Genomic DNA, 57241 nt, shown 5'->3' with positions numbered 1-57241 from the left:
CGCCGCGAACCCTTGACTTCGGGCCCAGCTATTGCCGAAGCGTCGCGAAATTGCCTGCCACTTGATATGACCCGAGACGTCTTAAAAAACTGGAACCGAGAAGGGTTTCGTTAAGAGTTCCAGCCTTCGCCACCAGGCCCTCGACATCATTCATGACGAGCGGCCCGATGCGGACGGATTTGAGACGCACCGGCGCCAGATAGCTCGTGCCGTTGGCGGTCCTGAGCGGGGTATCGTAGGCGAGGGTGCCGATATCGATGCCGGCCTTTTCGGCATCCGATTGCTTGAGGATGACGGTCGCCGCGCCGGTATCGATGCGTGCCGTCAGCGCCGCGCCGTTGATCTCCGAATTGGCCAGAAAGCCGCCGTCGTCTGCACGACGAAGCAGGACGGACGCCGAAGCATCCCGCGGCGTCGGTAACGCGCTGTCGTTTGCGTGTCGCGCAAAGGTCATGACATCGGCAAGCGAGAACGCCACGTCCTTGTTGAAAGCACCCATGACGAGCACCCCACCCGCGATGCAAGCCGCCAGCGTCGGCCAGACGGCGAGCCGCCGTTCGCCGCGATGGCTCAGAAGCGTGGCGATGTAGAGCGCCAGCAGAATGCCGATGACGGACGCTGCAACTGGGAGGTTCGGAATCGCATCGAAATTGAAGCCGCCAAGCATCGACGCGCCCAGCACTCCGGCGAGCCCGACGACCACGACGAAAAGCAGAAAGATCAGCATGCCCCGGCCTTGTTGAGTGAGAAGATGGTGATTAGCGCGCCTCTCCGGCCACCCGCATCGGTGCATCGGAACCGAACGATGAAGACGATGGACGCATCCGCGGTTGCCGCGGCTGCCGCGGCGCGCCGGTATCGCGGTGACGTTCCTGTCCCACTGACTGCAGCGGCGATAGCGGATTGAGAACGCGCTGAGGCGGTATCGTTACGGTCACTTCGGTGCCCTTGCGCAACTCTGACTGCAAGTCGAACGTGCCGCCATGCAGATGGATCAGGTTCTGCACGATGGAAAGCCCGAGGCCGGTGCCGCCTTCGGCGGTTTCGTGCGCAAGCGAGCCCTGGCCGAATGCCTGCAGGACGCGCGGGATCTCGTTCTTCGGAATGCCGGGTCCGGTGTCGGCGACCGTCAGGAACTGGCCCCCATCCTGGGTATTTCCGACGATCAGCGTGATGCGGCCGCCCTTCGGCGTAAACTTCAGCGCGTTCGACAGCAGATTGAGGCAAATCTGGCGCATCGCGCGCGGGTCGGCCCACACCTGAGATACGTCCGGGGTGAAATCTTCGACGATCATCAGCGCTTTTGAATCGGCCTTGATCTTCACCAGTCGCTGACAATCCTCGGCAATATCGGTCAGGCGGATCGGTTCTTCGCTTAGATCGTAGCGCCCGGCCTCGATCCGCGAGAGGTCGAGAATTTCGTTGATGATGCAGAGCAAGTGGTCGCCGCTCTTGTAGATGTTGTGAGCGTAATCCCGATAGACGTCGTTGCCGATGGGGCCGAGCAGTTCGCGCTCCATGACTTCCGAAAAGCCCATGATGGCATTCAGCGGCGTGCGAAGCTCGTGGCTCATCGTGGCAAGGAAGCGGGACTTCGCCTTGTTCGCGGCTTCGGCGCGGCGCCGGGCTTCGTCCGAGATGGCGGTGGCTTCTTCGAGTTCCGAGATCAAGCCGTCCTTTTCCGCCCGGTATTCGACCATCGCCAGCGCCGTCGAGTGCAGCCCGCGCGCCAGATAGACGAAAAAGACGTGGATGCCGATCGCCATCGAACCGAGGGCAAAATAGAACGGATCGCCGAGGGAGAAGAGACGCGCCGCAACCGCAACCGTCATCGGCACGGTGCCTGCGAGAAAGAGTTGTGGTAGCGTTGATGCAAACGTCATACGGATCGCCAGCACGACCATCAGCGTCGCGAAAATAAACACATGCGATGAGAACGTCGCGGGCGACATAAGATGGTGCCCGCCGCCGCCATGGATCGACATGCCGATCAGCGCGAACGCCGCGAGCGCAAAGCCGTTGACGAGTTCGATGCGGACGAAATGACGGCGCCACTGTCCGACATTCACCTCGGTGCGCGGAATGGAGAGCAGCCGCCGGCACTGATCGAGCATATAGACGCGCGAGATCGACACGATCGCGATCCAGGTCGTCGCCTCCGTGAAGGACGCCCAGAACATCGACGTGATGTAGAAGATGAAGCACAACGCCGGCATGGCGAAGGGCGCGCTGGTCTCGTTGCGCGCAAACATCGTAAGCAGTTCGTATTCGAATTCCGGCTTATTGACGGTGCCATGCGTGAGCTTTTCCCGGAAAGACCTGAGGTCATTCCGAGATTGGGTCTGCCGCATAGAGGGCGCTGCGTCGACAGCCGTTGCTTCGACACTCTGAACGTTGTCGTCCATCCCGCGAGCCGTTATTCCCATTCCATGAATTTGCGCGTGCTCATGCCGGGCGCAGTTCGTAAATTGGCGGCAATTCGTTAAAGCAAGCCTTAAAGGTCTCCTTCGCCTGTCGAAAAAGGAGGCTACACAACCAGAGCGAAGGAAGCCGCAAATGGGGCGTTGGCGACGCTGGAGACGGCGAAACTGGGCATCCTTTGTTAAGCTTGCGCTGGTTTTAACTTTGTTTGCCGCAGTCATCGTCAACGGCCACCGCAACTGGAACACGCGGTGGCACCGTGCCGACCCGGCCGATCCCTTTCCGCCAACGGTCACCGGCTATGGAGATCCTATCGACGGCGACAGCCTATGGGTCGGCAAAGAAGAGGTGCGCCTCAAAGGCATAGACGCACCAGAATGGCGGCAAGGCTGCGAGAAAAACGGCACGCGCTGGGATTGCGGGGCGGCGGCGCGGGACGAACTGGTCCGTGCCATTGGCGATGATGACGTCACCTGCGCCATCGAAGAACGCGACGTCTACGGCCGAATGCTGGGTCGCTGCACGGCCGGCGGTCGCGATCTCAATGCACAAATGATCGCCTCCGGCATGGCGGTCGCCTATGGCGCGTACTGGGACGAGCAGGCCGTCGCGCGTGCCGAGCGCAGAGGACTTTGGGTCGGAGCTTTTGAAGAGCCGCGCGATTGGCGTCGCGAGCACGCCTCCGGGGATGACAGGTGAACCATGCACATCATCGAGACACACGCCGCTCCGAGCCCGAGACGCGTAAATATATTCCTCGCCGAGAAGGGCATCGTTGTTCCACGCGAGGAGCGCGATATGATGACCGAAGACCTCAAAAGCGGCGACTTTGCTAAGCTCAATCCCTGGCATCGCGTTCCGGTTCTGGTTTTCGATGACGGGCGGACGATTTCTGAGACCGTCGCAATCTGCCGTTATTTCGAGGAGATAAAGCCTGAGCCGCCGCTGTTCGGCGTGGGTGCCATCGGCAAGGCAGAAGTCGAGATGTGGAACCGGCGCGTCGAGCTAGGTTTGTCGAGCGCTGTGTTCAGCGTTTTCCGCCACCTTCATCCGAAAATGGCCCATCTCGAAGTGCCCCAGGTCGCGGAGTGGGGGGAGGCCAATAAAGAGAAAGTCGCATTCGAACTTGGTCGCCTTGATGGCCGCCTTGCCGACAGCCGCTTTATCGCCGGAGACGATTATACGATCGCCGATATCACGGCGCTCGTCGCCGTCGATTTCATGCGGCCCGCCCGGCTCGGCAGACCAGATGCGTTTGCCAACGTCACGCGTTGGCACGGAGAGGTTTCAGCCCGGCCGAGCGCAAAAGCTTGACGCTCATCGGTCGATATGTGGAAAATATTACCAATCACCACGTTGACACACGGCATATACAGAATAATAATCTCAAAAGGCGACGCGAAAGCGTAAAATGTTGTTCTCCTGGCCAGGGCGGTGCCGATGCTCGACGAAATGGACGTTAAAATCCTGCGCATTCTGCAGCAGGATTGCACGCGCCCCGTTGCTGACATCGGCAAGGAAGTCGGCCTCTCTACGACGCCCTGCTGGCGGCGTGTGCAGAAGCTCGAAGAGTCGGGCGTCATCCAGCGCCGGGTCGCCATTCTCGATGCGCAACAGGTGAACGCCGGCGTCATGGTGTTCGTCTCGATCAAGACAGACAAGCACTCGCTCAACTGGCTGGAAAAATTTCACTCTGCCGTCGCGGAATTTCCCGAGGTCGTCGAGTTCTATCGCATGTCCGGCGAGATCGACTATCTGCTTCGCGTCGCGGTGCCCGACATCGCGGCCTACGATGCCTTCTACAAAAAGCTGATCTCGCGCGTCGATATCGCCAAGGTGTCGTCGGCCTTCGCGATGGAGCAGATCAAATACACGACAGCCCTTCCGCTGCAGTTCGCGATCACCGAGCGTTCGGGAAAGAGTGAGCGCGCCGAAGCGTAAGAGCCTAGCCGTCAGTCCGACGTTTTGGGTTTGAGGCGCGCGATCAGACTCGATGTATCCCAGCGGCTCCCGCCGTGGGCCTGAACGTCCGCATAGAAACCGTCGACGATTTTCGCCACCGCCAGATCGGCGCCGTTCGATTCTGCTTCATCGAAACAGATGGCGAGATCCTTACGCATCCAGTCTACGGCGAAACCGAAGTCGAATTTGCGCTCGTGCATGGTCTTCCAACGGTTGTCCATCTGCCACGATTGCGCCGCGCCCTTAGAGATCGTCTCGATCAGCGCCGTCACATCCAGCCCGGCGCACTCGGCGAAATGGATCGATTCCGCCAGCCCCTGGACGAGTCCTGCGATCGCGATCTGGTTGCACATCTTGGCAAGCTGCCCTGATCCGGAAGGTCCCATGAGCCGGACCGCGCGCGCGAAACAGGTGATCAGCGGCTCAGCCTTCTCGAATGCGGTTTTGTCGCCGCCAGCCATGACGGTCAGCACGCCTTTCTCTGCACCCGCCTGGCCGCCTGAAACCGGACAGTCGAGAAATGCGCAACCGCCGGACGCCGCCGCTGCTGAAAGCTCCCGCGCGACCTTGGCCGACGCCGTCGTGTGATCGACGAAAATCGTGCCCGCGCTCATGGACTGAAAAGCGCCGTCTGGGCCGGTCGTGACGCTGCGCAGGTCGTCGTCATTGCCGACGCACGCAAACACCACCTCGCAGCCACGCGCGGCTTCGGCTGGTGTCGCAGCGACTGTGCCGCCGAACTGCTGCTGCCATTTCTGGGCTTTGGCGGCAGTCCGATTGTAGACGACGACATCATGGCCGCCGCGCGTCTTCAGATGCCCCGCCATGGGATAGCCCATGACGCCGAGACCGAGCCAAGCCACCTTCGCCATATTGTCCGTTCCTGTTCCACGTCGCCGTGCGTCTCACCCGACCACGGCGGCTGATGACAAAAAGCAACGCCGGGATCAACTGCCATTGTCCCGGCGTCTGCGCGACGATATTGCGAAGAGACCGCTAGTAGCGGCGATTCTGAGCGGCCCACGGGTTACTGCGGTCAAATCCGCGCACCGGCTGGGCGCTCGCGATGCAGATGACGCCGTTGCGCCGGTCCTTGTGGCAATCGACGTTCTTTCCCACGGCAGAACGCCACTCGGAGAATTCCGGGCCATAACGGTCGGCAACCTTGCTGCGCCAGCCCTGGATTGCAGCCCGACGGGCATCATCCTGCCGAACGCTCAAGGGCACACCGTCGTCGGGGGCCGAGGCTTGGACTTCGATCCGCGGCATGGTGCCGACATCTTGAATCGGCGGTCCGCCCACGCCGCGCGGCGGTTGAACTGACGGTGAAGGCGATCCACCACCGTTCTGGGCAGGCGAAAAGACGTCTTGGGAGGGTGAGTAGTGGCCCCGCGGAGACGAATAGGCGTCACCGGTAGGCGCGGGCGCATTGCCGCTGCTCTGATAGGCATCAGATTCGCCAGCTTGGTAGGGAGGCGCCGCCGCACCTCCGACGCCGGGAGGCGAACTCTGATGGTTCGGCGTGTAGCTGTCCGGCGGCGGGTCGGTCGGCTGGCCGCCGGTATTGTTGACACCCCTGTAGGGCGTGTATTCGAACGTCTGCGCACTTGCAGGCAGGGCAAAGCCCACAAGCAGGGCCGCCACCGCGGCAATCGACTTCAGGGGCAGACGGGCCATTTAGGTTCTCCGGACGGCGAATCGGTGGAAGTTATCGCCGGTAGATGCACGGGCCTGAGCAAATGCTGAATGGCAACGGGCCAAAAGCTGGTAGCGCCGCGCTGCCGAGCAATATGCTAAGGAAAGACCTTCATTAAACCTCCCGGACGATAATGACAAATTTGGCGAAACTTGATTCCCGGCCCCTATCCGTAACCTATGGCGATGTGGTCCGCGCGGCAGAGGCTATCCGCGGGGCCGTCGTTCCGACGCGCTTCGAGCCGAGCCGAACCCTCAGCACCCTTCTCAACGCCGAAATCTGGCTGAAGTTCGAGAACTTGCAGTTCACCGCGTCCTACAAGGAGAGGGGGGCCTTAAACAAGCTCCTGTCGCTGTCGGACGTCGAGCGGCAAAATGGCGTGATCGCCATGTCGGCCGGAAATCACGCCCAGGGTGTGGCCTATCACGCCCACCGTCTCGGCATCCCGGCAACAATCGTGATGCCGGCTTCGACGCCCACCATCAAGGTCGAGAACACCCGCAGCCATGGGGCCGAAGTCATTCTCGAAGGTCAGACGCTGGAAGAATCCTACGCCTTCGCCGTCGCCTATGGGGCCGAACGCGGCATGGCCTTCGTTCATCCGTTCAATGATCCGGCCGTGATTGCGGGGCAGGGAACGGTTGCGGTCGAGATGCTGGCGGTCGCGCCAGACCTCGATGTGCTGATCGTGCCGATCGGCGGCGGCGGATTGATCTCGGGCATGGCTGTCGCCGCGAAGGCGATCAATCCAAAGATCAAGATCATCGGCGTCGAGGCGCAGCTCTACCCCTCAATGCTCAACGCCGTGAAACATGCCTCGTTGCCCGTCGGCGGCGATACCCTCGCGGAAGGCATCGCCGTCAAGACGCCGGGCAGCCTGACGCAAGAGATTGTCGAAGCCCTGGTCGACGACATTCTGCTCGTCTCAGAAGCCGATCTCGAACGCGCCGTGTCACTACTGATCACGATCGAGAAGACGGTCGTCGAGGGCGCAGGCGCCGCCGGGCTCGCCGCGCTGATCGGCGCGAGCAGGCTTTATAAGGGCCGCAAGATCGGGCTGGTTCTCTGCGGCGGCAACATCGACACGCGGCTGCTGGCCAGCGTTCTGACGCGCGAGCTTGCCCGTGACGGCCGCCTGTCACGCCTTGCCATCGACCTTCCCGACCGGCCCGGCCAGCTCGCCAAAGTCGCGGGCGTGATCGGTGGTGTTGGCGCCAACGTCGTCGAGGTTTATCATCAGCGCGTCTTCACTGACGTTCCGGCGAAAGGCACCGAGCTTCACCTTGTCATCGAAACGCGCGATCGCGCCCATCTCGATCTGGTCGTGACGGGCCTCAAAGAGGCGGGCTATTCGGTGATGGTGAAGAGTTCGACCGGCGCCGGAGCGCCCTGACCGTCAGAAAACAACGCGCAAAAAGATGGGCCCTCGGCTTTTGCGGAGGGCCCTAAGTGGATCGTTGGATCGGGGAAGAGTCGGATCGAAATTGACGAGGCATCGAAAATATTGCGGCTACCTCGAAGTGAACTGGACGGGGAGCGGAAATTTCAACTTGGTATCGTCTTGAAGCTTATTGAAAATGAGCGCGCCAATCAGAAGTCCGCAGCTTGCCAGAAAACAAATCGCCATACCGGCACGCGTTAAACGATCGACCGTGGAGTTTTGATCACTGGCTGCCTTGAGATCCATCGCACAAGCCCGCCTTCAATCTATTGAAGTAAGCTTCTTGTAACCGACTTTTACGAGGCGGTCGATTTTGAAGTCTTGCGATGACTAATCACTATACGATCGAATTAACGAACTGTTTACGCCTGTAAACAAGGCGTAAACCCGCGCTCCGATTTGGCATTCCAATAGATTGGGAGACGGACCGCCGGTCGCCACGTTACAGCCGCGCCTCGGCTCTAGGGATGCGCGAAGATACGGCGGCCAGAGACGGTCTTGAGACTGGAACACGGAACACGAGAGACGACGTGCAATTCGAAGACGTAATGTTTTATGCGCGGCTGTTGGCAGGCCTGCTGAGTATCGCCTGTTTTGGCGCGCTTGGTGCCTTGGCGGAGGATCGGCAAGCCGCATCGGCGCCTGTCACGTCGCCCGCATCGTCTGCCGTGCCGTCGCGCCCCGAAGAGCCGCTCGCGGCGAAGGCCTATAGCATCCTCGATACCTACTGCGCGCGCTGCCATCAGACGGGCAAGCTTGAACGCCCGCTGGCGTCAGGCGGCCTCGCGAATATTCTCGATATCGACGATCTGGCGCGCGATTCCATTTTGGTGAAGCCAGGTTTCCCCGACGCTTCGCGTCTGTACGACGTTCTGGAAACGCGTCACGCCCCACTCGATGTTTTTATCGGCGCCAACGCGGCGGCGGAACCGCAGCCTGACGACATTCTCGCCCTTCGTCGCTGGCTAAAGGATCTTCCCGATACCGCTCAAACGTGTCCGTCGCGACGGCCGATCAGCCTTACCGACCTCGACAAGCTGATGCGGGACGCCCAGCGTCTGGAACGCGAGCAGGGCAAGGACGTCCGCTTCATTTCTCTCGCCCACCTCTACAACGCGTGCGCGACACCGGACGAAATGGCGGCATATGCGGCCGCACTGAACAAGCTGATGAACGCCCTCTCCTGGGCGCCCGAACCCGTGAGGCTGACGCCGCTCGATGCGGCTGGAACGGTGCTGTCGTTCCGGCTTTCGGATTTCGGCTGGGACGCGGCGCGCTGGGCGATGATCGAAGACGCCTATCCGCCCGCGCTCGTTCACGCCGTCGCGCCGGACATTTTAAAAACTGCGCAGACGAAAGCGGTCATCGTCAACGGCGATTGGCTTGCCGCTGCCGCAGGCGAAACGCCGCTCTATTACGGTCTTCTTGGCATCCCGCAGAAGCTATCCTCTCTTGCCGCCATGAACGGTGCGAAGATCGACGACGATATTCGTGCTGGATCCGTCCGCCGCATTGCCGTTCGCGAGAGCGCAGTGACGCGCGGCAATCGTTTGATCGAACGCCACCCCGGCGATCATGCGGGACTGTGGCTGGTCTACGACTTTGCAACCAGTACCGGCGATCAGAACGTTTTCGATCACCCGTTGGGCCCCAAATCCGCAACCAGCGCCGCGGCGCCCTTCAAGGCGGATGAAGTTCGCGCGCTGTTCGCGCTACCCAACGGCTTTTATGCGTTCGCGCTCTACGATGCGTCGGGCAACCGCATCGATCGGGTACTGCCGGGCATTGAGAAGCCATACGCGGGCGATGAGGCCAACGCCGTTGAGCCGACAACGACGGCCGGCACCGATTGCTTTGCGTGCCATACCGAAGGATTGGTCAAAGCCAAGGATGATTTCAGGCCTGCTGGTCCGGTCGATATCTCATCCGCACCGATGCCAGCCGATCGCCGCACGGCGCTGCCGCTGTTTGGCACGGACAGCGAAAACATGCTCCTGATGCTTGGCGGCACGGATCGCTTCCGCGCCGCCGCCAAATCGGTCGGCGTCGATCTCAACCTTCGAATTCACGGCGAAGAGATGGTTTCGGGTCTTGCTCGCCGCTATCGCGAAGGCGCCGATTTTGAGGTTGCGCTGTCCGAGACGGGCCTCGAGCGCACAGACTTCCTGAAAGAGCTTTCAAACGCCAAAGGCCAAGCCGCGCCGCTCGCCCGCCGCCTTCTGCACGGCGTGCTGTCGCGCGCGCAGCTCGAACGACTGTTTTCGCTGCTCAAAGGCATAGACAAGCCGAAGCAGACGGCATCCGCGGGGTTTCTGCGCGAAGTAAAGACAGACATTGGGCTCAGCATGTGGCTCGATAAGCCACGCCCGGTTCCCGGAGACCTCGTGACGATCAAGGCCGAAGCTGACAACGACTGCTACCTGACAATCATCAGCGTCGATGCCGAGGGCGTTGGGACCGTGCTGTTTCCGAGCGATTTCCAGCACGACAATCTGATCAAGGCCGGAAAGCCAGTGAGCGTCCCGCCGGCCGATGCACCGTTCCAGCTTCGCTATAAAGCAGCGGGCAGCGAGACGATTCTAGGTCGCTGCTCGACCAGCGCTACGCCGCCGGTCGGCATTGAGCACGACTTCGTGCATCAGCGCTTCACGGTACTCGGTAACTGGGAAAACTTCATTCGCGACACGCTCGTCACCGACTGGGAGATGCGCGCCAACCCGGAAAAGGCCGAGCGCGCCCGTATCGCCCGGGCTGGCGCCATCAGCCGCCGCGAAGCTCAGGGCGAGCGCATCGAGCCACCGCGGCCCGACATCGTGACGGATCGGCCACTACGCGACGGCCGCGCAGTCCTCATCCTCGGCCTTCGCTGACGTCTCGAACGCGGCGCCAAATGCCTGAAAACAAGGCGCTTCATAAAACTGTCGCAAACGGTAGGTGCCGAAACGCATCGCTCCGTAGGCCAATCGCATCCCGCCACTCGCGTTCGGGAGAGAATCCGACAACCCTAAAAAGCGTTTGGGTTCGGAAAGGCTTTACAGAGGGAGCCGAGGTACCTAAATGCACCCCTTCAACATTGTGTCCAGAGCCGACATCGCTCGGCTGCCGCGCGCGAAACCGGATAGCGCTTCCTCAGGAGGTTCTTTCGCGATGGAGAAGTTTGCCACCGCCCTTGAAATGGTGACCGAGATGAAGCCGGATCTTCCGGTCTTCGCCGCGCGTCCCCACGCTGCGGGCCGTGCCGCTCGGTGGTTCATCAACAACTTTCCGGGCGAGGTCGCTTACGCTTACAAGGCGAACAGCTCCGTCTTTCTTCTCGGCGCGCTTTACGGTGCGGGTATCAAGCAGTTCGACGTCGCCTCTGTCGCCGAGCTTGAGGACGCCGCAACGATCCCCGGCGTGCGCCTGCACTTCATGCATCCGGTGAAGTCGCGCTACGCCATTCGCCGCGCCTACTTCGATTACGATATCAAATGCTTCGCGCTCGACACTGAAGACGAGCTGCAGAAGATCATCGAAGAGACGGACGGCGCGAAAGACCTTGAGCTGTTCGTACGCGTCTCGGTTCCGGCCAAGAACAGCCGTGTGCCGCTGGAGCACAAGTTCGGTATCTCCGGCCAGAAGGCGCAGCGCCTGCTCGTCAAGGCGCGCCAGGTCGCCGACGAACTCGGTATCACCTTCCATGTCGGCTCGCAGACGACGACGCCCGACGCCTACGCGATGGCGTTCGAGGAAGTGAAGAAGCACATCGTTAAGGCTGGCGTCGTGGTCGACGCGATCGATATCGGCGGCGGTTTCCCGTCGCGCTACACCGATAGCGTGCCCGCGCGGCTGTCCGACTTCATCGAAGTCATCAAAGCGTCGATGGCGAAGATGCCCGTGACCGAGGATTGCCGCTTGATCTGCGAGCCCGGCCGAGCGCTCGTCGCCGAAGCCGAAAGCCTGATCGTGAAAGTCGATCTGCGCAAACCGGGTAACCAGCTTTTCATCAACGACGGTTCTTATGGTGCGCTCTTCGACAGCGCGCATCTGGGCTTCGTTTTCCCGGTTCGCCTCATTCGTCCGGGCCTCGATCCGAACGAGCCGCTGGAGCCGTTCGAGTTCTGGGGACCGACGTGCGATTCCATCGATCACATGAAGGGGCCGTTCATGCTGCCTGCTTCGGTGCGCGAAGGTGATTACATCGAGATCGGCAATCTCGGCGCCTATGCCCGCGCCATGGGCACGCGCTTCAATGGATACGGCGAATACATCGACGTCATCCTGCAGGACGAGCCGATGTATTCGATCTACACGGAAGATCTCGAACCGATCGCGCGCAACGCCTGATAGTCGGTTAGGCATGGAAAGCGACAACATCGCGGATATCTACCGCGAGTACATTGCGTGCCTGAATAATCGGGACTGGGACCGGCTAACTGCATTCGTTGCCGACGACGTCACGCGCAACGGCAAGCTGCTGAGACTTTCCGGCTATCGAGACATGCTGGAGCGCGACGTCTCGGAAATTCCCGACCTCCGATTTCACATTTTGCTGATGGTTTGCGAACCGCCCTTTGTTGCAAGCCGTCTGGGCTTTGATTGCACGCCAAAAGGCAGTTTTCTCGGGCTCACCGTAAACGGCCGCAGGGTGTCGTTCACTGAGAACGTCATCTACGAATTTCAGAACGCGAAGATCCAGCACGTCTGGTCGGTCGTAGATAAAGCTGCGATTGAGGCTCAGATCAAAGTCTGAGCCTCTTACGCAATCGCGTGACCTTAGTTCGACGCCTTCGCGAGCGCGACCAACTTCGGCTCGGCCCGATAGTTCTCCGGGAACAGCCGCTTCAGATTGGCGACCTTCGGCAGGTCGTTGATTACGATGTACGGATAGTTTGGATTCAGCGTCAGAAAATTCTGATGATAGTTCTCGGCCGGAAAGAACGTGCGGCCGGGCTCCACCGTCGTGGCGATTTTGTCTGGGAAGATATGCGCGGCATCGAGCTGTGCGATGTAAGCCTTCGCGACGTTCGCCTGTTCCGCCGTCATCGGAAAAATCGTCGAGCGATACTGCGTGCCTGAATCTGGCCCTTGACGGTTGAGTTCGGTCGGATCGTGCGCCACCGAGAAATAGATCTGCAGCAGCTTACCGTAGCTGATCTTCTGCGGATCGAACGTCACTTGCACGGATTCCGCATGACCCGTCGCGCCCGTGCCGACGATCTGATAGTGCGCATCCTGCGCGTCGCCGCCGGTATATCCGGAGACCGCGTTTTTCACGCCGGCAACGTGCTGGAACACGCCCTGAACGCCCCAGAAGCAGCCGCCTGCCAGCACAGCCGTTTCAAGATGCGCGCTTTGAGGCGCGGGCTCATCGATGGCGGGCGGCGGCACGCGCGTGCCTTCCTCCGCATCGACGCCTACGCCGCCGACCGTACTCAGAACAAAGACGGCGGCCGCAACGGTGACGATTGAAAAGAAAATGCGGTCGGACCGCAAAAGAGATTTGAACTGGATTGCCATGGACGTCTCCGGGGGGATTGGTCGTGTGCTTCCGCACACTCCAATGCCTACGTCTGCCGTGCGCAATCCGTTACGCGAGCGTCCGCGGTAACGTCTTGTTGAACCTTACCGCTTGCACGCGGAATGCGCCTCGGCGGCTTTAGAAAGCGGCCGAGGCGACGCGAGATAAATTGCGTTAGCGCGATATGCGCGAGATCTTCGACCCTTCGAGCGTCAAATTATACATGAGCCCCTTGGGGTCGAGGATGAAGCCGACGACCGGGCTCGTGATCTTGTTGGTGTCGATTGATCCGCCGACGCCGACCGTGATGATTGCCACTGAAGCGTCTGCGCCGACCTTCCATCCCGCGGTTTTGCGAAACTGGCGCAGCGCCTCGGGTGTCATGAACGCGATGATGACCGATCGCGCCTGCACACCGATCTGAAAGCCGAACGAGCCCGAAACGGTATTGTAATAACCGGCGGTGCGCCCGCCGATCAGCAGCGCGCCTTCGCCATATTCTCCGCCGATGCCGAAGCCCGCCTTCACGACGGACGGAAACACCAAAATACCGACAGCCTTGTGCGCTAGCTCGCGCGCGCCGCCGACCTGGCGGAAAAATCGCTGCATGGTCTCATGCACGCCGGCATCGATCTCTGGTCCCGATTCTGCGCGGCTTGCCGGCGACGCTGCGACGAGCGCGAACCACGCGACAAGCGCCACGCTAAGGTGTCTGATGAACATTTTGTGTCTCCCTCGTGCCCCGACCGACGCTTGCCTGCGCTTCATGGCCGAATTTCGCTTGCAGGCCAAAAATTCGGCCCGCGGATTAAGTCGGCGATTAACGGTGTTCGGCAGCAAACACAAATGCCGGATGCTGATTTTCCGGCGAGGCGAGTATTGGGGGAAGGGCGGGCCACCATACGATGAGGCCCGCGTCCTTGGGATGGAAGGCTATCGGATCGTCAGCCAAATCAGCGCCATAGCTGTTGCACCGACAGCCAGACTGACCGGAAGGAGCGCGATCTGAAGCATGGCCTCGCGTCCGCTCACGAGGCCCGTCGCGATGTCGACTCGGCCGTGGAGAAACTGGCGGAAGCTGCGACGCTGCCCGGCCGCGCGGTCATTCGCGGCGCTGTTGGAATTATAGGCGCCGAGAGTAATACCGCCGAGATACATCGCCGAGATGATCGTCACGATGGCAACAGCCAGACCGGTACGGAGGTCGAACGCGCCAAAACACGTCCAGCTCAAAACCAGGAACCAGGCGCAGGAGGCGAGGCCGATGACGACAGGTGCCGGATGCACGGAGAGGTCATAGCTCGGCACGGCTTCGGCCGTCGGCACATGCGAGGCGGTGACCGGGCGGGGCCTTTGAGGGAGCCAAACCTCGGCTTGGCGAGGGAAGCGATCGTTCAATAGGGATGCGAAAGCCATGAGACTATTCCTTCTTTCGTTCGTCTCCCGGAACGGTCACACCCTGCGGCGTCGCTCCGGCCATGAACCAAAGATCGATAGTTCAGACCTATAAATCCAACGCATTGGTCCAATTGAACCAATTTGGAAAGGAGATTGAATTGCTGTTCTCCAGCGCCACCTCATCTCAAGTTTGACTGTTGAAATCCCCGTGTTGTTGTTTCGCTCCTTACGCGCGACTGCTGAGGTGTCGGTAGAGTTTCGCGGAGAGGTCGATGCAATCTATCGATGCCATTTTGGATTTTTTCAGCCGTCTATTTGCAGGCGCAAATTCTCTTTCTTGGCCGCTCGTCGTTTTGCTTTTGCTGCTCTTCTTTAGGCGCGCCGTCTGGGACCTTTCGACCGCGCTCGTGAACGTTAGCCAACGCGTTCGTCGCTTTGGAGACATCGATTTTCAAGAACAGGAACCTGGGCAGGTAGTTGCCGCTCCAGATGCCGCGGAAGCGGCTTTGGCCGATGTCGTCGATAACGACCCTGATCTTCAACCATGGATGGAGAATGCCGAGCAAATTCTTCAGCGGGCGAATATTCCCGCAAATCAAGTCCGTGCTCGCCTCATCCGTGCATGGGCCTTCGCCAATCGTGCGCTCTTTCGACGATATAGGCCGAGTTATTTTCAGGACTCAGGTCGCAGCACTGCGCAGAATTGCTCAAAGCGGTGTTGACGGCCGTGGTCTAAGACGTTTTCACCGCGAGCACGTTTGGGATTGCCGATTGCAGTCGATATGTGAGCGCATAGCCTACCTGCGTGCCCATTAACCGATCCCAATACCGTCCGCACGCGCCCAAATTCGATGAGCGCTGCAGCCGCAGACCAGATCCGCAATGAGTTTCAGTGCATCAGGCCGCCGAGATAGGATGATTGCCGTGACGAGCTCTGGAACTGCCGTGATCCTGCTCATTCTCGAGACTTTCGTTTGCCTCCCGAAGAGCTCGCCCCCAAGGAAGCGCACAATAACTTCCTCTTCGGATCATAAATTCGGTTCAAAACAAAATAAGCAGTCGACGGATTTATGTTGTCTCACGGTCACGGCCAACAATGGAAACTGGTGCTAAATTCGAGTCGCGGGACCACGCTCTTCATGAGGGCTTCCAGATGAAACATCGCCTCAAAGCCGCGGTACTAATTATTGCTTCCTGCACTGTCGTTGGATCGGCTGTTTCGGCTGGTGGTGCGGAGCTATCGCATGGATCTTCGCCGACAACTGAGGACGGAAATTGGTCCGTCATCTTCACGACCTACGGCTGGATTCCTTGGCTATCAGGTAATACGGTGATCAAAGGGCGGTCGTTCGACGTCAGTGTCGACCCGAGCGATCTGTTGGGGCATTTGGACTGGTCTACACTACCAGCGTGGATGAGCTATGCCGAAGCTCGCCGCGGCCCGGTCGGACTCTTCAACGATATCGTTTATGCGAGCTTCAGCGGTTCGAAAGGTTTCGCGAAGGACGGGGAGCACGCCACGTTCTCAGGCAATATCTCAGCTGATTACACGCAAGTGACGGTCGAGGCCGGTGGCGCTTATGAGATTTGGCAGGGTCGCAATCCTGTGCTTATGGGAACCTCCGCATTCGACGTGTTGGCCGGCGCTCGCTATTGGCATCAGGACAGCGTGGTTTCCGCCGATTCCGTGACGACCCTGAATGTTGCCGGCCTCGAGTTTGAAAATGGCCGTTGGTTTGCAAAATCAGGTTCGGTCAACTGGGTTGATCCGTTCGTCGGAGGGCGTCTTCGGAACAAGATCGGCCCCGGAGAGGAACTCGACGTTCGTGCGGATTTCGGTGGCTTCGGCGTGGGCAGTGATTTCTCTTGGCAGGTGCTTGCGACTTACAATTGGCAGATGTGCATTCTCGATGGTCATGTCCTTGACGGCTACGTCGGATACAGAGCCCTTTCGGTTGACTACTCGCAGGGCTCTGGGACATCGAGATATGAATACAATGTGCTTCAACAGGGCCCTGTCGTCGGCACAACGCTGCATTTCTAGCGCAAGAACGACTTTTGCGCTCGATCGGGGGGGCTTAACGCCCCCAACTCCTCATACCTACGCCGACAGCGGCAAAGATCGGGGAGGGACCCTAATCCTTCGCCTTCGCATTTTGCTCTTCCATCGTCTTGTGGTCCTCTTCGGACAACTGCTCCGGTCCAATTTTGTAGGTCAGCTTGTCAATTCTGCCGGTAAATCGGAAGGGAAGCCTGTCGTGGTGGTGTTGGGTGAACCGGGTGTGCCGGTAATCTGCTGTGACGAAGCTGGCGAGATGCCAAAAACAAATGTAAGGCCAACGGTTCCGAGAACAGCTTTCATGGCGTGTCTCCCACCTGGAAAGACGCTTTTTTCAATTTCTTTTCGTCTCGCGAGCATCGAGGAGAGTCAACGTCACGATGCGAATTCGTTCGTATGCGTTGTTTTTCAAAGTGCGTTCGTGCGTACTGGGCCTATTTGAATCACGTTCTGACGGTCTGCTTTTTGCCCCTGGCGGAAGAGGCGGATCAGTCTGCTCGTAGGCGATCGGCGGACCAGCGAGTATTCGCATCGAAAATGCTGAAGGAGTTGGAGCGGCGCCAAGGTTTGTGAAGACCGGGGGAGGCTCACTTGGCGCCGCTCGGATGCTCGCACGGGGGGAGCGGAGCATCTTGGCCCGAGCGAGGGATCTCAGGCAAAGGTGATTGTATTTACACTGAGCAGTAATAATTTGATCTAGCTCAATCGCCCGCCGGTGTTCGCCAAGTGATGGACGATTTCTTCGCCAAGCACGGGCTATCCATCAAAAGCGAACAGAAGATCGACAATCTTGGGATGGCGATGTCGTTGGTGGCGTCCACTCGGGCGGTAACGCTACTACCAAGATATGCGAAGGACTTCTTGACCTGGTCATCCGTGACCAGCCGTCCGATCGAAGGCGAAGGCGAAATGATCGATCTCGTGGTCGGCTACAACAAGGCCAACCGCTCGCCGGTTTTGCAGCTCTTTCTTTCGCGGCTCAGCGACATTGTCTCGCGCATCAACGAGAGCCACGTCTAAAGCGATGTCAAATGATCCGGTACCGCTTCGCAACCGCAGACATCGAGTGGCTTCATCCCATTAGCGGAAGTCGACTGCAAATTCGTCAGTGATCGCGACGTGTAGCGGAGCAGGCCCGCTCGTTGACGAAGACCGCTTTCGTCATGCCTGGGCGTAGACGAAGGCCAAGAGGAGCGCTAAGCGCAATTGGGGTGGGGAGGAACGTGGATGGCCTTTGGAAGCTCTACGCGCGTGTCGGCGCTACCGCTATATGGTTTTGCTCTTCTGATTGTGCTTGGCGCAGCGGTCGCTGAATACGCCATGGGCCGTGTGCCGATTTGCACGTGCGGCACGATCAAGCTTTGGCACGGGGCAGTCCAAAGCTCGGAGAATTCGCAACGCCTGACCGATTGGTATACCTTCACGCACATTGTCCACGGCTATCTTTTCTATTTTGTGCTGTGGCTTGTCGTGCCGCGCTGGAGCATACCGCAACGATTCCTTGCGGCCGTCGCGGTTGAATCGCTTTGGGAGGTTTTGGAAAACTCATCCTTCATCATCGATCGCTATCGAACAGCGACATTTTCATTTGATTATTATGGCGACAGCATCGTCAACTCCATGTCCGACATCGCGGCCATGGCCATCGGTTTCGCCATTGCCGCCCGCTTGCCGGTTGCGGTGACCAGTCTTGCTGGGCATCGCCAGCGAAGCGCTTATGGCCTACGCCATCAGGGACAATCTGGTTCTTAACATCATCATGCTGATTCACCCGATCGACGCGATCAAAGCGTGGCAGGCAGCAGCGCCTCGATGACGCGCGCAAGCGCGGTCGAGATGAACATGTATCCCGCGTGCGGCGGGCCTAGCCTTTACGCTTTTCTAACCCCGTTCCCAAGCTACCTGATGGCTTAGAGTATATTTTAGAAAAACATCCATTACGATTCGCAGCCGCGCCGCCTAATGATCAGCGCACGCATGAATCGCACAAGGATTGTTTTGGTAATGCAAATGCTCGCTCGTTTATCGGCAATAACCGCCATGGTCGCATTGACGTGCGCGAGCGAGGGAGTGTTATCCACGCCTGCTTCTGCGACCAGCGACTCGCTGCGCAACTCGCTCGCGCAGAAGAATTGTCGTCGGGGCACGTTCAAGGACTATTACCTTCAGGGCAACGGCGGCGATCCTCCGTCGAGCTACAAGGGTCGCGTTTACAAGCTCAGCCAAGATTATCCCTCGGAGCTTCCGGCGAAGGAAGAATATCCCTGGCTAAAAATTCCGTTTAAAGATGGCGGTCCGGTAGATCCAGTGGCCTATCTGCGCGCGCTCCTGGACTACGGCCTGGAAGGCAACGTCGCGGCCGACTTCTACGTCGAAGACAATAAAATCCGTAAATGGTACGGCTCGCCGTGGATGGATTGGAACACCGAAGTCGCTTCCGACTGGCCGGGGACCGACGGCCGCGAATTCGTGCACGGATTAACTCATGAATTCGACTCTGCCGGCAACACCTTCGGTGAACGGCAGCTTGAGTTTGTCGACACGTGGGCTCAGGCTTACGTCAACGATCGATACGCATTCGCATTAGGCCAAGTCTATTGCGATCCTGACGATCCCAAGCCCGGCGCGCTCAATCCTGATCCGACAGGTTTGAACAGCATGCCGGATGGCGCGTTTGTCATCAAACTTCTGTTTTCGACAGTGACCGAAGCAGAATTGCCGACGGTGAAAGGCGCACTGGAGTGGGATGCCGATATCTTCGTCAACAAAAGCCCGCGCTTTCGCAACGAAGGGCCGTTGTCACGGTACGAGCGTCGTATTGGCAAGGTGCGCCTTATTCAGATCGACCTGCAAGTGCGCGACGAGCGCAGCCCTACGGGCTGGTTGCTTGGAACTTATGGCTATGACGGGAACGCCAAAGGCGAAACACCTTGGACCCGCATGACGCCGCTCGGCCTGCAGTGGGGCAACAATCCTAAGGTCACCTACGCCGAAACGTGCAAAGGGCCGAACGGACCGTGCAATTATGAACCACTCACCGAACAGTGGATCAATCGTCAAGCCGTCAAGGATCTGGCAACTGCGCCGCTGAGCTTCAATCATCTGGGCTTCGGCGGTCGTCTCGCTGGCCCGGTCGATAATCCGAAAAGTTCGTGCATGGGCTGCCATCAGACAGCCGGCTTTCCGATGGTGCCTATCCTCGCGGAATTTGCGCCTAATGGAGCTGTCCTCGGGCTCGACGCAGAAAAGCATCCCGAAACGGCGCAGGGCCTTCGCATGATGTACTTCGGCAACGTCCCGGGCGGCGCGGTCTTCAGTGATACTCAGCTCTATTCGAGCGATTATTCCCTGCAGCTTGCAATGGGCTTGCAGAATTTCGTCTCGCTCCGCTGTGCAAAGGACGCCCCGTCTCCGCGCCCCTCGCTTTGCGGACAACTCGCTGATTGGACGCGGCTGCAGCGCAAGGCCATCGACAGTGTGAGCGTGTTTGGGACGCCTGGACCGGGCGGCGCACCGATCACTCCGAAGTGACAATAGATAAGCGCTTTCGGTAATTCACGTTCCTTCCACCGAGATACTTTGACCGGGCGGCCTTGCCTACAACTTTGCGCAAGTCAGGGGGCACCGCGCCAAGCGGAAGAAATTCAACGATTTCAGTGGGATGGTGGGCGGTATAGGGATTGAACCTATGACCCCATACCGCCAAATCTGCAGCTGATTTTATCGCAATAAAATATTGAAATACAACAGTTAAAAAGATATTTCTCGGTTGAGGATTTGTCGGCTTGTCAACACGTTTGTCAACACCTTGATACGTGCAAAGATTAAATGAATTTATGCCCTACAAAAGTGCGTGTCTGCGAGGACAGGGCAAACCTAGTTGGTCACGCCAAGCCCGAGGTTCAGAAGGAATGCCCGTGGGACTACAGTTACTCCGCCCGTAAACCCCAGGCGGCCGGCATACGAAGGGCGGGCAAGAGATACCAAGAAACCTCGATCAGCATGATTACACCGCCAGCCAAAACGGTCGCGCCAGGTTGTTCTCCGAAGAATATCAGCGATCACGCTGTGGTCATGGAATAGCGCTTTGGAGTTTTAGCGACCGCCGAGCGCGTGTCGCGAAGCTGATAAAGGCTGAGAGCTCGACGATTGCGAGGAGACTCTTAGAAGGCGCTCCTCCAGGTGGATGACCAACTCAATTCCCGCTTGGCCTTCTCGCTGCTCACTGCGCCGTCGTCTTCTGCGAAATTATAGATGCCCCGCGCGCCATGCGTGAGAACCATGAGCGCTGCTTTGGCAGCCGCATCGACATGGAGCGGCGCCGGACCGGCAGGCGTTTCAAAACCCGTGCCTGGTCCGTAGAGCCGTCCGTATCGCAACGCCGCGCCGTCAAGAGGTGCAGCCAAGGTTTGCGCCTCGAGGCTCGCGACGCCACGCGCCGAGATGCCCGCCCGGCCCTCCGTCTTCACCGCCAGAGCATCCTCTTCCTTGTGGGGCGTCGGGCCTTCAGCATAGGCGAAGGCAACGCTCTGGGCGATGAAACGCCGAGCCCCCGCGCGCGTCGCCGCTTCCACTAGGTTGCGGGTTCCTTCGTCGCGTATCCTGGCGTTGCGCGTCGTCGCCTCGACCATCTTCGCCGGATCGAGCCCCGACGGCAGATCAGTCAATTGATGCACGACGACCTCGGGCTTAATTTGCGCGACTGCGGCGATCAACGAGGGTGCATCGAATACGTCGACAATTACGGCCTCGGCGCCGAGTGCTCGTAGTGCGTCGGCTTTTTCGTGCGAGCGCGTCATGCCTATGACGCGCCAACCCTCGGCGACAAGCAGTGGGGTGAGCCGCCGACCGATAACGCCGGTCGCCCCGGCAAGAAAAAGTGCTCTAGCCACGACACGATTCCGGCAGGATGTTCTTCATTCGGCGGGCTCGAAGCGCAGCGTGCCCGCAAGCTGCGCGGGGCGGCCGGTGTCGCTGCTGTGCCGCACGCCATCGACCACGGGCACCTCATGGAAGTCGAAGGGACTTATTCCTTCCAGACACGCAACGTTGACACCGTATTGTGCTTGGTTGGAACGGCGCTGATGGTGAGTATAGATGCCGCAACGCGAGCAGAAGAAATGTTGTGCCGTTCCGGTGTTGAAGCGGTAGCTCGTTAACGAGTTCTCGCCACGGAGAAAGTTGATGTCTCCAAGCTCGGCCGAAACTGCGACGGCGCCGCGCATCCGGCAATAAGAGCATGTGCACCGACGGATCGTCTTGAAGCCGTCGCTTAATTTAACTTCGAATCTCACCTCACCACAGTGACATTGGCCGAGGTGTATTTGCGGAATTTCGCTCTTGGCAGTTTCCATCTGATTTCAACTACGAGGGCAAGCCGAGCATGGCCGGCGTCATATCAAGATGCAGGAACTGGTTGAATGCCGTCGGCTGATAGGTCGAGAACGGCGGCCCTTTATGGAAGCCGTGACGACGATACAAGGCGAGCGCTGGGTCGAAGAGCTGCCCGCTCCCAGTCTCCAGGCTAAGTCGACGGGCGCCGCGAACCCGAGCCGCAGAGATGATACGTTCGAGAACGGCGGTCGCGGCTCCCTTTCGGAGGAAGTCCGGATGGGTACGCATCGATTTCACCTCTCCATTACCGTCCGGCATCATTTTTAGCGCGCCAAACGCCGCGATCCTCTCATTCGTCCATGCCGACCACACGGCAACTTCGGGGACGCGCAGACCGGATAAGTCGAGTGCGAAGACGCTTCCCGGCGGGGAGCTGGCGCACATTCCGGTTAGGTGCAGAGAAGAAGATCGCGGGTCTGTTCTCCGGTTAAATTGTCTTCGCGAACGACAAACATTGCAAATCCTTTGCTGAAAATGCGTCGCAAATGCGCTGGCGACCAAATGCGGACTGCTATATATCAGAGCACGAACATGTTATCAAAGGCCTGATATGAAACGAAAGCGCCCCAGCGACGTTTTGGTCCCAGGACCAGGCGAGGGCAAACGTGGCGAGAGCGGTTATCTCGGCTATCTTCTGAGGCAAGCGGCTGGCGCCTATCGTCATCGGATGGACAGAGCCCTGGCTGATCTTGACGTAACGCCCCCTCAGTTCGCCGTGATGACGATGCTGAATGCCTATCCGGGTATTTCGAACGCCGACGTTGCAAGGCTGGCCTTGCTGACACCGCAGACCGTGAGCGTCATCATCGCCAATCTTGAACGCGCCGGCACGATCAGAAAGGTGCCTCATGACGTCCACGGTCGCATCTTGCAAATCGAATTGACCGCGGCGGGGATGTCGCTATTGCGCCGATGCCGCAAGCGCGTTCACGACCTGGAGCGTGAGCTCATAATAGGCCTCAACGAAACAACACATGCCGCGATCCGACGATGGCTAGTGGATGTAGCCAAAGGCAGCACATGAAAGCGCTGCTGAGAGAAACTGCCTGACATCGCGCTAGATGTTCAAGAGCGCGGCAACGGCTTATGGCACTAACCACAACATCAGAGACCGTTGCACGCCCGGTTAGAACGGCGACCGGTAACAGAGCATATCTCATGACTATTCAGCTTTATGGCTTCTGGCGCTCGAATGCGGCGTTTCGCGTTCGGGTCGCGCTAGCGCTCAAGAATCTCCCGTTCGAGGAGATCGACGTTGATATTCTTTCCGGTCGTCAGTTCGATCCGGCTTACGCCGATGTGAATACGGAGCATGTCGTTCCTACTCTCGTTCACGATGGCCATCGCTTTTTCCAGTCGCTGGCTATTCTCGAATATCTCGACGAGATCCAGCCCGAACCGAGGCTGCTGCCGATTGAGGCGAGAGAGCGCGCATACGCGCGATCGCTCGCGTTGGTCTCGGTTGCAGACTCTCATCCACTCACTGTTCCACGCGTGCGGAAGCATCTCGCTCAGGCGTTCGGCTCTGATCCTGTCGCTATCGCGTCGTGGTGCACGCATTGGATACGGGAGGGCCTATCGACCTACGAGCGACTGCTGACCCGACAGGCAGCCGCGCCGTTCGCCTTAGGGGCGACGCCAACGATTGCGGACATCTGCATAGCGGGACAGATCGCCCTCGCAGAAGTCTATCAAATGGATCTTGAAGCGTTTCCCAAGTTGGGGGCGTTGGGGGCGCATTGCTTTGCATTGCCAGCGTTCGCCGGCGCCCATCCGTTCAAGCAGCCTGGCTATCAACTCGCGAGCGAGCGGCGGTAGCGACTAACGATTTGCCCGACGCTTTAATTTTGTGGAGTGGCAAAGAATGGCTTTTGGTATGCTTGCTCGTTGCATCTGATGGATTGTCAGTCATTCATTAGGCGATGATATCGACGCATCGCGGTTGTGGGCGAGGGCTGGAACCTTATCGTTCTGCACCACACCGATTGCGGAATTACCCAGAATCTGAGGTTTACGGATAGGAGGGCAGGATGGTCCTGTTAGCCGGTCGGAGCAATGCCGACCGGCGACTAACAACCAGACGGCCCGCACGAGTTGTCGATTCCAAATCTTGTCGGCGCAGGTGCTGAGCTTTTCCGGCCGCGTAAGAGCATCGGATTTGATACTCAGGCAAGTCCTGGTTTCGCCTTAAGCGTGACTACCATCGGTTCTGGGATTGGAAAACTTCCTTTGTTCGTAGTGATCTGATCGCCAACGATGGCCGTTCGGTCGGTGTAGGATCCTCGTCATATATCGCGCTGGAACGACAAGGATTGGCAGCAAACGTCTTGGTTGGAAAATTATTCGGAACTCGACGGTCATGGGCAGTGAAAACGGCAAAGGCAGAGGCGCGAAACTGAACGCGCGCTACCAGTATCTGTTATTTGAACGGCGAAAAGTGTGGCGAGCGAGCCGAGAGCGGCCGAGAATATAATAAATGTAATCGGAGGAACGGCTATTTATTAGGACCAGGCTGAGGCGGAGACTTGAAATAATGAATCGGCTGCCCCATCTCCCCGAATTCCCAATGGAATCTATCATAAAATAGATTTAATGAATTCAATTCCGATTTAGCTTGACTCCCCGCGGCCGCATATGAGAACCAATTTCGTGAGAGATTGAGATATCAAATAAAACGCTTAAGAATTTCAAAGCAGACATAGAAATTTCGATTAAGATCTGGGCGGGGCCGGGAGATCCGGCGTAAAGGCGACGTCGATACGGGAAGCGCCCCTAGGCCCGATGAAGAGCCAATTGGCAACCAGCCGGAGGTAAGACGGCCCGCGCCCGACGGACAACGGGAATTCCAGTAGACAAGCTACGCGTCGCGCGTAGCAACCGCCAACTGCATATGCAGTCGACGGAGGGGAAATCTTTTTGGGCGGGCACCGGGTGGGTGCGGCCCACAGTTTTGGGTTTGGGGGCAATCATGTCAATCGATCAACTCTTCGATCCGCAATTTCCGGGTACGACGCCGTATATTCCTGCGGATACAAGCCGTGTGCGCAATGACCTGTCGAAGGTGAAGCGGGCAAATAACGTCACCTATCATTGTTTCACGTCGGCCCGCGATACCGACACGAGCAATAAGGTCTGTGAGGGGATTGAAGAATTTGTGGCGGGCAGAATGCGTCACAGGCCTCAGGGAGAGAAAGACGGCGCAGCGATCATCGGTGCTGAGCTGATCCGTTTCCAAGGCCAAATAGCCCCGAACGGAGAGACGTACAAATCTGGGAGATCGGATGAATTTGTTTCTTCAATCTCGTTATTGCAGATCGACATCGACAATACGGACAAGGAGACGAAGCAGTGCCGCGCACGCCCCATGGGGGCGGAAGACATCGAGGCCTGGTTTGCGAAGACGGGATATCAAGGATATTATTACACAACCTTTAGCCATCGACCGGATTGGCCACGCTTTCGCGTCGTTTTATTCTTCAAGAAGCCCTTCAAAATTCGCGATCGCCTCCATGAGCCGGAAGGCCAGCAGAGAGCGAAACTCTATCAGGAAGGCTACGCTGCGCTGGCGCAAGGGCTGTGCGGGGACAATTGGGATCACACCTGCAGGAACCTGTCGCGCATTTTCTATTGTCCCGCTTATCCCGAAGACAATCCGGACACCAAATCCTGGGCATTGAGCAAATTCATCGATGGCAACCCGATCGACTTTGACGAAGTCGTCGAAAAGCTCTCTCCTGTTCCGACGCGGCGCGCCAATCGCAGATCGAAATCACGTGTCGTCAGCGCCAAGAGACAGCAGTTTGATGTGATCTGGAGAGCTGTCCGCCAGAACTTCGACGCTGCCAGTTTTGTCAGTCGCCACGAACGGACAGCAAAGGAAAGGACCGAAGAAAAAGTCGAATTTTTCTGCCCCTTTGATGATGAACATGGTCATCCCGACGGCGAGGGATCAGGAAAAACGCCGGCCGTTGCCTTTAGCCCGGCTGGCGCGCAACATCAAACCGCGACGCTTCATTGCCTGCATGACGCTTGCAATGAGCGCGCACCCGCAGATTTCGTGTTCGCCATCCTAGAGCGCGAAGAGCTCGACTTCGAAGATTTTCGGGACTTCCTCGACGACGAGGGTGAGCGTCAATTCGACGATGCCATCGCAACCTTGGTGCCCGATTACAACCAAGTTGACGAGGCGATATTGGAGGTCGACGCCGCTGAACGCGGGAAGAAAGACGGCTTGGCATTCGCCGCCGTTAAATTGATCGCGCGTCTTCCCGCCGGTGTCGATAGCGAACGAGCGATCGCTGCGCTTGTCCCGGTATGGGGAAAAAGCGAAACAAGAATCGCAAAAATGGTGAAGGACGAACGAAAAGCCCAGCGGATGGTGCGCGCGCAAGAGACTGAGTTTGAAGAAAATCCCGACGAAGTTTTCCCGGGGCACGACTTCGATACTGCGCTCGCCAAAGCAACGCAGTTGCTCGAGGCGGGAAATGCCAAGAACCCGCGCGTTTTTTATAGCCCCTTCCAACAAGGCTACGTGCGGATATCACCAAGCCGCGAAGATCCAAGTCTTGAAACTCTAGGCGCGGAGGCAAGGTGGAGCCACGAAATCGGCAAGCATGTTCGATGCATGCACAGCTGCAAAACGCGCGGCAAATATTCAATACCTCCGCCGCAGTCACTGATCCGGGGTATTTACGGCAATCCTGAGTTGCTAGTTCCGACCTGTCAAAGCATCGTCCGTGTTCCGCTTTTTGGCCACGACGGCAAACTGCGAACAGAACGCGGCTATGACGGCGCCACCAGAACCTACCTCATTCCGTGGGGGACGTTCCGACCACTTCCGGACTTAATCTTACAAGCGCACGTCACAGAAGCGGTGGACCTGCTGATGCTCGCGATTCGCGATTTTCCCTTTTCCGACAGTTTCGTGGGGCTCGATTCATTGCCCGTGCGCGTCGATGGCGAGACAGACGACGACGGCTTTCCGGCGCCAAACTTAAAGAGAGGGCCATCGTCGCGGGCGCATGCCCTTGCCATGCTGCTAACGCCGATTGCACGCAACCTTATCCAAGGCCCAACGCCGATCCATTTGGTCGATAAGCCAAAGCCAGGAACAGGCGCCGGATTTCTGCTAGATCTGTTGTTTCACGTTATCGAAGGGCGTCGGGCCAGTGTTTTTGCACTCGGGCTCGATGAGGCGGAGCGGGCTAAGCAGATCACCACCAAACTTGCTGCAGGAAAGGCGATCATTGCTGCCGACAACATCAATCATCACGTCGATGACGCAGCCCTGGCGGCGGCCGTCTCCGGTGGCTACTGGGAAGGTCGTAAGCTTGGAAAGTCGGAGGACGTCGAAGTCCCAATCAAAGCAACCTACGTGTTTACCTGCAACACCGGCTCGCTGTCGCAAGAGCTGATGGAACGCGTTCTTCCTATTCGCATGGACGCGGCGTTGGACGATCCGTCAGGCGAACGCCCCGCCACCTACTTCAAAGTGCATGCGCTCGGTCAGCTTTATGGCGAATGGCTGGAGGCCAACAAGCTCGAGCTCGTCTGGGCGCTTCATATTCTCATCGCCGCGTGGCTCCAAGAGAAGGCGAAGGGCTATGTTTACAACGGGCGCGTACATCCGCGTTTTCCCGACTACAGCCGGGTGATCGGCGGCATTCTGGATGTGGCCGGTGTCGAAGGATTTGCGTTAAACCGCGAAGCCTATCTCGCAAGCCGCAATGATGAACGACAAGTCCATCGAGAGGCGCTGCTGCATCTGTTTCGTATAAACAGCGAAAACCCATTCTCCGCTGCGGATGCTAGCGACCACCTTGCGACAGGAGAGGGCAATCGCTTGAAATTCGACATTCTTCCGCGGGAGCGTCGTGATCGCCAACGCAGTGGCCAAGGACTGGAGATTTCTGTCGGACGATGGCTGGCTACGATGTGCGCCGAAACCTTTCATGCTCTACCCGATGGGACAACAGTGGCACTCACGAAGGAAAAGCGAAATGGATCGGGAGAATACAGCTTCAAAAAGATGTAGCTCTTGTAGCTCTTGCGCGAGGGGCGTCAGCCTCTCGCTTCAATGCGCACTTCCGGCAACCTCCCGAGCAAATTTAGACAACGATATCAAGTGTTCAGAGCAAATATTCCATTGTTTTAGGGAGATTGCCTTTTCTCTAAATTCAAAAAACGAGAAATATATGTAGCTCTCTTTTTTCTTCGCTGAAGCCGCCCGCGCGCTTTGGCAATCTCCCGTACAAAGGTTTGTAAGGACGGCGCTAACCAATTGACGCTTTTGCCCCAGAAGCTTCTGTTTTCGGCTTTTTCGCAACCTATATCTTCAACATCGGCGGGCTTTTTCGCCGATGGTTTCGTTTTTGAAGGTGTATTGCGTTATGGAAAAACAGAAAACGAAAGCTCGCGGCCAGATGCGGCCATTTTCAAAAGCCGACGTTGCCGTCATTCGCAGCAAACTATCTCTCAAGGGCTCGTCGCGCGACCTCGCTCTCTTCGAAATGGCGATTTCAACGATGCTGCGGGCATCCGACCTCGTGCGCATGACCGTCGCCGATGTCACCGATACCTCCGGCGCTGTGGTGCGCTCGTTCTCGACGCAGCAACGCAAGACAGGGCGCACGGTCCCGGTCCATCTGTCGGATGCGGCGCGCGCCGCGCTGAGCCGCCATATCGCGGCGGAGGGTTTGCCATCCTCAGCCTACCTGTTTCAGCGCCACGACCGCGCGGCCGGACGCACGGGCGCTGCGATCACACCGACGACGTTTCGCACGCTCGTCAAGTACTTCGCCGACCTCGCCGGCTACACCGACCACTCGACGTTCTCAGGTCACAGCACGCGTCGCACCAAGGCTGCAATTCTTTATCGTGAGACCAAAGATATCGAGGGCGTACGCACGCTGCTTGGCCACGCCAGCTTGGCCCATACGGCGGCCTACCTTGGCGTTGGCACGGACGAAGCGCTGGCGCTCGCTGCAAAGATCGAGATCTAGCGGTCACACCGGCTGGAGCGTGAGACGCACGCGGCCGCTACAGAACGGACGGGGGGAGGGGACCCAAGGCGGGTATACCCCTCCCGGCGGCTTCGATAGGCTGCCCACTGTCGCGACCAGAAAGTCAAAAATTATGGAGCGGGTGCGTGGCGTAGGTAACGGCCATGCCAACGGCGCCGCGTTCATGGGAAAGTCGGTCGGCACGTGGATATCAGAGAATGGGAAGGTCGTTGCTGAGGACGAGCTTGATGAGCTCTCTCTGCTTTGTGGTGCCGGTCTTCTGCAGCATGCGTGCAATTTGATTGCGGACGGTCACGAGGCTCACGTCGAAACGTTCGGCGATCTGCTTTGCATCCGGTTCATCGACCAAAGCGCGCAGCACCCGCGCTTCCGCCGGTGTCAGCCCAAAAGCGCTCGCGATAAGGTCGGTACCTCCTCGGGCCGAAGTCTGAGGGGCTCTGAATGCAAGCACGACACGGACCTCCGGCATGTCTTGCAGTTTTTTGCCCCGAAACGGGGCGGCACGGACAAAGAGCGGCGGCCTGTCGCCGGCGCGCGGAATTTGTAAGGAGCCGCCGCGGGGTCCGATGCCGCGAGCGGCGCAATCGACAGAAACTTAATTTCTATTCTCGGGGAGGGCCCATTTGCGCGGGACCTGCACCGTGGCCATCCCTTTACTGAAAGTGCTCGCTTGGCTTGATCATGTGATCGCTGTTGATAGAAGCCAACACCTTTACAATCTCGGTCATGCTGACAGTGCCGATGGGCTTTTTAGCTTCATCGACGACGACCGCATCTTGTCTCGCTTGGAGGACGACTCCAGCGGCGCTGGCGGCAAGCATTGTCCCAGGAAGGGTCGGAGCACCGGCAGCAAGAGTTCGGGCTGGCGACATGATCGATTTGACGGTGACCACACGGCCGCGATTTACGTTGCGCGTGAAGTTCGCCACATATTCGTTGCTCGGATTGAGAACGATTTCCTCCGGAGTTCCGATCTGCATAACCTCTCCATCACGCATGATTGCGACGCGAGTTGCGAGCCGGATGGCTTCGTCAAAGTCGTGCGTAATGAAAACGACGGTCTTCTGCATGATCTTTTGAAGTCTCAGAACTTCGTCCTGAAGCTCATGACGGATCAGCGGATCGAGAGCGGAGAATGGCTCGTCGAGAAGCCATAACTCAGGATCGACTGCGAGACTGCGCGCGATGCCGACGCGCTGCTGTTGACCGCCGGACAACTCATCGGGATAGGCTTTCTCTTTACCGTTAAGGCCGACAAGCTTGATGAGTTCTTGCGCGCGCTTTGCCGTGATCGCTTGCGGCGCGCCTTGGATCTCAAGCGGGAAAGCGACGTTTTCCAAAACCGTCTTATGTGGAAGAAGCGCGTAGTTCTGGAAAACCATGCCCATCTGATGCCGGCGCATTTCGCTCAAACGGTCGTCGGATGCGGTCACAAGATTTTCGCCTCGGAATTCGACGCTGCCGTACGTCGGTGGCGCCAGCTGGCAAATCGCGCGCAGCAGCGTGGACTTTCCCGATCCCGACAACCCCATAATCACGAACGTCTCACCGACTTCGATATCGAAGCTTACATCGCGCACGGCTGCGAACAGACCCATCTGCGTCATAGTATCGACGGACGGGGGAGAGGGGTACTTGCCAAGAAGGCCCGGCAGGTTCGCGCCGAAGATTTTCCAAACGTTGCGAATGCTGAGCGCCGGCACGCGCTTGGTTTTTTCGGCGGTTGCGGATTTCGACTGCATCACTGGGGTTCCTTCATTCCGCGATGTCTTTGCGCAAATCCTCTTAGCAGGCGATCAGCGACAACGCCGATGGCTGCGATGCCGAAGCCGGCTGTCAGCGCTTGGCCGGGATTGGCATGTGAAATGGCGAGGATGGTTTCGTGTCCGAGATCGGTTGTGCCAATCAAAGCGGTGACGACGACGGTCGCGAGTGCCATCAGCATCGACTGGCTGACGCCAAGGAGAAATTGCGGGAGGGCCGCTGGCAGTTCGATCGACCAAAGCAGCTGCCACGGGCTGCAACCGACTTGACGCCCGACTTCGCGCAACTCCAACGGGACGCTGCGGAAAGCCGCTTCGGTGTACCGGATGATCGGGCAGATGGCGAAGCAGACGATCGCAAAAATCGACGGCACATCACCCGAACCGAACAGCATGACCGCTGGGATCAGATAGATGAAGGGCGGCATTGTCTGCATTGTGTCGACGATCGGCAGGATGGCTTTTGCGCCGCGCGCCGAACGTCCGGCTATGATACCGAGAGGCGCGCCAATCAGAATCGACAATAGGACACCGGCTGCGCACAAATAGAAGGTCTGAACCGCCCGGTCCCAAAGGCCGCTGACCGCCAGGAAAGCAGTTAGAGATCCAAGGAATGCCGCTCGCCGCCACCCTCCCGTGCGCCACGCTCCTGCGATGACAAGAAGAACAACGAAGCTCCACGGTAGCGACAGCAGCGCCGCACGTATAGGCATTAGAATATCGAGGAGCAGGAATGTCTTGAACGCGTCGAGGGGACCGTAAATCAATCCGACGATGTTATCGACGACATTATCGACGTAGCGCGCCGTCGAGATCGTCCAGCTTTCTGGATAGTGCGCGAGCGGAGGGTAGACGAAAGATATCAGCGTCGGAACAAGCAGGCACAGACCGATAACGATCCAGAATGATCGCTGCGATGTTTGTTCGCGCCGATGCTGACGATTGCTGATGGCTTGGAGATAGCGATCGATGAGAATGGCCATGAGTGTTATGCCGGTACCTGCAACGAGACCGGCACCGAGCGCTAGGCGTTGAAGCGCGAGAAGGACATCGTTACCGATTCCGCCTGCTCCGATCAGGGCAGCAAGAATGACTGTCGAGAACGATAGCATGACGACCTGATTGACGCCGAGTTGCAACCTCTGCCACGCCGTCGGCACCAGGACTTTCCATAGAAACTGCGAGCGGCTGCAGCCGAGCGAACGGCCGAGTTCGCCAACGCGCGCCTCCGCTTCCTCTAAGCCGAGCGCCGTGCTGCGTACCATCGGAGGCGCGCCGAAGATGACGATCGCGATGATCGCCGGTACGCCACCGAGGCCGAAGAAAATGATGAGTGGCACGAGATAGGAGAAAATCGGGATCGTCTGCGCCTGATCGAGCACGAACAAGATGGTCGCACGGTGCGACGGATGCCGATAAAGATAAAGGCCGCCGAGAAATCCGAGGGCGATGCCAAGCGGGACAGCGACGATCATCTGGCTGAGCGTCACCATCATGCTGTCCCACAGCCCAAATAGCAGCAGGAACGCGCACGTGATCGCAGCGAGAACGGCAAGTCCCAGTCCGCGAGCGTGGTAACAAACGGCAGTTGCGGCGAATGATAGGCCAAGCCACGAAAGCGGTGGCACGATTTGAACGGCTTGATCTCCGTATCCGCTGCTCACGCCGGTTTGCAGCACTGCCTGAAGCAGAGAAATCGGGGCGTTGAGAAGCGGAACCGACCATCTGAAAATGGATTGAACGGAAATTCCGAACGCAATCGAAGCAGAAAGTGCGTCGAAGACCGCATTAATCATTCGGTCGAACGGAATGATCCACGCTTCAGGCCAGGAAGCGAGCGCTGTAAAAGCCCAAGACAGGGGAATAGCCGCAAACGCAGCGACAATAACGATCTTGGACACGGATGAGAGATACGCGCGCAATTTTGCGCGCGTATCCGTGTCCATTCCTACCCCCGCCAGAATGGTCACTGCGTCCACTTCGACCACCGGTCCTTGTTCGCGGCAATCCAGCCATCGACGACAGTATCAAGAGGTTTGCCTTCATTGGCGATCTCGCCGGTCAGGTGACCGTATTCATCGTTGGTCATTGTGAACGACTTCATGAGGGCATAGGCTTTTGGCCATTTCTTCTCGGCATCCGCGTTTGCAAACTTGACGATCGGAGCGGCTTTCTTCTCGCAGCCAAACCCCTTCTTGGGGCAATCATCGGTGTAGGGCGGCAGATCGACAAACTCGCCCTTGTACGCAAGCGGCGCCCAATGCGGCGTGTAAAGCCAAGCGAGGATTGGTTGCTTGCGCTGGTATGCGGCTTTCACTTGCGCGAGCAGGGCTGCCTCGGAACCGGCGTGAACGATCTGAAAATTCAGGCCGAGTGTTTTGATCCGTTCATCATCGTTTCCGCCCCAGTCTTCCGGGTTCAGAAGCAGGCGGCCCTTGTCGCCAGTCTCGGGCGTTGCGAAAAGCTTGGCGCAAGCGTTGAGGGCCTTCCAGTCGGGCAGCCCCGGGCATTTGTCTTTAACGTATTCCGGATACCAATAACGGTCCCAGCCAACGAGTCCTGTCGGGCCAATTTCGACAGTTTTTCCGGTTTTGAGGGATGCCTCGGCCATGTCGGCCTCGGACGACATCCAGATTTCGGTGACGAAGGTCACGTCGCCCGTTTGCAGACCGGTGAAAACCGCGGTCGCGTCTACCGGAACGACCTTAACGTTGTAACCCATTTTTTCGAGCAACTTCTTCACGATGTTGCTCGTGATCGTGCTACCGGTCCAATCCTGCTGACCAATGACGATCGGGTCGGTGGATTCCGGACCGGCGTTGGCGATTTCACTTCCGGCGAAGCAGCTTGCCACCATAGCAATGGCCGCCACGCCTCCGCGCATGCGGCGAACGACATCTAAGAACGACATTTTCCGTGTGTCTCCTGTTTAGTTGCGAAGATCTCAGGCGTGCCCCATCGTTCCCGCTCAGGTCATGTTCCTGAGCGGGTGATTTTCGTTTCTCAGTTGTGCGTGCGTTTTAGAGCACGGCGCAGACGGACTTCACTTCAGTGAATGTACGGATGGCTTCGGAACCTTCTTCTCGTCCCCAACCGGATTGCTTGAAGCCGCCGAAAGGAAGCGCAGGGTCGTAGAAATTGTGCGCATTGATCCACACGCTGCCGGCCTTGATCCGTTTCGCCATCTTGTGCGCGACAGAAATGTCTCGCGTCCAAACGCTGGCGGCGAGGCCATAGATCGTGTCGTTAGCCTTGGCCGCAATCGCGTCGAGTTCATCATCGCTGAATGACTGAGCGCACAACACGGGTCCGAAGATTTCCTCGCGCACGACCGACATGCTATCCGTCGTGTTGGCAAGGATTGTCGGCTGCATGAAGAAGCCGGCGCTGCCAATGCGTTCTCCGCCTGCTACAACCTCGGCGCCTTCCTGCTTGCCTTGATCGAGGAAGCCCATGACCTTCTGAAGTTGGGCCGACGAGATCATCGGGCCCATCGTCGTGTCGGGCTCAAGCCCGTGGCCGATCTTCAGCTTTTTGCTTTCCGCGGCGATGCCTTCGAGCACCCGATCGTGGATCGATTTGTGCACGTAAAGCCTAGTGCCCGCCGTACAGACCTGGCCCTGATGGAAGAAGATCGCGCTTGCAAGACCCGGAATGGCTTTATCGAGATCGGCATCCGGAAAGACGACCATCGGCGACTTGCCGCCGAGTTCCAGCGTCACGCGCTTGAGGTTGCCCGTCGCGGCTTGCGCAATTTTTCTGCCCGTCGCGACGGAGCCGGTGAAGGCAACCTTGTCGACACCTTCATGTTCGACGAGCGCGGAACCAGCAGGCGAGCCGTATCCAGTCACAACATTGATGACGCCGGGCGGGAAGCCGACTTCTTCTGCGATTTCGGCGAACCGCAGCGTGCTCAGAGGTGTCAGCTCAGACGGCTTGACGACGCACGTGCAGCCGACGGCAAGAAGCGGTGCGAGCTTATAGGCCGTCAAAACCAGTGGGAAGTTCCATGGCGTGATTGCGGCAACCACACCGACCGGCTCACGCTGTGTGAAGGCGTGATACTCGCCGGGCGCCGAGAGCGAGACGGTCTCACCACAGGCTTTTCCCGCCCAACCCGCCATATAGTGATAGATATTGGCGGTCAGGCCGACGTCGACATATTTCGCATAGGCGAGCGGCTTGCCGCAGTCGATGGCTTCGATTTCGGCCAATTCGTCGCCAAGCTCTTCAAGTCTGCGCGCGAGCTTGCTGATGAGCTTGCCGCGTTCGAGACCGGGCATATTGGCCCACACGCCGCTTTCGAAAGCCTTCCGAGCGGCCGCGACGGCTTTATCGATATCGGCAGCAACCGCGGCCGTCGCGCTGCTGATGACGTTCCCCGTCCCCGGATCGACAACGTCGATCCTTTCGCCCGAAACGCCTTCCGTCCATGCGCCGTCGATATAGAGCTTGTGCTTGCGCGCGAAGAACTCTTGGGTCTTGGCCGACGGAGCGGGTATCGTGACATTGATATTCATGGCGGCGTTCCTTTGACTAAGGCTCAGGCAGCGGCGGCGGATTTTGAGCTGGAGAAATTGTACGCCGCAGCGATGATCTCAGCTGCGCGTTCGCCGATGATGACCGTCGGCGCCATCGTGTTTCCTGTCGAGATTGCCGGCATGATCGATGCGTCGGCAATGCGCAGACCTTCGATGCCGTAGACTTTGAGATTGCCGTCGACGACCGACATCGCATCCCGTCCCATCTTTGCCGTGCAGCTCTCATGGAAGTAAGTGCCGGCGGCATTGCGGACGAAGTTTTCCATGTCGGCGCCCTTGAGGTCGCCCGGCATGCATTCGCGCTTGCGGTACGGCGCGCAGAATTCCGAATTGCCGATATCTCGGCACATCTCCACGCAGCGAACCATCGCCTTCATATCTGTATCCGTGCTGAGGAAGTTCGCGAAGATGAGAGGCGCGTCGAACGGATTGGAGCTTGCGAGCTTGACTTCGCCGCGGCTGTCGGGGCGTGCCAGGCCGGGAGCAAGCGTCCATGCCGATGCCGGTCCGACGGGCAAGTCGAATTCTTTGCCGGTTACTTCACTTCCGAACGGCGTCTCTTCAAGGACCGGCATGAGGTCCGGTGTCTTGAGACCCGAATGCGATTTCGCATAAAAGACAAATTCAGCTGCGTTGTTCCGCGGCGGCTCGGGCACGATGTATTCCCAGCAGCAACCTGCAAGCAGAATGTGATCCTGAAAATTCTTGCCGACGCCCGGCAGGTGTTGACGAACGTCGATGTTATGCCGTTTCAGTTCGGCTTCATCACCGATGCCGGAGAGCATCAGGATTTTCGGCGTGTTGATCGCGCCAAGCGACAGCACGACTTCTTTATCCGCAGAAACCGTGAAGCTTTGTCCGCGGCGGACGAAATTCACGCCGGTGACGCGCTTCCCCGTGAACGTCAGGCCGGTAATTTCCGCGCACATCAAGATGTGTAGGTTAGGGCGATCCATGTACGGGTGAAGATACGTTGCCGACATTGAAACGCGCTGGTTGCCGTTCTGAACGAGGACGTTCGGCAGGCCGCAACCGCCGTCTCCTTCCATCGCCGCGCCGTTGATGTCTTCGACGAAGGGAATACCTATCGCCTCGGCGCCTTTGATAAGGCCCGCAACCAACGGGATCGGATCTTCCGGTTGGAGAATGTTGAGCAGGCCATCGGTACCACGGCGCTTCGCGTCGGCGGGGCCATTCCATTTTTCAATACGGCGATAGATCGCGAGAATGGATTCATAATTCCAGGCCTGATCACCGGCTTCTTCCGCCCAGAATTCGAAGTCGTGCTTGTGCCCGCGCGCCCAGACCGACCCATTGATCGACGAGCCGCCGCCCAGCAGCTTGCCCATCGGAAGCAGCGGTGTGCGCCCGTTGACAGTCGGCGAGGGTTGCGCCTTGAAGCCCCAATCGCGTTCGGTGCCGATGTTCCACATCCATTGCGTGGAATCGATCACCGACGGCACCCGATCGCTGCCGCCCGCTTCAAGCAGCAGGACATTGACGTTCGGATTTTCGGCGAGACGCCGTGCGACAACGCACCCAGCCGATCCGCCGCCGCAGACGATAAAGTCGTAAGACGATCTGATCGTCTCCGTCATGATCTCTCGGTCGGGAGAAAGAACAGAAAGGGGCGAGGATGTCATAACAAGAGCTCCGTGAGTTGGTCAGATTTCGGATATCGTTTCAGCGTCGCATGCGAGCGCTAAAATGTTCATGTGGGTGGGCGCTGTTTGAGCGCGTGGGAAGAGGTGATGCCGATGTTACATCGCTTCCGGACATATCCGGCGAGTCTGCGATACGCAGCCTGTTTCGGCGATCAGACAAGCTTTCGTCTCTCTTTCTCAAGATCGGAAATTTAGAGAGTGTACGCTATTTATCCTGTTCTATATCTGACGCTAAAACTTCGTGCAATATAGGGCGCTGCTCAAATAAAATGCATTCGTGCAAGTAAATATTGCAAATGGCGCGGTAGATGACGGATTTGTTAGATGCCTCGGTCCGCATCATATCCGTAAGCAGAACAAGCGTAGGCGCTATACTGACGCGATCTGCGGCGACAGAATGCGAAGACGCCACGTTGCGAAAGGAACTCTAGTGCGAAGGCACTGCTCTAGCGGCGCCGACGGCCTCGGCCAAATCGCTCCAGGCGGCCTTCGATGGCGCAAAACGGGCGCGTAAATACGCCAATAGCTCGGCAAGCTGCGCGTCATCCAGCACGGTTTTGAAGGACGGCATGGACATGATCTCCGTGCCCTTGCGTCCGACTTTTCGAGCGAGAATCTCCGGCGCATCGACGCCATTCAATATCGCCTGCAGGACGTTGTCCGGCCTATCGCTGTGCAGATTGCTATTGAGAAACAACGGCGCGAGGACATCATCCTGCGTGTGGCAGGAGGCACAGGCGCCGTTGAAAAGACGCTCCCCGCGCGGGGCGATAAGCGCGGCCTGAGCTTCGCCAGCAGAGCTGGCCGACGTCGCCGCTGTGATCGGGGCAGTGGCATCGGCATTTCCAGTCTCGGGCTTTTGCATGCTTGCGAGATAACGTGCCATCGCCCGAATGTCCTGATCGGGAAGAGGTGCAAGCGATGCGACGACGTGCGCCATTGGGCCGGCTGCGCTGCCGTGGTCGTGAGAGTGGCCGGAGCGCAGGTAGTCGTAGAATGCTGCTTCCGCCCAGCGAACGGGTGCGCGCGCATCGCCATTGAGTGCGGGTGCTTCCCAGCCTTCGGCAAAGCCGCCTGATAAATGCGCTTTGCCACCCATTTCGGCCCCAAGAATATTTCGGGGCGAATGGCAGGCTGAGCAATGGCCAAGTGTTTCGACAAGATAAGCGCCGCGATTCCACTCCGTCGTTTGCGCGGAATCATATGGGAACGGCTTCGCGTTTAGGAATAGCGCGTTCCAACTCGCCATTAGCCCCCGGACATTGAACGGAAAGTGGAGCTTTGTTTCGGGAGCTTTCGTCGGCACCGGCGCTTGCGTCATCAAGTAGGCGTAGAGCGCCTGCAGATCCGCCTCGCTGGTCCCTGCGAAGGACGTGTACGGGTGCGCTGGATAGAGATGATGGCCGTCGCGGCTGATGCCATCGCGCATCGCCCGTTCGAATGCCGGATAGGACCAGCTTCCGATGCCGTTTTTTTCATCTGGTGTGATGTTGGTCGCATAGATCGCGCCGAATGGCGTGTCGAGCCGGCGGCCGCCAGCAAATGTTTCGCCGTTGGGCCCGACATGACAAACGTTGCAAGCGCCTGCGGCGGCGGCGAGCCGGCCGCGCTCGACCGTTGCGGTGCTGTACGTTGTCGGATCGGGGCGAGGAATAGGATCGATCGCGGGACGCCAGGGCGAGCCAATCGTCAGCAGGCCGGCCGTGGCCGCTACGAAACTCGACAGTCCGACCCCTCGTAGCCACTTGCGCTTCTTTTTCGGTTGCGGCTCGCGGCTGAGCGGGGTTCCGCCGAGTGCCGCCAAAACCCGTTCCGGAGTAAGCGGAAGCTCGCGAAAGCGAATTCCTGTTGCATCGAAGACGGCATTGCAGATCGCAGCTGCGCTGGGAACGGACGCCGATTCGCCGACGCCAAGCGGCGGTTCCTCTGGCCGCGGGATCATCAGGACGTCGATGTCCGGTACTTCAGGAAACGTGATGAGCGGATATCCGCCCCATTCTTGGCTTTTGACGGCGGTCGATGAAAATTCGACCTGCTCCTTCAGCACGCGACTGGTCGACTGAATAATGTTGCCGTGAATTTGGTGACGGACCCCGGCGGGATTGATCATCATCCCAGAGTCTTGACCGCATATCACGCGTGTTACGGCAATCTCGCCCGTTTTGCGGTTGACGGCGACGTCGGCGACCCAGGCCGCCCATGCGGCTGCGGTGCCCGGAAATTTCCCATGGACGTAGACGGCATAAGCAAAGCCGCGGCCGTAAAGTAAATCGCCTTCTCCACCGAGCGTCTGCGGCTTCGTGTGCGGAACCCATTTCGCGCGTTCTGCTACGGCACGAACGAGGTCGATTGCACGAGGGTCCGTGAGATAGCGCAAACGATATTCGATCGGATCGACAGCCGCCGAAGCCGCAAGCTCGTCGATGAAGGACTCGTGCGCAAACGAATTCGGTAGCGCAGAAACGCCGCGAAACCATGACGCCCGAGCGATGGGCGGCATGTCGTGAACGGTGACGCGCAGGTTGCTGTAAGCGTAGGGCGGGATCGCCGTTCGATCGCCCATCTGCACCGTATCGGCGACCGCCGCGACCTTGCCCGTCAACAGCAGCGATAGCGTCGGGGAGAGATTGGAGGGATAGCGCGTTTCGAAGTCGTAGGCGGCCGGACCGCCTTCGAGATCAAGTCCGCCCCTGACGTCGATGACCTGCGCGGCGCCTTTCGGCTCCCATACGTGCTCTTGCTCGCGCGTCAACTGCACGCGAACCGGTTTGCCGACCGCGCGCGAAAGCAGAGCTGCATCGGCCGTGACATCGTCGGCGCAATTGCGGCCATAGCAGCCGGCCGCCTCAAGGCGTTCGACCGTGATGCAATCTTCGGGCATGTCGAGCAGGATGCTCAGATCCCTTCGCATCGGAAAAGGGTTTTGCGTCCCGGACCAAACCATCAAAGCTTCATCGCGATAATCGGCGACGGCGCAGGAAGGGCCGATCGAACCGTGCATCTGATAGGGCCAGACGTAAGTCCGGTTCATTGGTTCCGTCGCGCCTTCAAGGGCTTGATCGACATTGCCGCGATCCGCCAATTTGCGCGGCGTTGCAGGATTTTGACGAAGCGCGTTCTCGGGAAAGTTCAAATCCGAATGGCCGGGCGGCGAGTGCCACACGGTTTTGAGCTGAGCGGCAGCCGACGCCGCGTTCTCTTCGCGTGTCGCTACGATGCCGACGAAATCTCCGATGACGACGATCGAGACGATTCCCGGAATATGAGCGATCGAATTTTCATCGACGGAAATCAGGCTTCGACCGACATGCTCTCCATGGTCGAACCCGCCGTAAGGCGGACGCACGACGCGGCCGTGGAGCATGCCGGCAACTCGGACGTCGTGGACGTAAGTCCATCGCCCCGTGACCTTGGCTGGGATATCGACACGCGCTTGCGACGCGCCAACGATGCGATATTGCGAGACTGGTTTCAGCGGCGCGTTGGGATCGATATTCAATCGAGTGCGCTGGCTGGCGATGAGTTCACCGAACGCCACGCTCTCATTGCTGCCTGTCGTGCTTCGTATCACGCCTTCTTCGACAACTAGCTTGCCGGGTTCGACGCCAAGATGGCGAGCGGCGGCCTGCAAAAGGTAATGTTTTGCGGTCGCCGCAGCTCGACGCAGCGGATTAGCCGCAACCTGGATCGTTTCGCTGGCGATTGTCGCACCCTGGTCGGGGGTGACGGACGTGGTGCCGAGCACCATCGAGACGTGGTCGAACCGAACGTCGAGTTCTTCCGCAATGATCTGTGCGAGCGATGTTCTGATGCCCGTTCCGAGATCGACGTGACCATTAAACCCGGTAACGCGGCCCATCGCATCGATGGCGATAAAAAGCTCAAGCGGTCCATCCGGCTGCTTGGAGGCAACGACCGTCAACATGTCAGCCTGATCGAGATAGGCCGCTGACGTGTTTTCAATGTTGCCCGGCATTGCCACTCTCGTTTTCGTCGGTATCGGTGGTTTGGTGGATATCGTGCGGTTCGCTTGGCGATCTTGACAGCCGTTTGCGCAAGGCGGCCGCGTGCCGGACTGCTGCAAGAATTTCGATGTGCGTGCCGCAGCGGCATAAATTGTGTTTAAGGGCTGCTCGGATATCCCGATCGCTGGGATCATCGTTCCTCTGCAGAAGGGCAACGGCCGAGATGATCATCCCGTTAAGGCAATACCCGCACTGCGCGGCCGACTGTTCGATAAACGCCTGTTGCACCGGATGAAGTGCATCATTCTCGCCGAGACCTTCCAACGTAACGATTCGTCGCGCGCCAACCGATCCGAGTGCGATCGTGCATGATCGCGCGGCACGTCCGTTGATCAATACGCTGCACGCGCCGCATTCGCCGAGCCCGCACCCGTACTTTGGGCCGTTGAGCTCAAGGTCGTTCCTTAGGATGTAGAGCAGCGGCGTTTGATGGTCCGCGTAGACGGTGACCTGCTTGTTATTGACGTGAAGCTCGACGGGGCCAGCTTTAGTCGTGCACAAATTCGTGCATCTCCGTTGCGCTCAGACGACCATGCTTCGATGCGCAAGGTCTCAACCTCTTTGATGCCTCGGATAGCATCGAATATCCAAGCGACGCAATAACAAGTGCATACGCTTTTGTTGCGATGCTGCTGTTAATGTCTGTCGTCGGCAAAGGTGCAAGAGAAAGGCCATTTTGCTATGTTTGTGTGCACAAATGCTAATAGTTGGTCACATTAAACGCTTGCCAACAATAGCGTGTACGCTTAAATGGCCTCATCGGGACGCCCTGGAGGCGCCTGCGAATCCTCTTACTCTGCAATGATTGATATGCCAAAGCACAACAAGACGATTGCGATTATCGGTGCCGGACTCGGAGGCGCTGCAGCCGCTGCGCTGCTTCAACACGCCGGCTTTGAGGTGCAGCTCTATGAGCAGGCGCCCGGCTTTTCCCGCCTCGGTGCGGGGATCCACATGGGACCGAACGTCCTCAAGATTTTTCAGCGCATCGGCATCGACCAAAAGCTCGCCGAGATCAGCAGCAAGCCAAAATTCTGGTTCAGCCGTGACGGCATCACGGGCGAGTACCTGTCTCGCATTCCGCTCGAGGGTTACGGGGCGACCTACTGCACCGTTCATCGCGGCGACCTTCATAAGTTGCAGATTGGAGCACTTCAGCCTGGCACGCTGCATTTCGATAAGCGCCTTAAGCAAATCGATGAGGGCGGCAACGACGTCTATCTCGAATTCGAGGACGGCACCTCCGCGCGTGCGGATATCGTCATCGGAGCCGACGGAATAAACTCGCGTGTTCGCGAAATTTTACTTGGCGTCGAAAAGCCGAATTATAGCGGCTGGGTCGGTCACCGAGCCGTTATCCCTGCGAACAAACTGAAAAAGTACAATCTCGATTTCGAGGATTGCGTGAAGTGGTGGGGACCAGACCGCCACATGATGGTCTATTTCACGACCGGCGATCGCAGCGAATACTATTACGTGACCGGCGTGCCGCACGACGCCTGGGACTTTAGGGACCCATTTGTCCAAAGCAGTCGGGAGGAGATGGCGGATGCCTTCAAAGGCTATCATCCGGTCATCGAGTCACTCATTGACGCGACGGACGAAGTTACGAAGTGGCCGCTTTTTAATCGCAATCCGCTGCCGCTCTGGAGCAAGGGAAGGCTGGTTCTTCTCGGCGACGCGTGCCACCCGATGAAGCCGCACATGGCGCAAGGTGCCGCCATGGCAATCGAAGATGGAGCGATGCTTGCACGCTGTCTCGGGGAGACGGGCATCGAGAACTATTCAACTGCATTCAAGCTTTATGAAGCCAATCGCAGGGACCGCGCGACGCGCGTCCAGACCGTTTCAAACGCCAACACGTTCCTGCTGACACAGGAAGACCCGGCCTGGGTCTATGGCTACGATCTTTATGCCGAGCCGTTGAAGAGCGAGGCAATTGCCTGATGGCCGGTCCGCTCTACGGCGCGAACGTATTCGCCAACGGCATTCGCCAGCATTACTTGCGTTACGGCGGCAAGGGGCGCGCGGTCATTCTCATTCCCGGAATCACGAGCCCGGCGATTACATGGGGGTTCGTTGCCGAACGCTTGGCGAAAGATCATGACGTCTACGTTATAGATGCGCGCGGCCGCGGGCTGTCGTCGACCGGGCCGGACCTCGACTACGGCCTTGATGCGATGGCCGCAGACGTTGTCGAACTCGCAAAGGTCTTGAAGTTAGAGAAGCCGGCACTCCTGGGTCATTCCATGGGTGCCCGCGTCGCGGTTCGTGCGGTTGCCGGTGATAAATCCGCCTTTTCACGCGCCGTTTTGGTCGATCCACCGGTGTCGGGTCCAGGCCGACGCCCCTATCCCAGCAAGCTTGAGTGGTACGTCGATTCCATTCGTCTCGCCGTGAAGGGCATCGACGCCGAGGGCATGCGCGCTTTCTGCCTCACCTGGACGGATGAACAGCGCGCACTCCGCGCCGAGTGGCTTCATACCTGCTTTGAGCCTGCGATCGTCGGGGCGTTCGAGGACTTCCACAAGGACGACATCTTTCCCAGTGTGCCGAGTCTTTCGCTGCCCGCAATGCTCATGGTTGCTGGCCGCGGCGGAGTGATTACCCAGCGGGACGTCGATGAATTCAAGGCGCTGAAACCAGATATCGAAGTCGTCCGGGTGGAGAACGCCGGTCACATGATTCCATGGGATGACTTCGACGGTTTCTTTGACGCGCTTGGAGATTTCCTCGTTCGATAACTCGACAGCCGAACAACGAGAAGAAGCTAAAAAAATTGTAATAAAGGAACGCAAGCCTTGAATTATCGCATCGGTCAGATCGTGCCGAGTTCGAATACGACGATGGAGACGGAAATTCCCGCGATGCTCCTGGCGCGGCAGGCGATTCGTCCTGACCGCTTCACCTTCCATTCCAGCCGTATGCGCATGCGGACTGTGAAAAAGGAAGAGCTGAAAGCCATGGATTCCGAGTCGGATCGTTGTGCTGTCGAGCTTTCCGACGCTCGTGTGGATGTCCTGGGTTACGCCTGCCTCGTCGCGATCATGGCGCAGGGCTCAGGATACCATCGTGTTTCCGAGCTGAGGCTGCGCAGCCACGCGTCTGAGAATGGCGCTGATGTTCCTGTCGTGACCAGCGCTGGTGCGCTCATCACAGGCCTGAAGGCAATGAGGGCAAAGCGCCTTGCGATCGTCGCGCCGTATGTGAAATCCCTCACCGAACTTGTCGTCAATTACATACGCGACGAGGGCTTCGATGTTCAGGATTGGCGCGCTCTCGAAATTCCGGACAACCTCGAAGTCGGGCGTCATAACCCCGATAAATTGCCGGATATCGTTCGCACGCTCGATCTCAGCGGCGTGGATGCCATCGTGCTGTCGGCATGTGTGCAGATGCCGTCTCTCTCCGCCATCGCCAAGGTGGAAGCGATCACCGGCAGGCCCGTCATCACCGCGGCCGTTGCCACAACTTATTGCATGCTGAAGGCGCTCAAGATCGAGCCTGTCGTACCGGGTGCCGGCGCGTTGCTGTCTGGAGCATACTGATGGGTGGGGCTCCGCAAACCGCAGCAGCAAACTATCAAGGTGTCTGGGGTGGGCGCATCGGTTTTGGTGATCGTCCGGCACTGCTCGTCGTCGATTTTCTCAAGGCCTATACGCGGAAAGAGTCACCGCTTTTCGCGCTGGGCGTGGTCGATGCCGTCGCGAATACGCCGGAGCTTCTCGCCGCCGCGCGGCAGGCTGGTATTTTTGTCGTCCACACCCGCATTCTGTATTCCGCGCCGGACTGCGCCGACGGAGGCATCTGGGTGAAAAAGGCCCCGGTCATGAAGGCGATGGTTGAAGGCAATGTCCTGGCGGAATTCTGCGAGGGTGTTGAGCCGGAAAAAGATGAGCCGGTCATCGTCAAGCAATACGCGAGCTCTTTCTTCGGCACGAGCCTCGCATCACTTCTTCATACGCAAAAGGTCGACACCGTCGTCATTGCGGGCTGCTCGACGAGCGGCTGTGTTCGCGCCACGGCCGTCGATGCAGTTCAATACGGTTTCCGCACGATAGTCGTCCGCGATTGCGTGGGCGACCGCCATCCTGAACCGCATGCTGCCAATCTCTTCGATATCGACAGCAAGTACGGGGACGTCGTCAGCAAGGCTGACGCGATCGCGGCAATCAAGGCCGCGCAGACAACTCGCTAATACCGATCACAAGTAACCGCAGAGCGCTGAAGGGAGATATGTCGATGGACCGGAACGTCTTGACGGAAATGTGCCTCGAGCAGCTGACGCTCAGCGGCGTGCATGAAGGAGAAAAAGTCATCGTTTTGTCCCAAGGCGAGGAACGCCTGGATTACGCCGATGCGTTTCTGGCTGCGGGTCAGCGGCTCGGTTGCCAGATGTATCATATGCGTCTCCCCGCTCCGATGCCTGAGACCGGGGCATGGGCCGTCGGTAAGACTGGGCTTGCCGCCATGCCCGACGCGGTCGAGGCATTGAAACAGGCCGACATGGTCGTCGATCTGATTTTCTTGTTGTTCAGCGATGAACAGATGGCGATTCAGGCCTCGGGCACGCGCGTGTTGACGGCTGTCGAACCCGCCCCGTTGCTCGCGCGCCTAATGCCGACGAAGCAGCTGCGCGAACGCGTCGAAGTCGGAGCCGAACTCCTGGCCAAAGCCAAGACGATGCGGATTACGAGCAAGCACGGCACCGACGTCGTCTATAAGCTCGGCGTATATCCGACGATGAGCGAATATGGCTACACCGATCAACCCGGCCGGTGGGATCACTGGCCGGCGGCTTTCGTCTTTACTGGTGGCGCGGACGATGGCGTTGACGGCACGATCGTTTTGGCGCCGGGTGACGTGCTTCTTCCTTTTAACACGTATGTTCGTGAGCCCGTGACCTACACGATCGAAAAGGGCTTTATTCAGGATATTCGCGGTGGTCTCGACGCTGAGCTGATCAAATCCTACATGGCGACATTCAACGACCCGCGCGGGTTCGGTATGTCTCATGTCGGCTGGGGCTTGGATCATCGCGCGCACTGGCATGGATTGACGCAATTCCCTGGCGGTATGGGTATGGAGCTGCGGTCCTTCTACGGAAACGTTATGTTCTCGACCGGCCCGAATAACGAACTCGGCGGTCCGAACAATACCGCGTGCCACCTCGATATCCCGATGCGGAACTGCAACCTCTTCCTTGACGACGAGCCGATGGTCCTCGACGGCCATATTGCCGTGAAAGAGATGCAGCACAATTTCAGCTAGACAGCGAGCGGTGCATGCTGCCTCGCCGCCGTCACCGTCAGCTTGGATGTGCCATCAGCCTCTGCGTCGCTTCAGTTGCGACGCTCCGCAAAGAGCGCTATCGCAAAGGAGAAAACCAGGGGGAGGCCGTGAGTGACGAAAGAGAAGCCTGGCACGCAACGGCGAATGCCGGGGACGTACAAGGTCACCGAGCAGGTGGGTCACCTGATGCGCAAAGCGTACCAGCGTCACCTCGCGATTTTTCAGGAGAACGCCAGCGATCCGGATTTGACTGCTGTGCAGTTCACGACGCTATGTGCGCTTCGCGACAATGGCCCGAGCTCGCAGGCGGAGCTCGTTAAGGCCACGGCAATCGATCAGGCAACGATCCGCGGCATCATCGAACGGCTGAAGACACGCGGCCTGATAAAGGTGACGAAAGATGCGGAGGACGGCCGCAAGGTCATCATGTCGTTGTTACCCGCCGGCGAAGCCGTTCTGGACGACATGTATCCCAGGGCATTTCGCATCAGTGAATTGACAGTAGCGAACCTCAATCCAGCGGAACGAATGGCTTTTACTTATCTTCTTCAAAAAATCATCGATGGCTGAGAAGGTCCCAACGCCTCTCGCAGCTTGACGGCAGCTTTCGATCAGCTGGCTGCCGATAAAAAGGCGTTTAGAAGCGGGTCTTGATTTTGAGGCAGGGCTTGCGGGAGCCTCGCTAACTCAGCTTATCGCTTCAGGCCACGTCCTCATTTGGGATGTTTGACCCAAGAGCGGCGCGATATGCGATTGGACTTCTTCGTCCGCATTCTCTGCAAAGAAGACCTGGACGCAAGAGGCCGCTTTATCGCAGAAGCTGACTTGAGCAGCCGCAGCACAGCCTTTCGAACTACGACCGGAATGCCGAGAAAGCTGCCATTGGTGCGTTCAACTGGACTGGACGCAGCTTCGTGGCCGACGTTTCAGACGCGATCAAAAACAATCGCAATTCTTCGTCGCTGAATGCCCGTTTCTTCTTCGATTGCTTCTTTTCGTCCCTGGTGAACCGCGCCTTTATTCCAGCGAACGGGTTTGTCGCTAAGCGGCCTTCCGAAATCGCGACAGCGTACAGAGCGGAGAGCTTCGCCAAGTGCTGAGACTGATTGACACCGCTCACACCGGTCTCGCTCATGTGATCTCGCCACCTCGCTGCATCTTGTTGCGAGATATCGGCCGGATCGCAATCCGCCCCCAAAAACGTCATGAAGCGTCGGACGTAAAGACGTGAGCGATCGAGGCTTTTCTTGCCTTGCGGCCTCGTTTTTCCAGAAAGGTCGACGAGGGATGATAAGCCTATCCCGTCAAATTCCGATTTCTGAATCAATTTTGCTCTAGGCAAGCTTTCGCTCTCAACAGCTTCGACCGCGTCGGCGAGTTATAAACGGGTATATCTCCAATCCTTTTCAAGCTCCTCGGGCATCGGAATTTCTTCGGACATGCCTTCAAACGTTTGCCCGGACCTTGGGAGGTCCGACATGCGTTTCAGGCCCGAGATCAACTGGTTATCGAACGCTTGCAAATACTTGAGCTTTTGAAGGCCGCCTCCAGCGGCAATTTCATTCCGTTCATCTGGTGATAGTCGCTTAAGCCGCGCAATTTGTGCGTCGCATTGGAGGGAGAGGTCGCGCGCGGCCTTCAGTGCATCAGACCAGCTGAGGCTGACGCCGAGATACTTTGACCAGGCGGCCTTACCTACAACCTTGCGCAATTCGCGGGGTACGGAGCGGTAATACCGGTACCCATTTCCGTGCTTGCTCAAATGCGTTTGAGATCGCCTCGCCATGAGGCAAAAACGGCTCGAAAAGCCGCCGGTGTCAACACGTTTGACAACACATTGTTAACGCGCTCCACGGCGGAAATTCAATGATTTCAGTGGGATGGTGGGCGGTATAGGGATTGAACCTATGACCCCACGCGTGTGAAGCGTGTGCTCTACCGCTGAGCTAACCGCCCGATTTGGGAACGGCCCTTATGCGAGGCGGCGGATCGCGCTGTCAAGCCGCAAACGGGCCGCGATCTGGGCCGGAAAGCCGCGGACGGCACATCACGGCTTGGCGGCTGGTGCAGGCGTCACCGTGGCGCTGGCGAGGATAGCCTCGATCGTAGCGCGGCTGGCGTGACCATCGGCCAATGCGATCTTGGGTGCGTAGGCAGTCACGATAGCGGCCCGACCTTCGCCGCCGATAACGAGCAGGAACCGTGACTCGGGGCCTTGTGCGCCCTTCGCCTCGGCCGTGACGAACGTATATTCGCCAGTCCGCTTTAGGCCGCCGTCGACGTAGGCCGGATCCGTGAAGCCGAGACTTTTCAGGTAGTCGAGAAACGCCGGTCCTTTGAATTCATGTAGCGCTTCGGACGGTAATGGCGAAGCTTCGATTGTAATGCCGGAAGCATCCTGGTGGATCGCCGGAGGTTGGCTCGATACATCCTTGAAGTCGTCCGCCACTTCGACCGACACGGGACCGACCGTCGCGGTCTTCGCTACGGCCTCCGACACCATGACCAACGACAATGCGAAAGCCGCGAGTAGGGCCGCAACAAGGCGTTGAAACGGAAACGTCTCGGGCATCTAAAACCTCAAGATTGAAGCACTGTTCTTGCTATGTGTCGTTCGCACCGACGCTCTCCCATACACTGCTGCCCCGTTGCAAGAGAAACTCGGCGTACCGACGTGATTCGCTGCGTGGGCGCGCCGCGCCTCTCTCGTCAAAGTTGCCAAGTATCGCACCGCACCCTTGAAATTCGGGCATTTCCCTTGGGACGTGAGGCCAAGTGGACCTTGCGCCGAACACCGTCATAGTGCCATGTCACCCGGCAAAGACAAACGACGCCGGGGGGCGCTGGTGGCGACTTCTCAAATCGAAGTCGTTGGGGAGGACTTTTTTTGCAGTCAGCGGAGCCGGAACGCCCGAACCTGATTTCTTTGGGCCTGAATAAGATTGGCCTATTGGGCATCAGGGCGCCGATCATATCGGCAATCATCGTCCTTATTCTAACGGCTGCTGCGGCGGCCGGCATTTCGCGCCTCAGGGTCGACGACAGCCTGTCGGAGCTGTTCCGCACCAACACCCCCGAATTCAAGATCTACGAAGAGATCGACAAGCGCTTCCCATCGAGCGAATACGACGTTCTGGTCGTCGTCGAAGGCAAGAGGCTGCTGACGAAAGAAGGGCTGACGGCCTTCGGCAATGCCGCCGCCGATCTGCAACTCATTGACGGCGTCAGCGGCATCGTGTCGATGCTGTCCGCGCGCGGCAAACCCGACGCGAGCGGATATCCCCCGCCGATCGTGCCCGACGACCTGCCCGACGATCCGGTCGAGTTCGGTAAGATCGTCGATGCCCTGAAAACCAACGACATCGTCAAAGGCAAGTTTCTGTCGAACGATGGTCAGCTCGCGCTGATGGTGCTGGCGCTCGACCGCAAGGTCGTTGAAGAGAAATCCGCGAAAGTCGTCATCGGCGAGATCGAAAACACGGCGAAGGAAGATCTCAACCCGGTCGGGCTGTCGGTGAAGCTCGCCGGCGCGCCGGTCATGCAGCTTGAGATCCGCAACGCTGTCGAGCGTGATCAGATTGTCTATAACGGCCTCGGCCTTCTCTTCGGCGCAGCGATTGCAGCGATCTTCTTCCGCCGCATATCGCTGATGCTCGTTGCCGCGCTGCCGCCGGTCATTGCTGTGGCCTGGTCGCTGGGTCTGCTCGGCTGGCTCGGGTTCAAGCTCAATCTGTTCCTGAACGTCATGACGCCGCTCATCATGGTGATGGGCTTTGCCGACAGTATGCAGATGGTGTCGGCCTTCCGCATCCGGTTGCGCGAAGGCGACACCAAGCTTCAGGCTGTCCGCTTTGCGATCCTCGTTGTCGGTCCCGCGTGCGTGCTAGCGCACGGCGCGGCGTTGCTGTCGTTCCTGGCATTGTTGTTCTCGGAATCGGGCCTCATCCGCACGTTCGGCGAAGCAGGCGCCATGGCAGTCTGCATCTCGTTCTGCGCCGTCATCGTCGTGCTGCCGATCCTGGCGCTGCTGTTCGTGCGCAACGAGAAGACGCTCGCCAAGGACCACACGCCCGCCGATGGACTGATGGACGCGCTCGGCATTTTCGTCGGCGGCATTGTCGATCGCGTCGTCAAGCATTCGGTCGTTTACACGGCCATAGCCTTTGCGCTGTTTGCCTACTTTGCCTCGCTGCATCTCGCGCTAGAGCCGCGCTATCGCCTCGCCGATCAGGTGCCTGACCGCGAGCAGGCGATTGCCGCGACCGGCCGCATCGATTCCAAGCTCACTGGCGCCAATCCGTTCCACGTCATGATCCAGTGGAAGAACGGTGCCAGCCTCTACGATCCCAAGACGCTGAAAGTGATCGAAGAGACCCACGAGGCCCTTGAAAAAGCCGCGGGCCTCGGCAACGTCTGGTCGCTCGAGAGCCTGCGTCGCTGGCTGCGCGAAAGTGGCCAGGACAACGTCGAGACGATCAAGAAATACGTCGGCCTTCTGCCGGAACACCTCGTCCGCCGCTTCATCGCCAAGGACGAGAAAGCCGTACTCGTGACGGGCCGCCTGCCGGACGTTGACGCCAGCAAGATTCTGCCCCTGGTCCATTCGGTCGATAAGGCGCTCGATCCGATCCGCAAGGCGTATCCCGAATATCAGATCTCGGTAACGGGCTTGCCCGCGCTTGCGGCACGCAACAGCTACCGGATGATCTCGCAGCTTGACGAAAGCATTCCGCTCTGCGTGCTCGTTGCGGCCGTATTGCTGGCGCTTGCCTTCCGTTCGGTGTTCGTCGGGTTCATCAGCTTGCTGCCTGGTCTGTTTCCGGTCGTGACGGCTGGAGCGATGCTCTACTTCATGGGCGGCGGCTTGGAATTCTCATCTGTCGTTGCGCTGATCGTGGTCTTCGGACTGGGCGTCGATGCGCTGATCCACTTCCTGAACCGATTGCGCATGGAGGAGCAGCCCGGCGTCCCGCCCGAGCTTGCCATTCGTCGTGCGCGCGTTCTGGTCGGCCCGGCCATCATCCTGACGACGATCGTGCTGGCCTTCGGCCTCGGCGTGACGATTTTCTCCGACCTGCCGTCGCTGCGGCTGTTCGGCCTCGTCTGCGGCGTGACGCTGATTGCGTCGCTGGTCGCCGACCTCGTGTTCCTGCCGGCCACGATCCTCGTTTACCGCCGTTATATTAGCGGTCACGACGTTTGATAGCTTGAACACGCGTTAACGGTTGCGGCCGACGCCGGTCGCAGCCTAGTCTCGGCGCAAGTGACTCCGAGCAGGACGCCAGCCGTGACGCGCAAGCTTATCATCGTATTGGCCAACGCCAGTCCGCACAGCGACGAGTCGATCTGCCCGCCGATATTTCAAGCCTCCGTCGCAGCGTCGATGGGCTATCAGGTCGAGGTCGTCTGCACGGGCGGCGCCGCCGAAGTTCTGCGCAACGGCGTGGCCGAAGCCGTGCACGTCAAGGCGGCCGAGTGCCGGTCGGTTTACGACTTCATCAAGGAAGCACACGCATCAGGCGTCCGCTTCCATTGCTTCTCAACCGGCCTCGATAGCTGCGCCATGCGCAAGGACGATCTGATCGCCGAATGCAGCGGCGTCATTGGCGCCGCGCATTTCATCGAAGAGATCATGTCGGACGATTGCCGCGTTCTAACCTACTAGCCGTTATGAACTGACCGGCATCCCCGCGAGCTTGCCGATCGCCCCGCGCAGCTCGCGGTAATCGTTGATGACGACGTCAGGCCCGAACGACAGCACCGGATCGATGCTGTAGCCGAAGCTCACCGCCACGACCGGCACCTGCGCAGCCCTCGCCGTCCGGATGTCGGTTTCGCTATCGCCGATCATGATGCTCTTGCCCGAATGTCCGCCGGCCAATGCGATCGTGCCCGTCAGATGCCGTGGATCAGGCTTGTAAGCGCCGAGACTGTCGCGCCCGGTCAAAGCCGAGAAATAGCCGTCCAGTTGCAGCGCTTCGAGAACGGCGCGCGCCTGCGCTTCCATCTTGTTGGTACAGACCGCGAGCGTCGCGCCTTCGGCTTTCAGCCCGTCGAGCGCTGCTACGATGTGCGGGTAGGGGACACTGCGATCGGCGATGTGGGCCGTGTAATAAGTCAGGAAGACCTCGAACAGATCGTGTAGCTCGCGTTCGGGAAGTTTTCGCCCGTGCGCCTTCACCGCGCCGTCGATCATCGCCAGCGCGCCATGGCCGACGAATGGGCGAATTTCCATTTCGTTGATCCGCTCAAGGCCGAGCGTCGAGAGCACGTGATTCGTCGCTTCGGCCAGATCCGGCGCCGTGTCGATCAAGGTGCCGTCCAGATCAAAGACGATCGTCCAACCCTGCATGAAATCTCCTCGTATTTTCATTGGTTGGCGTCGGCGGCGCGCATTCCGCACGCCACCGTCGACGCTGGACCGTAGTCGTCTCGGTCCGCTCTGTCACGGCGTCACGAATGTCTGGTAGATTTGCGCGGCTTGAAAGCGCCGCACCGCCAGCCTAGACAAGGCGCACGGTCCGGCGAGCAGCAGCCGATTTTGGTCTTTGGGGGCAAGATGAGCACTGACGATTGGAAGAGGCAGGCGGCCGAGCAGGCGCTCGGCTATGTTGAAGACGGCATGAAGCTCGGTCTGGGCACCGGCTCGACGGCTGCGAAGTTCGTCGAACTGTTGGGGGCACGCGTCAGAAGCGGCCTGAAGGTCGTTTGCGTTCCGACGTCGGAAGCGACGCGCGCCCAGGCGGCAGCCCTCGATATTCCGTTGACGACGCTTGATGAGACACCGGCGCTCGACCTCACCGTCGATGGCGCCGACGAACTCGACGAAGACCTGCGCCTCATCAAGGGCGGCGGCGGCGCGCTCCTCCGAGAAAAGATCGTCGCGGTGGCTTCGAACCAAGTCATCATCATTGCCGACAACAGCAAGCTCGTCGAGGTACTCGGCAAGTTTCCTCTGCCGGTCGAGGTCGTGCCGTTCGGACTGGCGGCGACTGTAAGTCTGATCGCCAAGCTTGCCGACGATCTGGGGCTCGACGGTGAGATCAAGTTGCGCCGTGGTACGGATGGCAAGGCATTCGTAACCGACAATGGCAACCATATTCTCGATTGCGCGTTCGGTTCGATTGACGATCCCGAAGCGCTGGACGACGCTTTGAAGCTCGTTCCCGGCGTCGTCGAGAACGGTCTTTTCCTTGGCATTGCCGATGTCGGCATCATTGCCGGACCAATGGGTGTAGAAGTCATTTCGGCAATTGAAATCGATTTCGAAGAGGATGAATAAAAATGGGCCGCTGGCTGCGAATAATTGCACTGTTTCTCGTCTGTTGTTCGACCGCGGCGCTGGCTGAAGACTCGCCCGCAACGCCACCCGATCCCGCCCGCGTCGCCGCCGCCCGCGATCTGCTTGAAGTCACCGGCGTCACGAAACAGATGGACGGCATGGTCGAAGCCATGTCGCGCGGCTTCGCCAAAGGCGCCAACGCCGACAATTCCGAAGCCGGCAAAAAGCTCTCGGCGCAATTCGACTCGAGCATGAAAAAGCTGCTCGAATATAAAGACCAGATGATCACCGACTTTGCCAATCTCTACGCCGAGACGTTTACGGCTGAAGAGATGAAAACGGTCGCCGACTTCTATCGTTCGGGGCCGGGTGCAAAGTTTATCGCCAAGACGCCTGAACTGATGAAGAAGGGCGCGGAGATCGGTATGAAATACAGCGCCAAGATCGCCGACGAAATCAAAGCCGGGCAGACGCCGCCCATCCCCACCGATCAGAAGTAAGCCTGCATAGCCAAGCGATGTCAGATTTCGAATACGACCTTTTCGTCATTGGCGCAGGTTCGGGCGGCGTGAGAGCCGCCCGCATTGCGTCGAGCCACGGCGCACGCGTTGCGATTGCCGAGGAATTCCGCATCGGGGGCACCTGCGTGATCCGCGGGTGTGTTCCAAAAAAGCTGCTCGTCTATGCCAGCCGCTTTAGCGACGAATTCAAGGACGCGGCAGGCTTCGGCTGGACGCTGCCTGAGAGGACATTCGACTGGCCGTCGCTGATCGCCGCCAAGGACAAGGAAATTTCGCGCCTCGAAGCCGCGTACCGCACGACGCTCGACAAATACAAGGTAGAGGTTTTTCCCGAACGTGCGATGTGCCTGTCGCCCAACGAGGTGCGCCTGTCAGCCTCCGGCCGGACGATCACAGCGAAGACAATATTGATCGCGACGGGCGGCCACCCCAACGTCGATCGCAAGCTTCCCGGCATCGAGCACGTCATCACCTCGAACGAAGTCTTCAACTTGAAGAAATTTCCGCGCCGCATCGTCATCGCCGGCGGCGGCTACATCGCGACCGAGTTCGCATCGATTTTTCATGGGCTCGGCTCTGACGTCACGCTGATCTATCGCGGCGAGAAAATCCTGCGCGGGTTCGACGACGATCTGCGTGACGGCCTCGTCGAGACGATGAAAGCGCGCGGCATCCGCATCATCAACGAAAAGGTTTTTACCAAGATCGAGAAGACGGCGTCGGGGCTCGTCGGCACGATCACGGGCGGCGAGACGCTCGAAGCTGACCAGATCCTGTTCGCGATTGGCCGTTCGCCGAACGCACGCGGACTGGGCCTCGAAGCCATTGGTGTAGAGATGGACGCTGCCAACGCCATCATTGTCGACAACCATTCGCAAACGACGGTGCCATCTATATATGCCGTCGGCGACGTCACCAATCGCGTAAATCTCACGCCCGTGGCCATTCGCGAAGGCCAGGCCTTCGCCGATAGCGTCTTCGGCAACAAGCCGACGCTCGTCGATTATACGACGATCCCCACCGCGGTCTTTACAACGCCTGAGATCGGTACCGTCGGTTTCACCGAGCAGGAAGCGAAAAACCAGTACGGCGACGTGCATATTTACAAAGGCAGCTTCCGCACGATGAAGGCGATCCTCGGCGGCCGCGATGAGCGCACACTCATGAAGCTCGTCGTACAGTCTGAGACGGATCGTGTCGTCGGCGTGCATATTCTTGGACCAGACGCAGCCGAGATCGTGCAGACGGCCGCCATCGCCGTGCGCCTGGGCGCAAAAAAATCCGATTTCGATCAAACCATGGCCTTGCATCCATCGGCCGCAGAAGAACTTGTGACTTTGCGCGAGAAATGGATGGCCCCTGGCGAAGCGGCGGCTTGATCGGGAGAGTGCACCGCCGTATGGGTTCGGCCCCCCAATCGACGACGTGAGGTTCACATGGCGCGGCTCAGCGGAAAGATCGCAATGGTAACGGGTTCCGGCGGCGGCATCGGCGCGGCGATCGCGCATCGCTTCGCTGCCGAAGGAGCGCACGTCTGGGTGACCGACATCAACGGCGAGACCGCCGAGCAAACCGTTCGCGATATCAAGGGCAATGGCGGCGCCGCGACGGCGATGGCCGTCGACGTCTCGAAAGGCCAGGACATCACGGCGCTGTTCCGCAACATCGAGAGCGCCCACGGCTACGTCGATGTTGTCGTCAACAATGCCGGCATCCTCGTTCGTGGCGAAGTCCGCCAGCTGTCCGATTCCGATTGGACGAAGCTGCGCGAGGTGAACCTCGACGCCATCCTCAGAATTTCGCGTGATGCGCTGCCGCTGCTTCGAAAGTCGAAGTCGGCGTCTCTCATCAACATTTCCTCGATCATGGCGAGCCGAGGACTGCGTCCGCTTGCGGCCTATACCGCCACCAAGGGCGCCGTCACGGCGCTGACGAAGGGGCTGGCGGTCGAATACGCGCCGTTCAACATCCGCGTGAATGCAATCGCCCCTGGCTACGTCGAAACCGCCATCACCGACCGCCTGCTGAAGTTGCCGCCTGTCAAGCAGGCCCTGATCGACAAGACCCCCATGGGCCGCCTCGGCCGCCCGGAGGACATGACGGGCGCGGCGGTCTTTTTTGCCTCCGACGACAGCCTATATTGCACGGGATCGGAACTGGCCGTCGATGGCGGCATGGGAGCCGGGCTTTAATCGCAAGAAACGCCACCCGGGACGGGCTGGCGCGGGGCGGCGATATCACCTATAAGCGCCCCGAGATAATATGCCACAGAGCAGAGGAAGGCACCGCCTCCGGGCGGGGCCCGATAGCTGCTTTTTAGGAGTTGACGATGGCGTCCAACGCCCAAGCCGAAAAATGGTCGCCAGATACCTGGCGCGGCAAACCCATCATGCAGGTTCCGGAATACCCGGACGCCCAGGCCCTCGCCGACGTGGAAGCCCGTCTGGCGTCCTTCCCGCCGCTCGTTTTTGCCGGTGAAGCCCGTGAGCTGAAGAAGCAGCTTGCTGCGATTGCCGGTGGCCGTGGTTTCCTGCTTCAGGGCGGCGACTGCGCCGAGAGCTTCGTTGAGCATCGCGCCGACAACATCCGCGACTTCTTCCGCGTCTTCCTGCAGATGGCCGTCGTGCTGACGTACGCCGGCGGTGAGCCCGTGACGAAAGTCGGCCGCATCGCCGGGCAGTTCGCCAAGCCGCGCTCCTCGCCGACCGAGAAGAAGAACGGCCAAGAGCTGCCGAGCTATCGCGGCGACATCATCAACGGCACTGAGTTCACGGCCGAAGCGCGCATCCCCGATCCGCAGCGCCAGCTCGAAGCCTATCGTCAGTCGGCGGCGACGCTGAACCTGATCCGCGCCTTCGCGACCGGCGGTTATGCCGATCTCGAACGCGTGCACCAGTGGAACATGGGCTTCGTCAAGGACAGCCCGCAGGGCCACCGTTATCAGGAGCTGGCGGATCGCATCGCCGAAACGCTGCAGTTCATGCGCGCCTGCGGGATCACGTCCGACAACACCTCGCAGCTCCGGACGACGAGCTTCTACACCAGCCATGAGGCGCTGCTTCTAGGCTACGAAGAGGCATTGACGCGCAAGGATTCGACCAGCGGCGACTGGTACGCCACGAGCGGCCACATGATCTGGATCGGCGATCGCACGCGCCAGCCCGATCACGCCCACGTTGAATACTGTCGCGGCATCAAAAACCCGATCGGCCTCAAATGCGGCCCGTCGATGGATGCGGACGGCCTGCTGCGCCTGATCG

The 57241-nt window shown here is 58.9% G+C and carries 51 protein-coding genes, 1 tRNA gene and 1 pseudogene (1 of these 53 running past the window's edge); 29 read left to right on the top strand and 24 right to left on the bottom strand.

Annotation, left to right across the window (positions count from 1 at the left end; translation table 11 throughout):
* Positions 1–28 precede the first annotated feature (28 nt).
* Entirely contained in the window at positions 29–727 is a 699-nt protein-coding gene (locus ACLB1Z_RS11960; RefSeq protein ID WP_409560057.1) for a TIGR02281 family clan AA aspartic protease, read from the bottom strand.
* A gap of 31 nt (positions 728–758) precedes the next feature.
* Complete coding sequence (locus ACLB1Z_RS11955; RefSeq protein WP_409560056.1) at positions 759–2405, bottom strand: sensor histidine kinase; 1647 nt, start codon at positions 2403–2405, stop codon at positions 759–761.
* Between the two features lie 151 nt (positions 2406–2556).
* Here ACLB1Z_RS11955 and ACLB1Z_RS11950 point away from each other — a divergent pair, with 151 nt between their 5' ends.
* The 3 genes from ACLB1Z_RS11950 to ACLB1Z_RS11940 all read left to right on the top strand — a co-directional run bounded on the left by ACLB1Z_RS11950 (position 2557) and on the right by ACLB1Z_RS11940 (position 4362).
* On the top strand, positions 2557–3120 hold the full coding sequence (locus ACLB1Z_RS11950) for a thermonuclease family protein (protein WP_409560055.1): 564 nt from the start codon (positions 2557–2559) through the stop codon (positions 3118–3120).
* A gap of 3 nt (positions 3121–3123) precedes the next feature.
* Positions 3124–3735, top strand: coding sequence for a glutathione S-transferase (locus tag ACLB1Z_RS11945; protein WP_409560054.1), 612 nt, complete (start codon positions 3124–3126; stop codon positions 3733–3735).
* Positions 3736–3861: 126 nt separating this feature from the next.
* Positions 3862–4362 carry an Lrp/AsnC family transcriptional regulator gene (locus ACLB1Z_RS11940; protein ID WP_409560053.1) on the top strand — a complete coding sequence of 167 codons (501 nt, stop codon included), beginning with the start codon at positions 3862–3864 and terminating at the stop codon, positions 4360–4362.
* Positions 4363–4373: 11 nt separating this feature from the next.
* On the opposite strand, the gene ACLB1Z_RS11935 is transcribed toward ACLB1Z_RS11940, so the two are convergent.
* Together ACLB1Z_RS11935 and ACLB1Z_RS11930 are read right to left on the bottom strand one after the other, a co-directional pair.
* Entirely contained in the window at positions 4374–5255 is an 882-nt protein-coding gene (locus ACLB1Z_RS11935) for an NAD(P)-dependent oxidoreductase (RefSeq protein WP_409560052.1), read from the bottom strand.
* 124 nt (positions 5256–5379) lie between these two features.
* The gene (locus ACLB1Z_RS11930) at positions 5380–6060 is read right to left on the bottom strand and encodes a hypothetical protein (protein WP_409560051.1); all 681 of its coding nucleotides are present in this window, start codon (positions 6058–6060) and stop codon (positions 5380–5382) included.
* A 152-nt stretch (positions 6061–6212) separates the two neighbouring features.
* Between ACLB1Z_RS11930 and ACLB1Z_RS11925 the strand changes: the two genes are divergently transcribed.
* The 4 genes from ACLB1Z_RS11925 (at position 6213) to ACLB1Z_RS11910 (ending at position 12252) form a co-directional block, all read left to right on the top strand.
* On the top strand, positions 6213–7472 hold the full coding sequence (locus ACLB1Z_RS11925) for a threonine ammonia-lyase (RefSeq protein WP_409560050.1): 1260 nt from the start codon (positions 6213–6215) through the stop codon (positions 7470–7472).
* A 578-nt stretch (positions 7473–8050) separates the two neighbouring features.
* On the top strand, positions 8051–10390 hold the full coding sequence (locus ACLB1Z_RS11920; protein ID WP_409560049.1) for a DUF4384 domain-containing protein: 2340 nt from the start codon (positions 8051–8053) through the stop codon (positions 10388–10390).
* Between the two features lie 277 nt (positions 10391–10667).
* The gene (locus tag ACLB1Z_RS11915) at positions 10668–11846 is read left to right on the top strand and encodes a decarboxylase (protein WP_013947930.1); all 1179 of its coding nucleotides are present in this window, start codon (positions 10668–10670) and stop codon (positions 11844–11846) included.
* A 13-nt stretch (positions 11847–11859) separates the two neighbouring features.
* Positions 11860–12252, top strand: coding sequence for an ester cyclase (locus ACLB1Z_RS11910; protein WP_409560048.1), 393 nt, complete (start codon positions 11860–11862; stop codon positions 12250–12252).
* Between the two features lie 23 nt (positions 12253–12275).
* On the opposite strand, the gene msrA is transcribed toward ACLB1Z_RS11910, so the two are convergent.
* The 3 genes from msrA to ACLB1Z_RS11895 form a co-directional block, all read right to left on the bottom strand.
* Entirely contained in the window at positions 12276–13019 is a 744-nt protein-coding gene (msrA, locus tag ACLB1Z_RS11905) for a peptide-methionine (S)-S-oxide reductase MsrA (protein ID WP_409560047.1), read from the bottom strand.
* Positions 13020–13194: 175 nt separating this feature from the next.
* Positions 13195–13743: a YSC84-related protein gene (locus ACLB1Z_RS11900; protein WP_409560046.1), complete on the bottom strand. Its 549-nt coding sequence runs from the start codon at positions 13741–13743 to the stop codon at positions 13195–13197.
* A gap of 210 nt (positions 13744–13953) precedes the next feature.
* Complete coding sequence (locus ACLB1Z_RS11895; protein ID WP_409560045.1) at positions 13954–14436, bottom strand: hypothetical protein; 483 nt, start codon at positions 14434–14436, stop codon at positions 13954–13956.
* 254 nt (positions 14437–14690) lie between these two features.
* On the opposite strand from ACLB1Z_RS11895, the gene ACLB1Z_RS11890 reads away from it, so the two are divergent.
* Both ACLB1Z_RS11890 and ACLB1Z_RS11885 read left to right on the top strand, forming a co-directional pair.
* The gene (locus tag ACLB1Z_RS11890) at positions 14691–15140 is read left to right on the top strand and encodes a hypothetical protein (protein ID WP_409560044.1); all 450 of its coding nucleotides are present in this window, start codon (positions 14691–14693) and stop codon (positions 15138–15140) included.
* A gap of 431 nt (positions 15141–15571) precedes the next feature.
* Positions 15572–16462, top strand: coding sequence for a hypothetical protein (locus ACLB1Z_RS11885; RefSeq protein WP_409560043.1), 891 nt, complete (start codon positions 15572–15574; stop codon positions 16460–16462).
* Between the two features lie 171 nt (positions 16463–16633).
* Here the strand turns inward: ACLB1Z_RS11885 and ACLB1Z_RS11880 are convergent, their stop codons facing one another.
* A complete protein-coding gene (locus tag ACLB1Z_RS11880; RefSeq protein ID WP_409560042.1) occupies positions 16634–16780 on the bottom strand; it encodes a hypothetical protein in 147 nt (48 codons plus the stop codon).
* Positions 16781–17206: 426 nt separating this feature from the next.
* Here ACLB1Z_RS11880 and ACLB1Z_RS11875 point away from each other — a divergent pair, with 426 nt between their 5' ends.
* The 3 genes and pseudogenes from ACLB1Z_RS11875 (at position 17207) to ACLB1Z_RS11865 (ending at position 20008) form a co-directional block, all read left to right on the top strand.
* Positions 17207–17497: a LysR substrate-binding domain-containing protein gene (locus ACLB1Z_RS11875; protein ID WP_409563269.1), complete on the top strand. Its 291-nt coding sequence runs from the start codon at positions 17207–17209 to the stop codon at positions 17495–17497.
* A 207-nt stretch (positions 17498–17704) separates the two neighbouring features.
* Positions 17705–18293: pseudogene (locus tag ACLB1Z_RS11870) on the top strand (DUF2585 domain-containing protein).
* 224 nt (positions 18294–18517) lie between these two features.
* Positions 18518–20008 carry a hypothetical protein gene (locus ACLB1Z_RS11865; protein ID WP_409560041.1) on the top strand — a complete coding sequence of 497 codons (1491 nt, stop codon included), beginning with the start codon at positions 18518–18520 and terminating at the stop codon, positions 20006–20008.
* 632 nt (positions 20009–20640) lie between these two features.
* Here ACLB1Z_RS11865 and ACLB1Z_RS11860 read toward each other — a convergent pair.
* Genes ACLB1Z_RS11860 through ACLB1Z_RS11850 form a run of 3 tightly spaced genes read right to left on the bottom strand, consistent with a single transcriptional unit; the run spans position 20641 to position 22255 of the window.
* The gene (locus ACLB1Z_RS11860) at positions 20641–21369 is read right to left on the bottom strand and encodes an NAD-dependent epimerase/dehydratase family protein (RefSeq protein ID WP_409560040.1); all 729 of its coding nucleotides are present in this window, start codon (positions 21367–21369) and stop codon (positions 20641–20643) included.
* Between the two features lie 24 nt (positions 21370–21393).
* Positions 21394–21831 carry a GFA family protein gene (locus tag ACLB1Z_RS11855; RefSeq protein ID WP_409560039.1) on the bottom strand — a complete coding sequence of 146 codons (438 nt, stop codon included), beginning with the start codon at positions 21829–21831 and terminating at the stop codon, positions 21394–21396.
* A gap of 10 nt (positions 21832–21841) precedes the next feature.
* Entirely contained in the window at positions 21842–22255 is a 414-nt protein-coding gene (locus ACLB1Z_RS11850) for a GNAT family N-acetyltransferase (protein WP_409560038.1), read from the bottom strand.
* 166 nt (positions 22256–22421) lie between these two features.
* Between ACLB1Z_RS11850 and ACLB1Z_RS11845 the strand changes: the two genes are divergently transcribed.
* The 4 genes from ACLB1Z_RS11845 to ACLB1Z_RS11830 all read left to right on the top strand — a co-directional run bounded on the left by ACLB1Z_RS11845 (position 22422) and on the right by ACLB1Z_RS11830 (position 28872).
* Positions 22422–22895, top strand: coding sequence for a MarR family winged helix-turn-helix transcriptional regulator (locus ACLB1Z_RS11845; protein WP_409560037.1), 474 nt, complete (start codon positions 22422–22424; stop codon positions 22893–22895).
* Between the two features lie 134 nt (positions 22896–23029).
* The gene (maiA, locus tag ACLB1Z_RS11840) at positions 23030–23689 is read left to right on the top strand and encodes a maleylacetoacetate isomerase (RefSeq protein ID WP_409560036.1); all 660 of its coding nucleotides are present in this window, start codon (positions 23030–23032) and stop codon (positions 23687–23689) included.
* A gap of 1072 nt (positions 23690–24761) precedes the next feature.
* A complete protein-coding gene (locus ACLB1Z_RS11835) occupies positions 24762–27905 on the top strand; it encodes a hypothetical protein (protein WP_409560035.1) in 3144 nt (1047 codons plus the stop codon).
* A 355-nt stretch (positions 27906–28260) separates the two neighbouring features.
* On the top strand, positions 28261–28872 hold the full coding sequence (locus tag ACLB1Z_RS11830; RefSeq protein WP_409560034.1) for a tyrosine-type recombinase/integrase: 612 nt from the start codon (positions 28261–28263) through the stop codon (positions 28870–28872).
* Between the two features lie 211 nt (positions 28873–29083).
* Here ACLB1Z_RS11830 and ACLB1Z_RS11825 read toward each other — a convergent pair whose 3' ends face one another.
* From ACLB1Z_RS11825 to ACLB1Z_RS11790, 8 genes are all read right to left on the bottom strand, one after another.
* Positions 29084–29344 carry a helix-turn-helix transcriptional regulator gene (locus ACLB1Z_RS11825; protein ID WP_409560033.1) on the bottom strand — a complete coding sequence of 87 codons (261 nt, stop codon included), beginning with the start codon at positions 29342–29344 and terminating at the stop codon, positions 29084–29086.
* A gap of 202 nt (positions 29345–29546) precedes the next feature.
* Complete coding sequence (locus tag ACLB1Z_RS11820) at positions 29547–30635, bottom strand: glycine betaine/L-proline ABC transporter ATP-binding protein (protein ID WP_409560032.1); 1089 nt, start codon at positions 30633–30635, stop codon at positions 29547–29549.
* Positions 30635–32602: an ABC transporter permease subunit gene (locus ACLB1Z_RS11815; protein WP_409560031.1), complete on the bottom strand. Its 1968-nt coding sequence runs from the start codon at positions 32600–32602 to the stop codon at positions 30635–30637. The genes ACLB1Z_RS11820 and ACLB1Z_RS11815 overlap by 1 nt, the downstream gene beginning before the upstream one ends.
* Positions 32603–32622: 20 nt before the next feature.
* A complete protein-coding gene (locus ACLB1Z_RS11810) occupies positions 32623–33567 on the bottom strand; it encodes an ABC transporter substrate-binding protein (protein WP_409560030.1) in 945 nt (314 codons plus the stop codon).
* A gap of 109 nt (positions 33568–33676) precedes the next feature.
* Positions 33677–35176, bottom strand: a complete 1500-nt coding sequence (locus ACLB1Z_RS11805; RefSeq protein ID WP_409560029.1) for an aldehyde dehydrogenase family protein — start codon at positions 35174–35176, stop codon at positions 33677–33679.
* Positions 35177–35199: 23 nt separating this feature from the next.
* Positions 35200–36840 (bottom strand): GMC family oxidoreductase, encoded by a 1641-nt coding sequence (locus tag ACLB1Z_RS11800; protein ID WP_409560028.1) that lies wholly within the window; start codon positions 36838–36840, stop codon positions 35200–35202.
* Between the two features lie 448 nt (positions 36841–37288).
* Positions 37289–40837, bottom strand: coding sequence for a molybdopterin cofactor-binding domain-containing protein (locus ACLB1Z_RS11795; RefSeq protein ID WP_409560027.1), 3549 nt, complete (start codon positions 40835–40837; stop codon positions 37289–37291).
* A complete protein-coding gene (locus tag ACLB1Z_RS11790; RefSeq protein ID WP_409560026.1) occupies positions 40821–41387 on the bottom strand; it encodes a (2Fe-2S)-binding protein in 567 nt (188 codons plus the stop codon). The genes ACLB1Z_RS11795 and ACLB1Z_RS11790 overlap by 17 nt, the downstream gene beginning before the upstream one ends.
* A gap of 300 nt (positions 41388–41687) precedes the next feature.
* Between ACLB1Z_RS11790 and ACLB1Z_RS11785 the strand changes: the two genes are divergently transcribed.
* From ACLB1Z_RS11785 to ACLB1Z_RS11760, 6 genes are all read left to right on the top strand, one after another.
* Positions 41688–42833, top strand: coding sequence for an FAD-dependent monooxygenase (locus ACLB1Z_RS11785; RefSeq protein WP_409560025.1), 1146 nt, complete (start codon positions 41688–41690; stop codon positions 42831–42833).
* Complete coding sequence (locus ACLB1Z_RS11780) at positions 42830–43630, top strand: alpha/beta fold hydrolase (RefSeq protein ID WP_409563268.1); 801 nt, start codon at positions 42830–42832, stop codon at positions 43628–43630. Before ACLB1Z_RS11785 ends, ACLB1Z_RS11780 begins: the two co-directional genes overlap by 4 nt.
* A gap of 102 nt (positions 43631–43732) precedes the next feature.
* Positions 43733–44434, top strand: coding sequence for an Asp/Glu racemase (locus tag ACLB1Z_RS11775; RefSeq protein ID WP_409563267.1), 702 nt, complete (start codon positions 43733–43735; stop codon positions 44432–44434).
* Positions 44434–45084 carry an isochorismatase family protein gene (locus tag ACLB1Z_RS11770; protein WP_409560024.1) on the top strand — a complete coding sequence of 217 codons (651 nt, stop codon included), beginning with the start codon at positions 44434–44436 and terminating at the stop codon, positions 45082–45084. The genes ACLB1Z_RS11775 and ACLB1Z_RS11770 overlap by 1 nt, the downstream gene beginning before the upstream one ends.
* Positions 45085–45128: 44 nt before the next feature.
* Positions 45129–46157 (top strand): leucyl aminopeptidase, encoded by a 1029-nt coding sequence (locus tag ACLB1Z_RS11765; RefSeq protein ID WP_409560023.1) that lies wholly within the window; start codon positions 45129–45131, stop codon positions 46155–46157.
* A 165-nt stretch (positions 46158–46322) separates the two neighbouring features.
* Positions 46323–46748: a MarR family winged helix-turn-helix transcriptional regulator gene (locus tag ACLB1Z_RS11760; RefSeq protein ID WP_409563266.1), complete on the top strand. Its 426-nt coding sequence runs from the start codon at positions 46323–46325 to the stop codon at positions 46746–46748.
* A gap of 283 nt (positions 46749–47031) precedes the next feature.
* On the opposite strand, the gene ACLB1Z_RS11755 is transcribed toward ACLB1Z_RS11760, so the two are convergent.
* From ACLB1Z_RS11755 to ACLB1Z_RS11740, 4 genes are all read right to left on the bottom strand, one after another.
* Complete coding sequence (locus ACLB1Z_RS11755) at positions 47032–47313, bottom strand: hypothetical protein (RefSeq protein WP_409560022.1); 282 nt, start codon at positions 47311–47313, stop codon at positions 47032–47034.
* Between the two features lie 243 nt (positions 47314–47556).
* On the bottom strand, positions 47557–47940 hold the full coding sequence (locus ACLB1Z_RS11750) for a hypothetical protein (RefSeq protein WP_409560021.1): 384 nt from the start codon (positions 47938–47940) through the stop codon (positions 47557–47559).
* Between the two features lie 119 nt (positions 47941–48059).
* A tRNA-Val gene (locus ACLB1Z_RS11745) sits at positions 48060–48134 on the bottom strand.
* A gap of 91 nt (positions 48135–48225) precedes the next feature.
* Positions 48226–48750, bottom strand: a complete 525-nt coding sequence (locus ACLB1Z_RS11740) for a hypothetical protein (RefSeq protein ID WP_409560020.1) — start codon at positions 48748–48750, stop codon at positions 48226–48228.
* Between the two features lie 315 nt (positions 48751–49065).
* Between ACLB1Z_RS11740 and ACLB1Z_RS11735 the strand changes: the two genes are divergently transcribed.
* The gene (locus tag ACLB1Z_RS11735; RefSeq protein ID WP_409560019.1) at positions 49066–51381 is read left to right on the top strand and encodes an efflux RND transporter permease subunit; all 2316 of its coding nucleotides are present in this window, start codon (positions 49066–49068) and stop codon (positions 51379–51381) included.
* An 84-nt stretch (positions 51382–51465) separates the two neighbouring features.
* Positions 51466–51843 (top strand): DsrE family protein, encoded by a 378-nt coding sequence (locus tag ACLB1Z_RS11730; protein WP_013947844.1) that lies wholly within the window; start codon positions 51466–51468, stop codon positions 51841–51843.
* Positions 51844–51846: 3 nt separating this feature from the next.
* On the opposite strand, the gene ACLB1Z_RS11725 is transcribed toward ACLB1Z_RS11730, so the two are convergent.
* On the bottom strand, positions 51847–52530 hold the full coding sequence (locus ACLB1Z_RS11725; RefSeq protein WP_409560018.1) for an HAD family hydrolase: 684 nt from the start codon (positions 52528–52530) through the stop codon (positions 51847–51849).
* Between the two features lie 207 nt (positions 52531–52737).
* On the opposite strand from ACLB1Z_RS11725, the gene rpiA reads away from it, so the two are divergent.
* From rpiA to ACLB1Z_RS11700, 5 genes are all read left to right on the top strand, one after another.
* Positions 52738–53460, top strand: coding sequence for a ribose-5-phosphate isomerase RpiA (gene rpiA, locus ACLB1Z_RS11720; RefSeq protein WP_409560017.1), 723 nt, complete (start codon positions 52738–52740; stop codon positions 53458–53460).
* Between the two features lie 2 nt (positions 53461–53462).
* Positions 53463–53960, top strand: a complete 498-nt coding sequence (locus tag ACLB1Z_RS11715) for a DUF2059 domain-containing protein (protein ID WP_409560016.1) — start codon at positions 53463–53465, stop codon at positions 53958–53960.
* 17 nt (positions 53961–53977) lie between these two features.
* The gene (gor, locus tag ACLB1Z_RS11710; RefSeq protein ID WP_409560015.1) at positions 53978–55360 is read left to right on the top strand and encodes a glutathione-disulfide reductase; all 1383 of its coding nucleotides are present in this window, start codon (positions 53978–53980) and stop codon (positions 55358–55360) included.
* A 57-nt stretch (positions 55361–55417) separates the two neighbouring features.
* Complete coding sequence (locus ACLB1Z_RS11705; protein WP_409560014.1) at positions 55418–56173, top strand: SDR family NAD(P)-dependent oxidoreductase; 756 nt, start codon at positions 55418–55420, stop codon at positions 56171–56173.
* A gap of 137 nt (positions 56174–56310) precedes the next feature.
* On the top strand, positions 56311–57241 hold the 5' portion of the coding sequence (locus ACLB1Z_RS11700) for a class II 3-deoxy-7-phosphoheptulonate synthase (protein ID WP_409560013.1). The gene runs 473 nt beyond the window's last position; the window shows 931 of its 1404 coding nt (coding positions 1–931); its start codon is at positions 56311–56313; its stop codon lies beyond the right edge, outside the window.

Source organism: Hyphomicrobium sp. MC8b, from assembly GCF_905067615.1.
Classification (GTDB): domain Bacteria; phylum Pseudomonadota; class Alphaproteobacteria; order Rhizobiales; family Hyphomicrobiaceae; genus Hyphomicrobium_B.
Note: the sequence above shows the minus strand (reverse complement) of the source record. Positions and strands in the feature narration are given on the sequence as shown.

Bases quoted from the DNA above. Each gene is read 5' to 3' on its own strand.
- ACLB1Z_RS11960 (WP_409560057.1), bottom strand. From the start codon at position 727: ATGCTGATCTTTCTGCTTTTCGTCGTGGTCGTCGGGCTCGCCGGAGTG.
- ACLB1Z_RS11955 (WP_409560056.1), bottom strand. From the start codon at position 2,405: ATGGACGACAACGTTCAGAGTGTCGAAGCAACGGCTGTCGACGCAGCG.
- ACLB1Z_RS11950 (WP_409560055.1), top strand. From the start codon at position 2,557: ATGGGGCGTTGGCGACGCTGGAGACGGCGAAACTGGGCATCCTTTGTT.
- ACLB1Z_RS11945 (WP_409560054.1), top strand. From the start codon at position 3,124: ATGCACATCATCGAGACACACGCCGCTCCGAGCCCGAGACGCGTAAAT.
- ACLB1Z_RS11940 (WP_409560053.1), top strand. From the start codon at position 3,862: ATGCTCGACGAAATGGACGTTAAAATCCTGCGCATTCTGCAGCAGGAT.
- ACLB1Z_RS11935 (WP_409560052.1), bottom strand. From the start codon at position 5,255: ATGGCGAAGGTGGCTTGGCTCGGTCTCGGCGTCATGGGCTATCCCATG.
- ACLB1Z_RS11930 (WP_409560051.1), bottom strand. From the start codon at position 6,060: ATGGCCCGTCTGCCCCTGAAGTCGATTGCCGCGGTGGCGGCCCTGCTT.
- ACLB1Z_RS11925 (WP_409560050.1), top strand. From the start codon at position 6,213: ATGACAAATTTGGCGAAACTTGATTCCCGGCCCCTATCCGTAACCTAT.
- ACLB1Z_RS11915 (WP_013947930.1), top strand. From the start codon at position 10,668: ATGGAGAAGTTTGCCACCGCCCTTGAAATGGTGACCGAGATGAAGCCG.
- ACLB1Z_RS11910 (WP_409560048.1), top strand. From the start codon at position 11,860: ATGGAAAGCGACAACATCGCGGATATCTACCGCGAGTACATTGCGTGC.
- msrA (WP_409560047.1), bottom strand. From the start codon at position 13,019: ATGGCAATCCAGTTCAAATCTCTTTTGCGGTCCGACCGCATTTTCTTT.
- ACLB1Z_RS11900 (WP_409560046.1), bottom strand. From the start codon at position 13,743: ATGTTCATCAGACACCTTAGCGTGGCGCTTGTCGCGTGGTTCGCGCTC.
- ACLB1Z_RS11895 (WP_409560045.1), bottom strand. From the start codon at position 14,436: ATGGCTTTCGCATCCCTATTGAACGATCGCTTCCCTCGCCAAGCCGAG.
- ACLB1Z_RS11890 (WP_409560044.1), top strand. From the start codon at position 14,691: ATGCAATCTATCGATGCCATTTTGGATTTTTTCAGCCGTCTATTTGCA.
- ACLB1Z_RS11885 (WP_409560043.1), top strand. From the start codon at position 15,572: ATGAAACATCGCCTCAAAGCCGCGGTACTAATTATTGCTTCCTGCACT.
- ACLB1Z_RS11880 (WP_409560042.1), bottom strand. From the start codon at position 16,780: ATGAAAGCTGTTCTCGGAACCGTTGGCCTTACATTTGTTTTTGGCATC.
- ACLB1Z_RS11875 (WP_409563269.1), top strand. From the start codon at position 17,207: ATGGACGATTTCTTCGCCAAGCACGGGCTATCCATCAAAAGCGAACAG.
- ACLB1Z_RS11865 (WP_409560041.1), top strand. From the start codon at position 18,518: ATGGTCGCATTGACGTGCGCGAGCGAGGGAGTGTTATCCACGCCTGCT.
- ACLB1Z_RS11855 (WP_409560039.1), bottom strand. From the start codon at position 21,831: ATGGAAACTGCCAAGAGCGAAATTCCGCAAATACACCTCGGCCAATGT.
- ACLB1Z_RS11850 (WP_409560038.1), bottom strand. From the start codon at position 22,255: ATGTGCGCCAGCTCCCCGCCGGGAAGCGTCTTCGCACTCGACTTATCC.
- ACLB1Z_RS11845 (WP_409560037.1), top strand. From the start codon at position 22,422: ATGAAACGAAAGCGCCCCAGCGACGTTTTGGTCCCAGGACCAGGCGAG.
- maiA (WP_409560036.1), top strand. From the start codon at position 23,030: ATGACTATTCAGCTTTATGGCTTCTGGCGCTCGAATGCGGCGTTTCGC.
- ACLB1Z_RS11835 (WP_409560035.1), top strand. From the start codon at position 24,762: ATGCAGTCGACGGAGGGGAAATCTTTTTGGGCGGGCACCGGGTGGGTG.
- ACLB1Z_RS11830 (WP_409560034.1), top strand. From the start codon at position 28,261: ATGGAAAAACAGAAAACGAAAGCTCGCGGCCAGATGCGGCCATTTTCA.
- ACLB1Z_RS11820 (WP_409560032.1), bottom strand. From the start codon at position 30,635: ATGCAGTCGAAATCCGCAACCGCCGAAAAAACCAAGCGCGTGCCGGCG.
- ACLB1Z_RS11815 (WP_409560031.1), bottom strand. From the start codon at position 32,602: ATGGACACGGATACGCGCGCAAAATTGCGCGCGTATCTCTCATCCGTG.
- ACLB1Z_RS11810 (WP_409560030.1), bottom strand. From the start codon at position 33,567: ATGTCGTTCTTAGATGTCGTTCGCCGCATGCGCGGAGGCGTGGCGGCC.
- ACLB1Z_RS11805 (WP_409560029.1), bottom strand. From the start codon at position 35,176: ATGAATATCAATGTCACGATACCCGCTCCGTCGGCCAAGACCCAAGAG.
- ACLB1Z_RS11800 (WP_409560028.1), bottom strand. From the start codon at position 36,840: ATGACATCCTCGCCCCTTTCTGTTCTTTCTCCCGACCGAGAGATCATG.
- ACLB1Z_RS11795 (WP_409560027.1), bottom strand. From the start codon at position 40,837: ATGCCGGGCAACATTGAAAACACGTCAGCGGCCTATCTCGATCAGGCT.
- ACLB1Z_RS11785 (WP_409560025.1), top strand. From the start codon at position 41,688: ATGATTGATATGCCAAAGCACAACAAGACGATTGCGATTATCGGTGCC.
- ACLB1Z_RS11775 (WP_409563267.1), top strand. From the start codon at position 43,733: ATGGAGACGGAAATTCCCGCGATGCTCCTGGCGCGGCAGGCGATTCGT.
- ACLB1Z_RS11770 (WP_409560024.1), top strand. From the start codon at position 44,434: ATGGGTGGGGCTCCGCAAACCGCAGCAGCAAACTATCAAGGTGTCTGG.
- ACLB1Z_RS11765 (WP_409560023.1), top strand. From the start codon at position 45,129: ATGGACCGGAACGTCTTGACGGAAATGTGCCTCGAGCAGCTGACGCTC.
- ACLB1Z_RS11760 (WP_409563266.1), top strand. From the start codon at position 46,323: ATGCCGGGGACGTACAAGGTCACCGAGCAGGTGGGTCACCTGATGCGC.
- ACLB1Z_RS11755 (WP_409560022.1), bottom strand. From the start codon at position 47,313: ATGAGCGAGACCGGTGTGAGCGGTGTCAATCAGTCTCAGCACTTGGCG.
- ACLB1Z_RS11740 (WP_409560020.1), bottom strand. From the start codon at position 48,750: ATGCCCGAGACGTTTCCGTTTCAACGCCTTGTTGCGGCCCTACTCGCG.
- ACLB1Z_RS11725 (WP_409560018.1), bottom strand. From the start codon at position 52,530: ATGCAGGGTTGGACGATCGTCTTTGATCTGGACGGCACCTTGATCGAC.
- rpiA (WP_409560017.1), top strand. From the start codon at position 52,738: ATGAGCACTGACGATTGGAAGAGGCAGGCGGCCGAGCAGGCGCTCGGC.
- ACLB1Z_RS11715 (WP_409560016.1), top strand. From the start codon at position 53,463: ATGGGCCGCTGGCTGCGAATAATTGCACTGTTTCTCGTCTGTTGTTCG.
- gor (WP_409560015.1), top strand. From the start codon at position 53,978: ATGTCAGATTTCGAATACGACCTTTTCGTCATTGGCGCAGGTTCGGGC.
- ACLB1Z_RS11705 (WP_409560014.1), top strand. From the start codon at position 55,418: ATGGCGCGGCTCAGCGGAAAGATCGCAATGGTAACGGGTTCCGGCGGC.